Here is a 57671-nt window from a genome sequence, read left to right on the forward strand (position 1 = left end):
AGCCGCGGCGCGCGGCGACGACCTCGGCCCGCTCGACGCCCGGCGCGGCGACGCCGCTGCTGAACGGCCCGACCTCCCCCGGTTCCTGAGCGAGGTGGACGGCTCCGGAGAAGTCCGCCCCGGTGTCTTCCGGCAACGGTAGCGCGAGCCCTGCGAGCCGCTCGCCGAGCGCGTCGTCGGCCGCTTCCGTGCCGGCACCGGACATCGCGGGCCGCAGGTGCGTGGTGATCTCCTCGAGCAGGCCCGCCATGTCGACGGTCTCCGCCGTGGTCACGATGACGGCATCCTCCTCGGGCCAGATGATGACGAACTGGCCGAACGCGCCGTCGCCGCGATAGCCGTGGCGGCTCCGCCAGTACTGGAAGCCGTAGCCCTGGCGCCAGTCGACCGGCTCGACCGCCCCGCCCGGGGCGCGGTCGGCGGTGTCGTTGGGCGTCTGCACGCGGGTCGCGGCGTCCACCCACTCCTCGTCGAGCAGCTGCCGGTCACCCCAGCGGCCCCGGTCGAGCATGAGCTGCCCGGTCTTCGCGAGGGATTCGGTGCGCACGTGGATGCCGGAGAATCCCATCTCGAATCCGTCGATGAGCATCCACTGGGCCTCGTCGATGCCGAGCGGCTCGAGGAGCCGTGGTCGGAGATACTCGAGCAGTCCCTGCTCGGAGGTGCGACCGACGAGGCGGCCGACGCCGTAGATCGTCGGCTGGTTGTAGGTGAAAACGCTGCCCGGCTCGTGTTCGGGCGGCACCGCGAAGAACGACGCCAGCAGGTCTCCGCCGCGACTGTCCGCCTCGGCGGTGGCCCGGTCGAGCGTCTCCTGCTCGTGGCCGCTCGACATCGACAGGGCATGACGCACGAGGTAGCGCCGGTACTTGTCGTCGATCCCCTCGGGCACGAGGTCGGGGAAGTGATCGACCATGCGGTCGTCGAGCGAGAACAGCCCCTCCGCCACGGCGAAGCCGGCAGCGGCCGACGTGAACGTCTTCGACAGTGAGTAGACGAGATTCGGCTGCTCCGCCGTGTACGGCGCCCACCAGCCCTCCGCGATCACGGAACCGTGCCGCAGCACCATGAGGCTGTGCAGCTCGATGCCGCGCTCGGCGGCGGCGTCGAGCAGGCGTTCGACGCCGGCGGCATCCACCCCCTGCGCGGACGGAGTGGACCGGGGCAGCGGAGCGGACGACGTCGTCATCGCCCCATCGTACGAAGTCGCGGGTCGGTCAGATCGCGCCGATGCGCCAAGATGCCGAGACTGTCACGCCCGACTCGAGCACGATCAAGCCCGCGTCGTAGTCGTAACGGTCGGCGTTGAACGCGTCGGGCGCACATGTCATCGGCTCGACCGCCATGCCGAGACGGTGGCTCGGGTTCGCCGGCCCGTCGGCCTTGTCGCCGGTGTAGACCTGCACCCACGGGCACTCCGGCCCCCACGCGACCTCTACGCCGACGCCGGACGGGTCGGTCACCCGCAGCACGGCGAGGCCCGCGGCATCCTTCTCGATGTCGGTGAAGGCGTGGTCGAGCTGCACGTCGCCAAGAGGTCGGGCAGCGCGACGGTCGAAGCGTCCGGGCTCGTGCGCGTCGACGGGGTGCAGTCGCACAGGGCTGAGCCGGTCGGGCGTCACCTCGAGGACGGATGCCGCGGGCAGCGCGAGCGTCCATTCGTCGAGCGGCGCGGGCCCGGCGATCAGGTACGGGTGGGGACCTGTGCCGAAGGGTGCCGGGCCCCCGCTCTCGTTCGTCGCGCGGACGGTCTGCGTGAGTCCGTCGGCGGCGAGCGCATACGTCGTCTCGACGCGCACCCGCCACGGGTACCCGGTCTGCGGCTGAATCACCGCGGCGAGGGTGACCTCCGACTCGGTGCGGGACACGAGGGCGAAGTCGAGCCAGGCAGCGAGCCCGTGCAGAGCCTGCGAGCGCTCCGGCTCGGTGAGCGGCGTGACGTACTCGGCGCCGTCGAACGTGTAGGTGCCGCCGACGACGCGGTTGGGCCACGGCGCCAGGGTGGCGCCCCGGTAGTCGGGGCGCACCTCATCGGCGTCGAACGGGACGATGAGGTCGCGGCCGTCGTGGCGGAGCACGCGCAGGGTCGCGCCGACGGAGGCGATGTGCGCCTCGTAGCCGTCGGCGCGCAGCGAATAGTCGACGCCCGAGACGGGCGAGGTGGTTTCGGTCACGGGCGGAGCATCACTTTCAGAGCGGCACGGTCGTCCATCAGGCGGTAGCCCTCGGCGGCCTCATCGAGGGGTAGTTCACGGTCGAAGACCGCCCCGGGATCGACCGTACCGTCCAGGACTCCCGGCAGCAGATCGTCGATGTACGCCCGCACGGGGGCGACGCCACCGGCGATCGTGACGTTGCGGGCGAACTGGGTGCGCCCGACCGGACCGGTGGAGTACTGCGGCACCCCGACGCGGGTCACCGTGCCGCCGTCACGGACCACGCCGAGCGCCTGCTCGTAGGCGGGAAGGTGCCCGACGGCGTCGACGACGACGTGTGCGCCGTCACCGCCGGTCAGATCACGGACCTCGGCGATGCCCTCCTCCCCGCGCGCGGGGACGACGTCGGTCGCACCGTAGCGTCGGCCGAGGTCGGTGCGCGCAGCGTGGCGGCCCATGAGGATGATCCGTTCCGCGCCGAGCTGGCGCGCGGAGAGCACCGCGAGCAGGCCCACGGCGCCGTCGCCGATGACGACGACGTCCTTGCCGGGGGCCACACCGCCGGTGACGGCGGCGTGGTAGCCGGTGCCGTACACGTCGCTCAGGGTGAGGAGGCCCGGCATCCGCTCATCGTCTTCGGCGACGTCGACGCGGTACAGCGTGCCGTCGGCGAAGGGGATGCGGCGGAACTGCGCCTGCGCTCCGCCCGCACCGGTCGGGACCGACAGCCCCGCGACACGGCAGGAGGTCTGCAGTCCCTCGCGGCAGAAGTCGCACGTGCCGCACGAGAAGACGAACGGCACGATCACGACGTCTCCGACCCGGACGGTGCGGACCTCGGCGCCGATCTCCTGGACGACGCCGATCATCTCGTGCCCCATCGAGCGGCCCGCCTCCTCGACGGGCATCGAGTGGTACGGGTGCAGGTCGCTGCCGCACACGCACGCGACGACCGTGCGGACGACCGCGTCGGTGGCCACCTCGATCCGCGGGTCGGGGGCGTCGATCACCCGGACGTCGCCGGGTCCGTACATGTACGCAGCTCGCATGCTCCGATTCAACTACGGATGCCGCGTGGCCCGTGAGCGGCGTGGCGTCGTCACGGGGTGTCGCCGGTCGCCACCGGGCGGTCGTGGTTCGACCACTGGCTCCATGATCCGGCGTACAGCGCGGGGTCGTACCCCGCCAGGCGCATCGCGAACGCGGCCTGCGCGGCCGGGTATCCCACCGGCGCGGAATGGGTTGACCAGTACCTTCGCCCCCTCTGAGTCGCCCCCGGGTCTCGTGGAGGGTCTGATTCCCCGAGAGGATGATGACCATGCCAGCATCGAGGAAGTATCCGCCGGAGCTTCGTGAGCGTGCGATGCGGCTTGTTGCCGAGGCCCGTAAGGAGGATCCGGAGCTGTCGTTGAACCAGGCGGTGGTCCGGGTCGGGCCGCGTGTCGGGGTCAACGCCGACACGCTGCGGGGCTGGTGCAAGGAGGCCGCGATCGACGCGGGCGAACGGCCGGGGACCACGACGAGCGAGGCCCAGCGCATCAAGGCGCTCGAGGCCGAAGTGCGCGAGTTGAAGCGGGCCAACGAGATCCTGTTGGCGGCGTCCTCCGCCAATACTTCCCGAAGTCCACCGACCTGTCCATTCACACCGCCCGTGACCTCGAACGCGTTGAGAACGAGCTGAACCGCCGACCCCGCATCACCCTCGGTGATCGAGCGCCAGCCGACCTCTTCGAGGCACTGCTACCCTCCGAGAATCCGCTCTCGTTGCGATGACTACTGGAATACAAGCCGGCGCTATGGCCTCGAGATCAACCGTCGCCGACACAACCGACGCCTCGCCGATCGCGGCCCTTCGTTCCGGTCGTGGTCACCTGGTTCAGCGGTGTCGATTTGCGGTTGCGTGGTGGTGTGCAGTCGCGGAGAACGACGCTGACCCCCTTTGACCCGAGACGCTCTAGACCGAGATGTCAGGTGCTCCTCGTTGATGGAGGATTGGTCTGAAGGTAGTTCCGTCGTGCGCGGATCACACCCATCTCGTAGGCCGTGACGGCGATGAGCGTGACGGCGAGAAGAGGCAGCGTGAAGTAGAGCATGACAAGAGTGAACCCGCTGAGCGCGTCGTGCTGCGTCGCCGCGAGCACGAGGTACACGGTGTAGGCGATGTAGAGGAGCACGAACACAGCGCCCTCCCATCGCTTGATCGCGAAGCCGGTGAAGGCGATCGGGACGAGCGCGACGGCCGCGGCGATCATGAGGGGGATGTCGAGGGCGATCGCGGCGTCGGCAACGGGGATACCCGCGGGGAAGAAGACGGCGGGCAGACCCAGCACGAATCCCAGGTTGAAGATGTTGCTGCCGACGATGTTGCCCAAGGCGATGTCGCGCTCGCCGCGGAGGGCGGCGATGATCGAGGTGGCGAGCTCGGGCAGCGACGTTCCGACGGCCACCACGGTCAGACCGATGATGAGGCTCGACACGCCCAGGCTGGCGGCGATGTTCGTGGCGCCGGTCACCAGCAGCCGCGCGCCGACGACGAGGAGACCGATGCCTAGGACGATCAGCAGCACCCCGTACAGCAGACCCTTCCGTCGGGGGCGGGGGGGTGCGGCGGAATCGTCACCGCCTGATCTTCCCGGTTGATCTGCGCTGTCGCCCCTGCTCATGGTGAAGCTGAGGACGACGTGAGCCGTGGCCGCGGCGAGGAGCAGCGCCCCGTCCCATTGGCTGATCTCACCATCGAGCGCGAGCAGCAGGAGCAGCACGCTGATTCCCACCATGACCGGCACGTCGAAGCGGACCAGTCGACGTTTCACGGCCAGCGGCAGGATGAGAGCCGACAGACCGAGGATGAGGAGCACGTTCACGATGTTGCTGCCGACGGCGTTGCCGACGGCGAGGTCGGGTTCGTTGTCGAGCACGGCGCCGATGGTGACGGAGAGCTCGGGAGCGCTCGTGGACGCTGACACGATGACGAGGCCGATGACGAGGGACGGCACACCCAGCCGGGCGGCGAGGCCCGACGCGCCGCGGACGAGCGCTTCACCGCCGGCGATCAGGATGACCAGGCCCAGGATGATAAAGCCGATGTCGAGGATGTTCATTGGGGCAGCCTTCTGGTCGGGTGGTTGCGGGTGTCGTCCGGGGAGTGGCGTTCGGTGTCGCTCGCGCGGGGTGGGGGGAGGGCCTCGTCGCGCAGGGCCTCGTCGCGTGCGAGGTCGTTGTAGTGGGCGCGGGTGTTCAGTGACACGCCGGCCCGGTACGCCGCGCGCCCGAGGGCGAACCCACCCACGGGTGAGGTGATCAGCTGGAGCGCGACGGCGAGGAGAAGCGGGATGGCGGTGCGCCACGACGGCTCGATCAGGAGTGCCCCGAGCAGCACGAGACAGACCCCGAGGGTGGCGGCTTTGGTGACCGCACTGAGTCTGGTGTACACATCGGGAAGCCGGAGCAGACCGAGGGCCGCTACGGCGAACAGGAGGATTCCCGCGGCGACCGCGGCGTATCCGAGTGCGCGGCCGGCGGCGAGCAGATCAATCATGGCCGGGACCGATCGACGATTCGCGCCAGCGCGACGGTGGCGAGGAATCCGGTGAGTGTTGCTATCAGCACGATGTCGACGAGGGCGGGGTTGTCGGTACTCAGCGACAGCAGCGCGATCGCGGCGATGAAGGCGAAGAAGACGAAGTCGGCTGCGGCCGCCCGGTCCGCGTCGGTGGGGCCGGAGATCATCCGCCAGACGGCGGGCGGAAGCGTCAGCAGCAGCGCGGCCAGCAGCAGGTTCTCGAGCGTCACGTGATCACTTCTTTCCCGTTCTCAGCCGCACGGCTGCCAGGTACCGAGATTCCAGTTTCTCCAGGTCGGCCATCAAGGCGTCACGGTCGGGAGCGTACATCGCGTGCACGTACGCTCGGGGTGGATCGCCGTCGCGGATCGCGAGGGTGAGGGTGCCCGGGGTGAGGTTGGCCAGGGCCGCGAACGTGGACACTTCCCCTCGCGTGGCGCACCGCAGGGGGAACGCGATGACGCCGATGGCCAGTCGACTGCGCGGGGTGAGCACGTCCACGGCGACCTCGATCGACGCGCTGACCACGAGCCCCGCGAACCACACCAGGAATACGAGCATCCGACCCAGACGGGCAAGGTGACTCCACAGTGCTCTCATCGTCCGGTCACCGCTTCGATGTAGGGGGACAGATCGAGGAGGTTACCCGCCGCCGTCTCCGACAGCGCCAGCATCGGCTCCGCGCAGACGCCGAAGACCACACTCAGCACCGACAGCGCCAGCACCGGGAGTATCAGGCGCGCGGGGACGCGCGGCAGAGGTGCCAGGGCGGGCGCGGGTTCGTCTCCCCAGAACGCGCCGTTCCAGATCTTCAGCATCGACAGCAGAGTGAGAAGGCTCACGGCCACGGCCGCACCCGCCGCGACCCATGCCGCGGCGTCCGCGGCGGCGACGACCAGGGCGAATTTCGCGACGAAGCCCGACAACGGCGGGATGCCGGCGAGCGAGAGCGCGGGAACGAGGAACGCCGCCGCCAGCAGGGGAGAACGGCGCGCGATGCCCCCCAGGCGTCGGAGGTCACCCGACCCGGTGACGCGCTCCACGGCCCCGACGGCGAGGAACAGCGCCGTCTTCGCGATCATGTACTGCACCAGGTAGAACACGCTCGCACCCAGCCCGGCGAGGGTGAAGAGTCCGAGGCCGATGAGCACGTAGCCGACCTGGCTGGACATGTGGAACGACAGGATCGCACGCATGCCGGACGATCCCAGCGCGCCCAGCACCCCGACGACCATCCCCACGACGCACACGGTCAGGATGATGGCCTGCAACCGTTCGTCGACTCCGAAGGCGACCGCGTAGACGCGGAACAAGCCGTACACGCCGATCTTGGTGAGCAGCCCCGAGAAGAGGGCGCTGATCGAAGGCGATGCGAACGGATAGGTGCGCGGCAGCCACCAGTGCACCGGCACCATGGCCGCCTTGCCCGCGAGAGCGATCAGGACCACGCCCATCGCGATTCCGGCGGGGGGCGACTCGGCGGCCACACCGGCGAGCTCGGCGAGGTTGACCGTTCCGGTCACCCCGTACACGAGGCCGATACCCAGCAGCAGCGTGGTCGAGATGAACAGGTTCACCGTCACGTAGACGCGTCCGGCTCGCACGGATCGTGCCGACCCGGACCGGGTGAGGAGTACGTAGGAGGGCACCAGGGCGACTTCGACCATCACGAACAGATGGAAGAGGTCGCCGGTCACGAATGCCCCGTAGACGCCGCCGGACAGCACGAGGACCAGGGGCGGGAAGAAGGTGTCGCGGTCTTCGCCGGAGGCCGCGGCGTACACGCAGCAGATGAGCACTAGGAACGCCGCCGCCGAGAGCAGAAGCGCGCTGAAGGCATCGATCACGTAGGGAATCGCGATTCCCTCCGGCCAGCCGGAGACCTGATGCGCAAGAACCGAACCGTCCGCGGTTTGCGTCAGCGCCCACACGGCGAAGCCCAGCACCGCCGCAGTGGTCAGCCACAGCACAGCGCGCCGGACCAGGGATGACGGCACCGCCAGGCAGAGCCCTGCTGCGCCGAGCGGCACGCCCAGGAGGAAGGGGAGAAGAACGGTCACGGTGCGCCTGCACCCCCCCGCCCGGTGTCTGCCACATCGGGGCCGCGGGGATCATCGTCTGCCGATTCACCGGCACCCTCGGTGGGATCGGCCCGCGAGACGGCATCCGCCGGGATGCCGACGGCATCGCGATCGCCATCGGTGGCGTCGTCGTCCGATCCGTCGTCTTTCGCCGGCGCTCCTGCGAGCGTGATGAGGTACACCGTGATCGCGAAGGCGATGACGATCGCGGTGAGAACGAACGCTTGGGGAAGCGGGTCGGCGATGCCTGAGGGATCGCCGACGGCCGAGATGAAGGGCGGCTGCCGGCGATCGGTGCCACCGGCGGCGAGAAGGACGAGGTTCGCGGCGTGGCCGAGGAGCACGAAACCGAGGATGACCCGGAGCAGGTCGCGCTGCAGGACGAGGTAGATGCCGCCTGCGACCAGGACCGCGACGGCGAATGCGGAAGTCATCGCGGCGCCCCCGCTTCCTGCGGTGTGCCGCTTCGCGCGCCCAGGCGGCCGATGGCGCTGACGACGAGCCCGATCACGCACAGGTAGATCCCGACGTCGAAGACCAGCGACGTGGTGAGGGTCTGACTGAATCCGCCGAGCTCGACCGAGGTGCGAAGCGGCCGGAGGAAGGAGCCGTCGATCACGCCGACCAGCCCCGTTCCGACGCAGACGAGCAGGCCCGACGCCAGCAGAGGCTGCGCAGGCAGACGGGCCCAGCGGCTCCGGGAAGGAGCGAGGCTCGCCAGGGCGACGCCCGCGCCGCCGACGAGAGCAGCGATGAAGCCGCCGCCGGGATCGTTGTGCCCCCGCCACAGCAGGAAGAGCGAGAGCGCGACGACGACCGGTCCGACGACGACCGTGACGGTCTGGAAGGGAGCGGCGTTCCCCAGCCGCTCCTCCCGGGTCGGCAGGGCGGTGACGCTCCCGACGCCGTCGGTCGCGTCACCGAGGGCAGATGGCGGGCGAGCGGCGCCCAGGGCGCCCAGGAGCGCCACGGCCGCGACGACGAGCACCGTCGCCTCTCCTAGGGTGTCGAGTCCTCTGAAGTCGACCAGGACGGTGTTGACGACGTTGGTGCCACCCGACAGCTCCGGGCCCTCGCGCAGCAAGAAGTCTCCGGCCGGCGAGATCTCCCGTCGGCCGGTGAGAGCGTACGTGGCGGCGAACGCCGCGACACCTGCGGGCACCGCCATCGCCGCGGCGCCGAGGCGGCGACGACCGGAGGGGCGCTCCATGACCGCCGACAGGCGCCGCACCACGAGCACCGCGACGACGACCGTCAGCACCTCGACGAGGAGCTGAGTCATCACCAGATCGACTCCACCCACGATGAGGAACCACGCCGCCACCGCCAGACCGACCACTCCGACCAGCGCCAGCGCGGCAAGTCGGGAACGAACCACGCACAGTCCGGCAACGGCGAGGGTGAGCGCGACGATCACTCCAACATCGACCGCTGCCGCAGTGCCGGGGATGACTGGCGGGACGGGTCGAGCGATGAGGACGAAGCCGAGGGCCGCGACCAGGAGTACGCCGATCGGATACGCGAGGTGGGCGGCAGGTGAGGCAGCCCGTGCCGGGGCCGCAGACCACTGCCCGAGGGCCAGCAGGCCGCTGTACGCGCGGTCGTAGAGGTCTCGTCCCCGCAGCGGCAGGTTCCATCGGTGGAGGAAGGCATCGACCTGGTCGCGTCGGAGGAACAGCGCGATGCCGCCGGCGATCGTGACGGCCGACAGGGCGACGGGTACCGAGAAACCGTGCCACAGGGCGAGGTCCGAATTCCCCTCCTGCCCGAGGGTGTCGATCACCGTGGCGTCGATCAGCGGATTCAGCGTGCTGACGCCCGCCCCGAGAACGAGTCCGGCCACGGCGGGCACGATCGCAGGGGCGAGGAAGCTCCACCGCGGTTCATACAGGTTCGGCTGCTCGAGCGGCCCCGCGAACGCCCCCCACATGAGGCGGAAACTGTACGCGAAGGTCAGCGTCGCAGCTGCGACAGCCGCGACGGACAGCAGCACATTGATCCCCGGCGCGGCGGAGTACTCCCAGAAGGCGTAGTACGCCTCCTCCTTCGAGACGAATCCCAGCAGTGGAGGCACTCCAGCCATCGACAACGCGGCCAGCGCGGTCAGGGTCGCGGTCACGGGCATGACGCGGTAGAGGCCGGAGAGCTTGCGGATGTCTCGGCTGCCGGCTTCCCGGTCGATGATCCCGACAAGCATGAACAGTGTCGCTTTGAACAGCGCGTGGACGAAGGTGTGCAGCGCGGCGTCGGCGAGACCGTCGACGTTGCCGAGGCCGATGAGCGCGATGATCCAGCCCAGCTGACTGACCGTCGAATACGCCAGCAACGACTTCAGGTCGTGTTGCTTGAGCGCGAGCACGGCACCGATCACCGCGCTCACCAGTCCCACGGTGAGGAGCGTCGCGGTCCACCACAGGGTCTCGGCGTACACCGGCGAGAACCTCATCAGCAGGTAGATCCCACCCTTGACCAGGGTTGCCGCGTGCAGGTACGCGCTGACGGGCGTGATCGCGACCATCGCGTCGGGGAGCCAGAAATGGAACGGCACCTGCGCAGACTTCGTGAACGCGGCGATCAGGACCAGCACCGCGATCCACGGCGCCGCGGAGGAGTCGCGGAGCACGTCCGCCCGATCGAGGACCGTGGCGAGAGAGGTCGTTCCGAGGGTCACGAAGACCAGGACGACCGCCATCAGCAGGGCCAGCCCGCCCGCCGCGGTGATCACCAGGGCACGCGTCGCCTGACGTCTGCCACGCCCCGTCCCGCCGATCAGGAGGAACGAGCACACGGTCGTCAACTCCCATGCCACGTACAACAGCACCAGGTCGGCGGCGAGCACGAGCATCAGCATCGCGGCCGCGAAGACGGTCAGGAGCACGAACAGCCGGCCGTGACTCTGATCGTCACCGAGGTAGCGGGCCGCGTACGCCATCACCAGCGCGCCCACGCCGAGGATGAGCACAGCGAACAGCAGACCAAGGCCGTCCATCCGCAGCTTCAGCGCCACGTCCAGCGACGGCAGCCACACGAGCTCCGCATCGACGCTCCCCGCCAGCGCATCGGGCGCGAAGACGAGGAGCAGACCCAGCACCAGAACGAAAGCACCCGACAGGGGATATCCCGCGTTACGGCCCATCGTCCGCGCCAGCGGAAAGGCGAGCACCGCCGCCAACGTCATCACGGAGAACGGCACCAGCAATGACACCCGCGAACTCCCTTCACCAGGTGCGTCCGCACCCGGGAAGGCGGTGACGTGAGCGCAACTGCATCGGATCATATCGGAACAACCGAGGCGCCGCGGACCTCGACGGACCCGATCACGTGAACGAAACGATCAAGAAACCCTTGGCGTTTCCTATGAAAGGGCGGTTCCGCTCTCGCAGCGCGGTTCCGGGCGCCCGGTTCAATCCCCGTCGCCTCGGTGGGGACCTCGAGAGCGCTCACCCCTTCCGGGCGCACTGGACAGCCGCCGCGTGCTCTGGTGGACTCGAAGGAGAAGAAAAGAGGACCTGAGCGGATGACGCCGGGCAACCTTCCCTCGGGACGCTACTTCACCCTTGCCTGGACGATCCCGGACCGCATCGGCGGGCTCACCACTGCGATGCTGCAGCGGACCCGAGCATTCGTGCGTGCCGGCGTGGGGAGGTGACCGTTCTCATCTTCGACGACAGAGTCGATTACCCCGTAGTCGCCCAGCGTCTCGCTGACCGGGCCATCCTCACGAGCGGCGAAGGACGATCGGTCATCGTCCGAGGATAGGGCCGGACCGTTCGGGGGCGCACATCTATACGGGGCATCGCACCGGCACACGAAGGGCGTGTTTCGGACCTGTGAACGTCCTCCGGACAAAGTGTCGGCCCACGCCGGTCACGGAAAGCAATCGTCCGGTTCCCCCGCGATGTCTTGCACGGCATCTGCCCAGACGTATTGAATGACCGACAAGCGCCACACCGGCGCAGGAGCGGAGCACCATCCCGTGACGAGCGCACCCGAAGCCCTCATCGACGCCATGGATGCCCGAGACGTCGCCGACGGCTCGGTCGTCCTCACCGACGTGGTCAAGCGTTATGGCGACCAGACTGCCGTCGACAAGCTCTCCCTGGTGATCGAACCGGGCGAGTTCCTGTCACTGCTCGGCCCGTCCGGCTGCGGCAAGACCACGACCCTCCGGATGATCGCCGGATTCGAGCACCCCGACGCGGGCGACATCCGCATCTCGGGAGTGAGCGTCCTGGGCACGCCGCCGAACAAGCGCGACGTCAACACCGTCTTCCAGGCGTACGCACTCTTCCCACACATGTCGGTCGCCCAGAACGTCGCGTACGGACTGTCGCAGCGTCGCGTCGCGAAGACCGAACTGCAGGAGCGGGTCACCGCCGCCCTCGACATGGTGCAGATGCGCCGGTTCTCCGACCGCAAGCCCACGCAGCTCTCCGGCGGTCAGCAGCAGCGCATCGCGCTCGCCCGCGCCCTCGTCAACCGTCCCTCCGTCCTGCTGCTCGATGAGCCCCTCGGCGCCCTCGACCGGCAGCTGCGCGAGGAGATGCAGCTCGAGCTGAAGCTGCTGCAGTCGCGGCTGGGCATCACGTTCGTGTTCGTCACGCACGACCAGGGCGAGGCGCTGTCGATGAGCGACCGCATCGCGATCATGCGCGCGGGCCGCATCGAACAGCTCGCCGACGCCGACACCGTCTACTCGCGGCCCGCCAGCGCGTACGTGGCCGCCTTCGTCGGGCAGCAGAACTTCTTCCGCGGCGACCTCGTCGAGCGCGGCACCGGCGTCTCCACGAGCCACCTTCAGGTGCGGTCCGCCTCGAGCGCTCTCTCCGGCGCCGCGGGCATCGCCGCGGTCCGCCCCGAGAACGTGGAGATCATGGCGGATGCCGCGGATCTACCCGACGCGAACGCGGTGCGCGGCGAGCTCATCGGCGTCTCGCACCAGGGCGAGGTGATGCAGTACCTCGTGCGCCTGGGCGACGACCAGAGCGTGATCGTGCGCCGCCCCACGCCGCAGGCCCCGCACCTCTCGCTCGGCGACACCGTCGTGTGCCGCTGGCGGCCACAGGACGTGCTGCTGTTCCCGGCCGACGACGCCGCGGCGGCCGCCGGCTACGTGGCGCCCCCGACCGACTGACCCATTTCCCCGTTCCGCCCGCTGTACCCGACCAGGAGGCTCCCGATGACCGACGCAACCGAACTCCGCGTCCTCGCCCACCGCGACGCCGTTCCGGTGATCGCCCGCGAACTCTCCCGTCGCCGGCTGCTCACCCTCGCCGCCCTCGGCGGTGCGACCGCGCTGCTGGCGGCTTGCGCACCCGGCGGCGGCAACGGCACCGGCGCCGGTGCGCAGCCGAGCGCGCAGGCGACCGGCGGCGAACTGGAATCGGCGCTGTCGGTGTACACGTGGGGCGACTACGACGCCCCCGAGGTCGTCTCGAGCTTCACCGGCACGCTCGGCCCGAAGGTGTCGCTCGACTCGTACAGCTCGAATGAGGAGCTCATCGCCAAGCTCGTCGCCGCCAAGGGCACGAGCGGGTACGACATCGTCGTGCCGACGGGTGTCTTCATCCCGCAGATGATCGAGAACGGGCTGCTCACGAAGCTCAACAAGGACCTCATCCCCAACCTCGTGAACATGGACCCGAGCTCGATCGGCCGCGCGTGGGACCCGAACAACGACTACTCCATCTGCAAGGCGTGGGGCACCACGGGCTTCGTCTACGACAAGACCGTCATCACCCGCGAGCTCCAGACGTGGGGCGACTTCTTCGACGCCGCACAGAACGAGGCCAGCGGCAAGACGAGCATGTCCGATGACCCCGCCGGCATCATCGGGTCGTACTTCTGGGCCAACGACATGGACTGGAACACCACGGATCCCGACGAGCTCGAGGCCTGCCGCGCCTTCCTCGTCGAGAAGATCGCGCCGCACATCTCGGCGTTCGACTCCTACCCCGGCACCAACGCCATCCCGCAGGGCACCCACGTACTCATGCAGGCGTGGAACGGCGACGCCCGTCTGGGCCTGCTCGAGACGAGCGAGCCCGAGCGCTGGCAGTGGGTCCTCCCCGGCCCCATCACCGAGCTCTGGATGGACAACTGGGCGATCGCCGCCGGCGCCCCGCACCCCGAGGCCGCCCACGCCTTCATCAACCACTCCCTCACTCCCGAGGCCCTCTCCCTGAACCTCGACTACATCGGCTACAACGTCGGCGGCAAGGACATGGAGAAGGCGGCGGCCGACGCCGGCATGGAGCTCAGCGACCTCATCTTCTTCTCCGAAGAGCAGCTCGCCTCCATGCGCGAACAGGAGCTCAACGACTCGCAGACCGTGCGCGTGGAGATCTGGAACGAGATGAAGGCCGCCGCGGGTGCGTAAGAAGTCCCTCGGAGGGCTGCTGGCCCTGCCCGCATGGGCATGGCTGGCGACCTTCTTCGTCGCGCCCGTGCTCCTGGTGGTGTGGTTCAGCTTCGGCTACAAGCCGGGCATCTTCGGCACGCACGCCAACGACATCCTGTCGTTCGACCGCTACGCTGAAGCGCTCTCGCCCACCTTCTTCGCCACCTTCCAGAACACCCTCTGGGTCGGGATCCTCGGCACGGCGCTCTGCTTCGCCGTCGGGGCGCCCGTCGCGTACTGGATGGCTTTCAAGGTCCGTCCCCAGCGGCGCGGCATCCTGATCGCCCTCATCCTCGTGCCGTTCTGGACGAACTTCCTCGTCCGGACGATCGGCTGGCAGGTGATCCTCTCCCCCGAGGGATGGGTGTCGACCGCACTGCAGTCCATCGGGCTGCTGAACGGCCCGCTCGACCTGCTCTATACGCGCGGCGCGGTGCTGCTGGGCGTCGTCTACAACTACCTGCCGCTGATGATCCTGCCGCTGTTCGTCGCGTTCGACCGCGTCGGCCCCCTTGTCCGCGAGGCCTCGAAGGACCTCGGCGCCGGCAAGGTCTCGACCTTCCTGCGGGTCACGCTGCCGCTGTCGCGCCCGGGCATCGTCGCGGGCGTCCTGCTCGTCTACATCCCGCTGATGGGCGACTACATCACCGCGACCGTCCTCGGCGGCGCGCAGGGCAACATGGTCGGCCAGCTCGTCGCGAGCCAGTTCCAGACCGCTCAGAACTGGGCGCTCGGCTCGGCGATGGCCGTCGTGCTCATGCTCGTGATCGCACTGAGCATCGGCGTCGCCGCCGTGCTCATGTGGCTCGTGACCCTGCCCTTCCGCGCCCGGAACCGTCTGGAGATCGCCGCATGAGCGTCACCACGAAGACCGAGACGATCCTCCGCCGCGTCGACGGCAGCACCGTGGGCAGCGACCGCCGCCGCTACCGCTCGTGGAGCGACATCGCCCTGAACGTGTGGGGCATCCTGGTGCTGCTGTTCCTGTTCGCGCCGATCATCGTCATCATCATCCACTCGTTCAACACGGGCCGACTGCTGGTGTCGTGGCAAGGATTCGGGTTCGACGCGTTCCTCACTATCCTCGAGAAGCCCGCCGTCCAGAACGCGGTGCGGGTGTCGCTCATCACCGCCGCCCTCTCCGCCGTCATCGCGACCGCGCTCGGCACGCTGGCCGGCATCGCGATGGCCCGCTACCCGGGCAAGTGGGTGTGGTGGTTCCTGGGGCTCCTCCTTTTCGTCTCGGTCACCCCCGAGATCGTCGACGCCGTCGCGCTCCTCCCCTGGTTCGTCATGCTGGGGCAGGATGCCGGGATGCTGATCTTCAACGACGGCATCGTCCGCCTCGCGGTCGGCGCCTCGCTGTTCTCGACCGCCGTCGTCGCCTATCTCGTCCGCGCCCGTCTCGTCGGCCAGGACGCGAACCTCGAAGAGGCCTCCGGAGACCTGTACGCGACGACCTTCGCGACGTTCCGTCGTGTGACCCTGCCGCTCGCGATGCCCGCCGTGCTCGCCGGATTCCTGCTGGCGTTCACGCTGGGCCTCGACAACACGATCATCGCCGCGTTCGTGCAGGTGTCGGGGTCCACGCCCTGGCCGGTGTACGTCCTCAGTGCGGTGCGATCGGGCCTGCGGCCCGAGATCGCGGCGGTCTCGACCGTCATGCTCGTCCTCACCCTCATCGCTCTCGCGGTCGTCGCGCTGGTGCTCAAGCGTGCCGGCGACTCGGCGACGGACATCGCCCGCACCATGACCGGAGGCTGACATGCCCGCAGCGGATCTCGTCTTCACCGGAGGCGGCGTCTTCACGGCCGACACGGTGCGCTCGCGCGCGAGCGCCGTCGCCGTCGCGGGAGGCCGCATCGTCGCCGTCGGCCACGACGTGAGCGACCTCGTCGGGCCGGACACCGAGGTCGTCGACCTCGCCGGGCGCCTGCTCGTCCCCGGATTCCAGGACGCCCACGTCCATCCCGTCTCGGGCGGCCTGGAACTGCTCCGCTGCGACCTCGGCGACGCCTCGACCGAGCCGAAGTACCTCGACACGGTCGCCCGGTACGCGGCATCCCACCCCGACGAGGAGTGGATCCTGGGCGGCGGCTGGTCGATGTCTGCCTTCCCCGGTGGCACCCCGACGGCCGCGAGCCTCGACCGGGTGCTCCCGGACCGCCCCGCCTTCCTCCCGAACAAGGACGGCCACGGCGCGTGGGTGAACTCCGAAGCACTCCGCCGCGCCGGCATCGATCGCGACACCCCCGACCCCGCCGACGGTCGCATCGAGCGGTACGCCGACGGCACCCCCACCGGCACCCTCCACGAGGGGGCCATGTCGCTCGTGATCCGCCTGCTCGATGACCCCAGCCCGGAGTTCCTGCGCGAAGCGCTCTACGCCGGACAGCGCTACCTGCACTCGTTCGGCATCACCGCCTGGCAGGACGCGATCGTCGGCGACTACAGCGACCTCGTCGACCAGGGTGAGACCTACCGACAGGCCGCGATCGACGGCTCGCTGACCGGAAAGGTGGTCGGTGCCCTGTGGTGGGACCGCACCCGCGGGCTCGAGCAGATCCCCTCCCTCGTCGAGCGCCGGAAGCGGTTCTCCCACGGCCGGTTCCAGGCGACGAGCGTGAAGATCATGCAAGACGGCGTCGCCGAGAATTTCACGGCCGCGATGCTCGAGCCGTACTGCGACGGCCACGGACACCTCACCGACAACTCCGGTATCTCCTTCGTCGACCCGGAGACCCTGAACGAGGCGGTTCCGCAGCTCGACTCCCTCGGCTTCCAGGTGCACTTCCACGCGATCGGCGACCGTGCCGTGCGGCAATGCCTCGACGCCGTCGAGCACGCCCTCGTGCGCAACGGCCGCAGCGACGGCCGCCACCACATCGCGCACCTGCAGGTCGTCCACCCCGAGGACATCGACCGGTTCCGGAGCCTCGGTGTCGCCGTCAACATGCAGTCACTGTGGGCGACGTACGAACCGCAGATGATCGATCTCACCCTGCCATTCCTCGGCGAGCCGCGCGCCGCGTGGCAGTACCCGTTCGGCGACCTGCTGCGAGCCGGCGCCGTGCTCGCCGCCGGCAGCGACTGGTCGGTCTCCTCACCCGATCCGCTCGCCGCGATCCACACCGCCGTCAACCGCACAGCCGCACCCGGCTATGAGGAGGGCGAGTACGACGCGTTCCTGCCGGAGCAGGCTCTCGACCTCGCTTCCTCCCTCACCGCGTACACCGCGGGCTCGGCCTGGGTGAACCACCTCGACGGCGACACCGGCACGATCGAGGTCGGCAAAGCCGCCGACGTCGCCCTGCTCGACCGCGACCCGTTCGCGGGGCCCTCCGACCTCATCGGCGCGACGCGGGTGCTGCAGACGTTCGTCGACGGCACCCGGGTGTACGCGGCGGACGACGCATGAGCAGGCATTCGACCGTCTTCGAGCGCCGCGCGCCCGCGGCATCCGTCGTCGACGAGAGCCTGACCGGCAGCCGGCACGCCGTCTTCTGGACCGAGGATGTCCCGGCCCACCTGCGCCCTGACCGGCCCGCGCTCACCGGCACCGTCACCGCCGACCTCGTCGTCGTAGGCGCCGGATACACGGGACTGTGGACAGCCCTGCTCGCCGTGACCCGTGATCCCGGATGCCGCGTGGTCGTCGTCGAGGCGAACCGTGTCGGCTGGGCGGCGTCGGGCCGCAACGGCGGGTTCTGCGAGGCGAGCCTCACGCATGGGCCCGAGAACGGCGCCGCGCGCTGGCCGGACGAGCTGCACACCCTCGAGCGGCTCGGCAGGGCGAACCTCGACGAGATCGGCGCCGCGGAGGAGGCGTACGGCCTGGACTTCCAGTTCGAGCGCACCGGCCAGCTGGCTCCCGCCACCGAGGAGCACCAGCTCGAGTGGCTTGCCGACTGGGCCGCGGAGAACGAGAGCGGCGTCGTGCTGCTCGATGCGGATGCCACGCGGCGGCAGGTCGACTCCCCCACCTATCTCGGCGCGGTCTGGGAGACCGAGACCACGGCGCTCGTCCACCCCGCCCTCATGGCCGCCGAACTCGCGCGGGCCTGCGAAGAGCGCGGCGTCGTCATCGCGGAGCGCTCACCGGCGCGGGATCTCGATACCCCGGCATCCGGCGGAGTCGTCGTCACGACCGACGCCGGCCGGGTCGTCGCCGACCGCGCCGCGCTCGCCACGAACGTCTTCCCATCCCTGCTGATCCGCAACCGCCTCATGACGGTGCCGGTGTACGACTACGTGCTCATGACCGAGCCGCTCACCGACGCGCAGTGGGCGTCGATCGGGTGGGCGAACCGCCAGGGCATCGGCGACATGGCGAATCAGTTCCACTACTACCGGCCCACGCGCGACGGTCGGATCCTCTTCGGCGGCTACGACGCGGTCTACCACTACGGACGCCGCGTCGATCCGCGCTACGAGGATCGGCCGTCGTCGTGGCGGCGGCTGGCGAGTCACTTCTTCACGACCTTCCCGCAGCTGGAGGGCCTGCGCTTCTCGCACCGGTGGGCGGGTGCGATCGACACGTCGACCCAGTTCACGGCGTTCTTCGGCACCGCCCGTCGCGGCCGGGTCGCCTACGCCGCCGGGTTCACGGGACTCGGTGTCGGGTCGACGCGATTCGCCGCCGACGTCATGCTCGACCTCCTCGCCGGCGAGCAGACCGAGCGCACCGAGCTCAAGATGGTCCGGAAGCGCCCGCTCCCCTTCCCTCCCGAGCCCCTGGCCAGCATCGGCATCCAGGCGACGAGGTGGTCGCTCGACCGCGCCGATCACCGTCGCGGCAAGCGCAACGTGCTGCTGAAGACCCTCGACGCCGTCGGGTTGGGGTTCGACTCGTGAGCGTGCTGGAGCCGAACTCCGCAGCGGATGCCGCAGCGGTCGCGCTGCCGCTCGAGCCGATCCCGGCGGATCAGGTCGTGGACGGCGCGCCCGAAGCCGGCTTCGCCGAGCTCGCCGACGGCCTCGGGGTCTGGGAGCACACCCCGGGAACGTCCACCGACGTGGAAAACGACGAGATCTTCGTCGTGCTGAGCGGTCGCGCGACCGTCAGCTTTCCGGGCTCCGACCGGGCGCCGATGGTCCTCGGGCCGGGTTCGGTCGGGTGGCTCGCCATGGGAACGGCAACGGTCTGGCGCGTCGAGGAGACGCTGCGCAAGGTCTACGTGAGCGGAGGCGCCTGAACCGATGCGCTCACCCGACCGTCGCGCGACGCACGAGCAGCGCGAGGTGCAGCGCCGTCTGCACCTCGCCGTCGTCGAGGTCGGCCCCGAGCAGCTCCTGGATGAGCGCGATGCGCTGGTAGAACACCGAGCGCGACAGGTGCGAGGCGGCTGCCGCGGCGGTGCGGTTCACGGGGTGGGCGAGCATCGCCTCGAGCACCATCAGCAGGTCGCCCGAGCGGGTGAGGTCGTATTCGATGAGCGGCGCGAGCATCCGCTCGCCGTGCTCGATGACCCGATGATCATCGCGGAGCGCCGTGATGAGGCGGGCGAGCGGCCGGTTCTCGACGCGACGCAGGTGCGGGCCGCCGAAGGTCTGGGCAGGTCCGGTGCGGGAGAGGTCGATCGCCTCCTGCAGCGAGGCGACACCCGCCTCCAAACCGGTGCCCGCCGAGCCCACCGACAGGGTCAGACGGTCGCTGTCGACCCCCAGCGCCATCGCGAACGCGCGGGCCGCGGCGTCGTCGAACCGGGCCTTGGCGGGCAGCGAGACGAGCATGGCCGAGCCTGCTCCCTCCAGCGGCGAGGATCCGGCCAGGGCGCGCCCGCCGAGTGCGCGGGCAGCGTCGTCGGCGGCGGCTGGCGTCGGAGTCGCCCCCGCGGCCACCACGCCGAGAAGCTGCGCGCCCTCGATCGGCAGTCCCGACGCCTCGACCCGCGCCGTCGCGGCGGCGTGGCCGGCGAAACGACCGCGGACGAGCTGGTCGAGCAGCTGGCGGCGTCCGATGCGCACCCACTCGTCGCCGGAGCCCTCGGTCAGTCGGCCGAGCGAGAGCGCCAGCGCTCCCTGTTCCACGATGTTCGCGCGCCCGGCAGGGTGGTCGGGTCCGGGGAGCGCGACGAGGTGGCCCCACCGGATGCCGCGGGCCTCGACCGGCACGATGAGCCAGTCGGGCTCGCCCGCGTCGCGGTGGGCGAGCCGGGACCGCACCTCCCAGCGGGTGAGGATCTCCTCCGCCTGCGCGGGCGGCACCTCGGCGACGACGACGTCGTGCGCGAGGTTCTCCAGCACGACGGGTGCTCCGAGGGTCTGCGCGACCTGCGCGACGATGTGGTCGGCCGCCGCGCCCCGCAGCGCGAGCCCCGTGAAGCGCGTGCGGACGTCTTCGCGCATCCGCAGAGCCGTGGACTGGTCGTCGATGATGCGCCGGTGCACGGCTTCGGTGATCGTCACGAACTTGACTTCGCGGTGCAGTGCGACGAGGGCCAGTCCGTGGTCGTCGGCAGCGGCGATCACCTCGGCGGGAGCGGCGTCGAAGCGGGTGCCGAGCTCGAGCACGAGGCACGAGGCACCGGCATCCACGAGTCCTTCGACGAACTCCCGCAGCGCAGCCGCGTCATCGGGCCACGCCGAGCCCGTCGACAGGAGCAGTTCGCCGCCGTCGAGCAGGCGCGCGACGCCGATGCTGTCGGACGCGTGCACCCAGCGCACCGGCGCATCGAGGGCCGCACCTCCCACGAGCACGTCGGGGCGACCGGCGAGGACGGCATCGAGCGCCAGCACCTCGCGGACACTCGGCAGGCTCGCTGCGGCATCCGGACGATCCGTCCGGGTCGGGAGCGCACGCGAAGAAGAGGACATCGATACTCGCCGTTCGGGGTCAGAGAGCAGGTGTGCGGTCAGCCTATCCGCACCGGTCGATCTGTCCGGACGGCTCGGAGAGGGCGTCGCGCCCTCAGCAGGGAAGGAACACCATGACGCTGCAGAACCTCATCGGCGGCGAGCGCCGCACCCCGTCGGGCCCGGAGTTCGAGCTCATCAGCCCCGTCACCGGGGAGGTGTACGGCACCGCGGGCATCTCGACCGAGGAGGACGTGGATGCCGCGTTCGCCGCGGCCGCGGCCGCCTTCCCGGCCTGGCGGCGCACGACTCCCGCGCAGCGGCAGCTCGCCCTGTTCCGCCTCGCCGACGCCCTCGAAGCGCACGCCGAGGAGTTCGCCGACCTGGAGTCGGAGGACACCGGCAAGCCGCGCGCGACCCTCGTCGCCGACGAGATCGAGCAGTCGATCGACCAGCTGCGCTTCTTCGCGGGTGCCGCGCGCGACTTGGACGGGCGAGCCGCGGCGGAGTACGCCGAGGGCTTCACGTCGTTCGTGCGCCGGGAGCCGATCGGCGTGGTCGCGCAGGTGACACCGTGGAACTACCCGCTGAACATGGCGATCTGGAAGATCGCCCCGGCGATCGCCGCCGGCAACACCGTCGTGCTCAAGCCGAGCGAGACGACGCCGCAGACCACGGTGCGGCTTGCCGAGATCGCCGCCGACGTGCTGCCGGCGGGGGTCCTCAACGTCGTGCTGGGCGACCGGACGACCGGCGCGGCGCTCGTCGCGCACCCCACCCCGCAGCTGGTCGCCATCACGGGGTCGGTGCGCGCCGGGATGCAGGTCGCCGAGAGCGCCGCGCGGAGCCTGAAGCGCGTGCACTTGGAACTCGGCGGCAAGGCGCCCGCGCTCGTGTTCGCCGACGCCGACCTCGATGTCGCCGTCCCCGGCATCGTCGAGGCCGCGTTCTTCAACGCGGGCCAGGACTGCACGGCCGCCACCCGCGTGCTCGTGCACGCCTCGCGCCACGACGAACTCATCGAGCGACTCGTCGCCCACACCCGCAGTTCCGCCCGCACCGGCGCGCCCGATGACCCCGACGCGTTCTTCGGGCCGCTCAACAACGCCGACCAGCTCGCCCGGGTGAGCGGTTTCATCGAGCGCCTGCCCGCGCACGCGACGGTCGCCACCGGCGGGACGCGTAAGGGCGACACCGGCTTCTTCTTCGAGCCGACGATCGTCACCGGCGTCCGCCAGGACGACGAGATCGTGCAGCAGGAGGTGTTCGGACCCGTACTGACGGTGCAGCCGTTCGACACCGACGAGGAGGCCCTCGAGCTCGCCAACGGCGTGCCCTATGCGCTGGCGGCATCGGTGTGGACCCGCGACCACGGCCGCGCCATGCGCTTCAGCCGAGACCTCGACTTCGGGTGCGTGTGGATCAACGCGCACATCCCGTTCGTCTCCGACATGCCCCACGGCGGCTTCAAGCACTCCGGCTACGGCAAGGACCTCTCCGTCTACGGCTTCGAGGACTACACCCGGATCAAGCACGTCATGGCGAGTCTCGCGTGACCCGCAACGGCGACGTCTCGTTCTGGTGGGCGCAGCTGGGCCGGCCCGCACCGCGCGCCGCCCTGTCGGGCGATGTCGACGCCGATGTGTGCATCGTCGGTGCCGGGTACACGGGGCTCTGGACGGCGTACTACCTCACGCGCCTGCAGCCGGACCTGCGCATCGTGGTGCTGGAGCAGCGCTTCGCGGGCTTCGGCGCGTCGGGCCGCAACGGCGGGTGGCTCGTCAACTCCGTCACCGGTGGCCGCGGGCAGTACGTCAGAACCCACGGGCGTGAGGCGGCGATCCGCCAGCAGGTGGCGATGAACGAGACGATCGACGAGGTCATCGCGGTCGCGGCCGCCGAGGGCATCGACGCCGATGTCCGCAAGGGCGGCGAGCTCGTCGTCGCGCGGAACGCGGCGCAGTGGGCGCGCACGCGAGCCGAGGCCCGGTCGGAGCAGTCGTGGCCGCACACCGACGTCGAGCTGTGGGATGCCGCGGCCCTGGGCGAGCGGCTGCGCATCGCCGGCGCTCTCGGTGCGACCTGGCAGCCGCACGGCGCCGCCATCCATCCGGCGAAGCTCGCGGTCGGGCTCGCCGAGACCGTCGAGCGCCGGGGCGTCACGATCTTCGAGGACACGCGTGTCACGGCGATCGAGCAGGGCCGCGCGCTCACGCCGCGGGGCACGGTCCGCACTGAGGTCGTGATCCGGGCGACCGAGGGCTTCACCGCCGATCTCGCCGGCGAGCACCGCACCCTACTGCCGATGAACTCGTCGATGATCGTCACCGATCCGCTGCCGGCGTCGTTCTGGCAGGAGGTGGGGTGGGCGGATGCCGCGACCCTCGGTGACGCCGCACACGTCTACATGTACGCGCAGCGGACCGCCGACGACCGGATCGCGTTCGGCGGCCGGGGTGTGCCCTACCGGTACGGCTCGCGCGTCGACACCGATGGCCGCACGCAGGAACGCACGATCCGCTCGCTGACGGCGCTGCTGCGGGACTTCTTCCCCGCGGCATCCGACGTTCCGATCGCGCACGCGTGGGCCGGGGTGCTCGGCGTGCCGCGAGACTGGTCGCCGTCGGTGGTCTTCGACCCGGCGACGGGGCTCGGTTCGGCCGGCGGCTACGTCGGCACGGGCGTCGCGACGGCGAACCTGGCCGGCCGCACCCTCGCCGACCTCGTGCTGCGCCGGGACAGCGACCTCGTCACCCTTCCCTGGGTCGGGCATCGCGCCCGCCGCTGGGAGATCGAGCCCCTCCGCTGGATCGCGACCCACGGGCTGTACGGCGCGTACGGCGTCGCCGACCGCATCGAGGCGCGCGGCGGCGAGCGCACCTCCTGGATCGCGCACGCCGCGAACGTCGTCGCCGGGCGCTGAGGGCTCCGGGACAGATGGGGAGCACTCCCCATTCCCTGACGGCGCGGCTGTGCCTACAGTCGGGGACGGAGGAGGCGCGCCATGGGAATGATGTTGCCGAACGAGTTGGTCTGGGTGATGGAGAAGCTCGGTTTCGAGTGGCCCGACATCGACGAGGACGAAGTGCGCAAAGGCGCCGTCCTCCTGCGGACCTACGGCAACGACCTCGAGACCGTGATCCAGTCGGTGGACCGTGTCACGCACCAGGACGTCGCTCCCGCCCTGCGCGGTCAAGCCGGCCCCTCGACGATCAGCGCGTGGAACACGAACCGGTCGAGCAACCTGCAGAAGCTGGTCGACGTGATGCCTCCCGCAGCCAGTGCGATGGAGGTGGGAGCCGACGCGATCTTCGCCCTGAAGATGAAGGTGATCGTCGATGTCACCTCCACGCTGGCGACGCTCCTGCTGATGCTCACCAACCCGTTCACCGCCGCGGGTGCCGGGCCGATGCTGTTGATCAAGAAGAAGCTGCTGAACGCCGCCGTCGACATCGTCGTCGAACAGCTGCTCCTCCAACTCGCGCCGGCCGTCGTCGAACCGCTCTCGGAGCAGCTGCCCGCCCTGATCGACGCGATCCTCGATGCGCCGATGGTCGAAGGTGAGATCGGCGACTCCGACGAGTTCTACGCCGACCTCCAGGCGCTCGAGAACGCGCAGTCGGCGATGAATGTGCACGCCGCGGATATCGATCAGCTCACCTCGACCTTCTTCGCCGACTTCTCGGCACTCGACTTCGGAGGCGACTGATGAGCGCGCTCAAGCCCATATTCCGTGAGGTCCGGCAGGCCGGGGTGAAAGCCGCGGGCGACATGAAGGATCGGCTGCGCGGGGTGGCCGACAACCTCAGCACGCATGTGACCACGGTCGGGCGGCGCGTCGTCGATGAAGACCGGTTCGACGACGTGGTGACGCGGCGGGGAGGGAACAGCAAGACCACCCACTCCGACCCGTCGACGGGCCGACCGGTTCGCGAGAGCGGGATCATCCGGGAGGACTTCGGAAGCTCCACACGAGGCGACAATGCGACGGCCATCGGTCACCTCGGCCGCTCAGGGGACGACGGCGGACACATCGGTGCGCACCGGTTCTTCGGCGACACCCCCGATGAAGGGATCGTGCCGCAGGCTGCGAATCTCAACCGTGGGGCATGGAAGCGGATGGAGAACGAGTGGGCGAACTGGACGGCCAAGGGATACGAGGTCTCGTACGACATCGACGTCTATCCGCCCGGCGCGGTTCGCCCTGATAGCTTCGAAGTCACCTACACGGTGACCGACCCGTCCACCGGTACGGTTGCGTACCGGAACTGGCCGAGCTTCTGGAACGAGAGCGGCGAAGCCTTCGACGCGATTCACCCCCGCGACATGCCCGACCTCCCCTGATCCGCGAGGAAGCGAACATGACCACCGAGACGACCACCGATCTGCTCCGCGCACTCATCGAGCACATGCGTGGGGCACCCGAGAACTGGCGGACGCTGTCGATCGTCGTCGAGTTGCGTGACGGTCGCGTGGGCACGACATACGGATTCACCTATTCGCCGGACGGCGACGCCGCAGCGGTGGCCTCGCGGCCCTCCGGGATCCTGCCGGCCGTCCAGGCGTACCTCGCAGAGAAGTACGCCGACGACGCGCCCCAGCCCCTGAAGTTCCTCGTGCAGTTCAACCGAGACACCGGGGTCTACGAGGTCGTCTTCGAAGACACGGATGCCGAACGCTGGCGTGTCACTCCTGCGAACATCGACACCGCTCCGCAGGAGCTTAAGCCCGAGTTCGCCTGACCTGCCCGCCGAGTACTCGCTCCGCGCGGTGACGAGTGAGGGAGCGATGACCCCGCGATACATCTACGCCGACAAGATCGGCGCCGGTCCGGAGCATCCGACGAAGCGCTGGGGACTGTTCACGAACGAACTGTCAGCGGAGCAAGCTGCGGAGCGGTACGCGCTACCTCCGGAGCAGCGCGAAAACTGGTTCGGAATCGTGCAGGCGGTCGACGGCGAACGACCGAGCGCCTACCTGCAGATGTGCCCCCAGGCCAACGGCGTCACACTTCACACGCTCGATGAACACGGGCGAATCGCCGCGGCGTACTCGTGGGGCGCGTACTCGGACACCGAGGTCCACGCTGACGACGAACACCCGCGGCTGTTCCTGACGCAGATCATCGGGTACGTCTACCCCGACGGCGACCGCTTCATGGACAGATCGGAATCCGTCGGCAACGTGCGAATGGGGTTCTCCCCCGACGGCGACGGGATCGAAGAGCGCACCCTGAAGCAGGGGCCCGGCCAACCGGCATCCGTGGAGACACGTGAGTTCACCGACGTCGTCGTCTCCGGCAACTGGTTCGACGTGCCGGTCTTCGGCGACTGGGATGCCTTCTTCCACCCGACGCCCGACGAGGACTGACGCCCAGCCCACACCTCACGGGGTGAGCGTCGCGGCATCCACGCCGAGGAGACCCGCGAGCACGCGACGAGTGAGCTCCGCCCGCTCGGGGTGTTCGCGCCAGCGCACCAGGCCGTGCGCATCGAGGCCGTCGATCATGGCGAGCAGGTGCCACGCGATCGCGTCGGCATCGACCTCGCCGAACACCCCGGCATCCTGTCCGCGGCGGATCTCGTCGGCGATGGCCTGCTGCCACGCATCCATCTCGCGGCGCACGCGTTCGGCGAGGGCCTCGTTGCGGGCGCCGAGCCCCCACCCCTGCACCCACACGAGCGTCACCTCGCGGCGGGAGCCGTCGAGGACGATGTCGAGGAACCGACCGAGGCGCTGCGGCGCGGCATCCGTCCCGTCCAGGAGACCCACGACCTCGGCCAGCTCGGCTGCCACGATCTCGCCGAAGGTGTCGGCGACGAGGCGGTCCATGCCCTCGGCGTAGTGCGCCACGAGCGCGGGGGTCATGCCGGCGCGCGCCGCGACCGCGCGCAGCGTGACGGCCGACAGCCCCTCCTCGAGCGCGATCGCGCGGGCAGCGTCCGCGAGCTCGCTCCGGCGCACGGCCGGGCTCTTCCGGACCCGGCGGCCGGTTGACGTGTCACTCATGGACTCGGTAGCCTCCACCTATTGATCAACCGGTCAATAAGGTAGCGGAGCCCGGAGGAGAGCGCCATGGGCTGGCGGATGCCGAGCGAGACCGCTTCGCACACACGCACCTGGATGGCCTTCCCGCGCGAGGGCCTCACGCTCGGCGAGACCGCCGCCGAACGTGACGAGGGGTACGCGACGTGGTCGGCCGTCGCCGCCGCCGTCGCCGCCTTCGAACCGGTCACGATGGTCGTCGACCCCTCCGAGACCACCCGCGCCCGCCGCATGCTGCCGGGCGAGGTGGCCCTCCTCGAGGCCCCCGTCGACGAGTTCTGGATGCGCGACCACGGCCCCTCCTTCGTCGTCGACGACGAACGCCCCGGCGCGCTCGGCGCCGTCGACTGGATCTTCAACGGCTGGGGTGCACCCGACTGGGCGTCGTGGCAGGACTCCGCCGCCCATGCTCAGCTGATCGCGGCCGAGGTCGGCGCCGAGGTCGTGTCGTCGCTCCTCGTGAACGAGGGCGGCGGCATCCACGTCGACGGCGAAGGCACCGTGCTGCTCACCGAGACGGTGCAGCTCGACCCGCGCCGCAACCGCTACGCCGACCGCGCCCGCGTCGAGGCCGAGATGGCGCGCACCCTCGGCGCGACGCACGCGGTGTGGCTCAGCCGCGGCCTCACCCGCGATTACGACGACCTCGGCACGAACGGGCACGTCGACATCGTCGCCACCATCCCGTCGCCCGGGCGTCTGCTGCTGCACGACCAGCGCGACGCCTCGCACCCCGACTTCGCCGTCACCGCCGCGCTCCGCGCCGAGCTGACCGCGCAGACGGATGCCGCCGGGCGCCCCTTCGAGATCGTCGACCTCCCGGCGCCGGCGACCCTGACCGACGCGCACGGTCCCGTCGACTGGAGCTACGTCAACCACCTCGTCGTGAACGGCGGCGTCATCGCCTGCGGCTTCGGCGAGGAGCGAGCGGATGCCGCGGCTCGGGCCATCCTCGCCGACGCCTACCCGGGCCGCGAGGTCGTGACCGTCGACGCCCGAGGCCTGTTCGCCCGTGGCGGCGGCATCCACTGCATCACGCAGCAGCAGCCGGTGGTGACCGCGTGATCGACGTCACCGAGGCGTCCATCGCCGCCCTGCGCACGGCGCTGGAGTCGGGCGAGGCCACGGCCGTCCAGCTCGTGGAGTCCTACCTCGCACGCATCGACGCGTACGACGGGCCCGACACCGAGACGGCGCTGAACGCCGTCGTCGTGCGGAATCCCGACGCGCGCGCCGAGGCCGCGGCATCCGATGCCCGTCGCGCCCGCGGCGAGACGCTCGGACCGCTCGACGGCATCCCGTACACGGCGAAGGACAGCTACCTCGTGCGCGGGCTCACCGCCGCCGCCGGGTCCCCCGCCTTCGCCGACCTCGTCGCGCAGCGCGACGCGTTCACGATCGAGCGCCTGCGGGCGGGCGGCGCGATCTGCCTCGGGCTGACGAACATGCCGCCGATGGCCAACGGCGGCATGCAGCGCGGCCTGTACGGCCGGGCCGAGAGCCCCTACAACGCCGACTACCTGACCGCCCCGTTCGCGTCGGGCTCGTCGAACGGCTCGGGCACCGCCACCGCCGCGAGCTTCGCGGCGTTCGGTCTCGGCGAGGAGACCTGGTCGAGCGGCCGCGGACCCGCGTCGAACAACGCGCTGTGCGCCTACACGCCCTCCCGCGGGGTCATCTCGGTGCGCGGCAACTGGCCGCTCGTGCCGACGATGGACGTCGTCGTGCCACACACCCGCACGATGGCAGACCTCCTCGCAGTGCTCGACGTGATCGTCGCCGACGATGCCGAGACGCGCGGCGACTTCTGGCGCGTGCAGCCGTGGGTGCAGATCCCCGCGGCCTCCGCCGTGCGCCCCGCGTCCTACCTCGCCCTCGCGGGGGACGCGTCGGTGGCCGGGCGACGCCTCGGCATCCCGCGCATGTACATCGGCGCCGACCCCGACGCGGGGACCGGCACCGGCATCGGCGGCCCCACCGGCGAGCGCATCGAGACCCGCCCGTCCGTGCTCGCGCTGTGGGAGGCGGCCCGCGCTGACCTCGAAGCGGCCGGTGCGACGGTGGTCGAGGTCGACTTCCCCGTCGTCTCAGAGTACGAGGGCGACCGCGCCGGCGCCGGGACGATCGCGACCCGCGGCCGGGTGAGCCCGGCCTACCTCCGCCGCGAGATCGTCGACCTGTCGGCGTGGGCGTGGCAGGACTTCCTCCGCGCCAACGGCGACCCCGCGCTCGACTCACTCGCCGGCGTCGACGGCGCCACGATCTTCCCCGCACCTCCGGGCGCGCTCCCCGACCGCTACACCGGGTTCGACGACGACATCGCCGAGTACCCGGACTGGGTGCGCCGGCACCCGGATGCCACGCTCGCCGACATGCCCGAACTCGAAGACGGCCTCCGCGGCCTCGAGCGCACCCGCCGCGAAGACCTCGAGGAATGGATGGACGCCCTCGGCCTCGACGCCGTCGTCTTCCCCGCCGTCGCCGACGTCGCCCCCGCCGACATGGAGGTGAACCCGGCCTCGGCCGACCTCGGGTGGCGCAACGGCACCTGGGTCGCGAACGGCAACCTCGCGATCCGCCACCTCGGCATCCCCACCGTGACCGTGCCGATGGGCACGATGACCGACACCCGGATGCCGGTGGGTCTTACCTTCGCCGGCCGCGCCTACGACGACGCGGCGCTCCTCCGCCTGGCATCCGCCTTCGAAGCGCTCCGACCACGGCGGACCGCTCCCGACCGCACACCCCCGCTCCCCGCCGCGACGCCTCTCGGCGGCGGCGCCCCCACTCCCGAGGAGGACCCGCGATGACGACCCCCGCGCGCATGCACGATGTCACCGACGAGACCCGCCAGATCGTCGATCTCGTACTCGACTACTCCCGCCACCGCCTGCTCACCGGCGACAACCCGCTCGACAAGCCGCTGCCCCCGGCCGAGCTCGCCCGTCTCGCTGGCCCCACCATCACCGATGCCGGCATCGGCGCGCGGAAGGCTCTCGGCGTCTTCGAGCACGTCCTCGCCCCCGCGTGCATCACGACGGACGATCCGCGCTACCTGTCGTTCATCCCGAGCGCGCCGTCCAAGGCCGCCGCGGCGTTCGACCTCGTCGTCTCAGCGAGCGCCCTCTACGGCGGTTCCTGGCTCGAGGGCGCGGGAGCGGTGCACGCCGAGAACGAGGTGTTGCGCTGGCTCGCGAACGAGTTCGGTCTGCCCGCCGGGGCAGGCGGCGTCTTCGTCCAGGGCGGCACCCTCGGCAACCTGTCGGCCCTCGTCGCCGCACGGGAGACGGCGCGTGACCGCGGCATCCGTCCCGATCGCTGGCGCGTCGTGTGCTCGGCGGAGGCGCATTCCTCGATCGCGTCGGCGGCGCGGGTGATGGATGTCGAGGTCGTGCCGGTGGCGCCCGACGCCGGCGGCGTCCTCCGCGGCGACGCCGTGCGCGCCGCCCTCGCCGAGCACGGCGACAGCGTCTTCGCCGTCGTCGCCACGGCCGGTTCCACGAACTTCGGCATCGTCGACGACGTGGCATCCATCGCCGCCGTCACCCGCGAGGCGGGCGTGTGGCTGCACGTGGACGGCGCCTACGGGCTCGCGGCGATGCTCTCCCCCTCCGCGCGGGCGCACTTCGCGGGAGTCGAGCAGGCCGACTCGCTCATCGTCGACCCGCACAAGTGGCTGTTCGCCCCCTTCGACGCGTGCGCCCTCATCTACCGCGACCCCGAGCTCGGCCGCCGCGCGCACACGCAGCACGCCGAGTACCTCGACACCCTCACCGAGACGAGCGACTGGAGCCCGTCGGACTTCGCCGCGCACCTGACCCGTCGCGCCCGCGGGCTGCCGCTGTGGTTCTCGCTGGCCACGTACGGGGCGGCCGTCTACCGCGACGCGATCACGTCGTCGATCGAGCTGGCGGCACGCATCGCCGACGAGATCGAGACGCGAGACGAGCTCGAGCTCGTCCGCCGGCCGCAGCTCGGCGTGGTCGTCTTCGAGCGCAAGGGCTGGGAGAAGGCCGATTACACCCGCTGGTCGGCGGCGCTCCTCGACGACCAGCACGCCTTCGTGACCCCGTCCAGCCACGCGGGGCGCACCAACGCCCGCTTCGCGATCCTGAACCCCCGCACGCGTTTCGAGGACCTCACCGGGATCCTATACACGATGCGCTGACACGATGCGCTGACACGATGCGCTGAGACCTGCTCCACCCGACCCGCCCGCTCTGGAGGACCCCATGACCCGAACCGACGCCGACCTGCAGGAGATGGCCCGCGACCACCTCTGGCTCCACTTCGCCCGCCAGTCCGCGATGACCGAGGGCCCCGGGGTCCCCATCATCACGACAGGCGAGGGCCACCACATCTGGGACTCATCCGGCAAGAAGTACATCGACGGGCTGTCGGGACTGTTCGTCGTCGCCGCCGGGCACGGCCGGAAGCGCCTCGCGCAGGCCGCCGCCCGACAGGCCGAGGAGCTCGCATTCTTCCCGCTCTGGTCGTACGCGCACCCGTCCGCGATCGAGCTCGCCGACCGCATCGCGGAGCTCGCCCCCGGCGACCTCAACCGCGTGTTCTTCTCCACGGGCGGCGGCGAGGCCGTCGAGACCGCCTTCAAGCTCGCCAAGCAATACTGGAAGCTGCAGGGCAAACCCACCAAGCACAAGGTCATCTCGCGGTTCATCGCCTACCACGGCACCCCGCAGGGCGCCCTCGCGATCACGGGCCTCCCGGGCATGAAGTCGATGTTCGAGCCGGTGACCCCGGGCGGCTTCCGCGTGCCGAACACCAACTGGTACCGCGCCGGCGAGCAGGGTTTCACCGGCAGCACGCCCGAGGAGTACGGCGTGTGGGCGGCCGACCGCATCGAGGAGATGATCCTCTTCGAGGGCGCCGACACGGTCGCCGCCGTCTTCCTCGAGCCGGTGCAGAACTCCGGCGGCTGCTTCCCCCCGCCGCCGGGATACTTCCAGCGCGTGCGGGAGATCTGCGACCGCCATGACGTGCTGCTCGTCTCCGACGAGGTCATCTGCGCGTTCGGCCGCCTCGGCGAATACTTCGGCGCCGACGCGTACGGGTATCAGCCCGACATGATCACGTTCGCCAAGGCCGTCACGAGCGGCTACGCACCGCTGGGCGGCACCATCATCAGCGACCGCATCCACGAGCCGTTCGCGCACGGCGCGGCATCCTTCCCCCACGGCTACACGTTCGGCGGGCACCCCGTCTCGGCCGCCGTCGCGCTGGAGAACCTGGCGATCTTCGAGGAGGAGAAGCTGCTGCAGAACGTCCGCGAGAACTCGCCGGTGTTCCGGTCGACCCTCGAGAAGCTCACCGACCTGCCGATCGTCGGCGATGTGCGCGGCGACGGCTACTTCTTCGGCATCGAGCTCGTCAAGGACAAGGCGACCAAGACGACGTTCGACGACGACGAGTCGGAGCGACTGCTCCGCGGCTTCCTGTCGAAGGCCCTCTTCGACGCGGGACTGTACTGCCGCGCCGACGACCGCGGCGACCCCGTCATCCAGCTTGCCCCGCCGCTGACGATCGGCCCGAGCGAGTTCGACGAGATCGAGCAAATCCTGCGGAGCGTCCTCAGCGAGGCCTGGACGCGGCTGTAGCCGGAACGCGCGGCATCCCCTCGCGAGAAACCATCGGACGCGCGAGAAACCACTCCCGCACTGGTTTCTCGCGCAGGGGTGGTTTCTCGCGGATGCCGGCGCCGCGGACAGTCAGCTCACGCGATGACCGCGCGTCGCGTGAGCTCGGGGGCGCGCGGCGGAACGAGCCAGTTCACCGCGGCGATACCGAGGGGCAACGCGATCCCGACCACCGCCAGCAGCAGCCACGGGATATCCGCGAGGTCCATCGTCCCCTGCCAGGCGGTCTGCGACTGCAGCCAGAACCCGATCGGCGGAAGGATGCCGGCGGCCGCACCCGCAAAGGTGCCGAAGCCGGCGATCACGAGGCCCTGCCAGAAGCCGACGCGCCGGCGCAGACCTCGCGTCCCCCCGACGGCGGCGAGTGTCGCATCGTCGGGTCGACGTTCGAAGCGGGCGAGGCCGAGGGCGACGGCGCTCGCGCCGACGACGAGCACGGCGACCGCCACGAGCAGGGGCACCAGCCAGGACTCCGGACCGGACGGGCCCGACTCAACCCAGCCGCTCACGCCGTACTCGTCGGTGCCGGCCCCCTCGAGCAGAGCGTAGAACCGGTCGAGATCGCCCTGATCGGGCGGGTCGGGGAAGGTTCCGTAGAGTGCGCGGGCGACGACCGCCAGCCCCACGGACCGAGCGGTCTCGGGAGAGACGGCCACCGTGATCCCCGACTGCGGCGCGTCGACCACGATCGCATCGAGCCTGCGTTCCCAGGCCGGCCGCTCGACCTGCACCGGCTCGGCGGCGTCCTGCCCGTTCCCCGGGCCGCCGAACGACGCCGCGAAGCGGGGCAGGTTGTCGTAGGCGCCGCCGAACATCCACTGCCGCTCCGTCCAGGCGCCCACGGTGATCGTGCCGTCCGAGACGAGGCCGTCATCGACCACGAGCGCCCCGCCTGCGAGGTAGGCCTGGCGCTGCGCCGCGGTGAGTTCCACGCCGGTGGCGAGTTCGATGCCGTCGACGTCGACGACCGTGATGTTGTTCTGCGAGTCCTCGAACTCGGACCACCCGTACCCCTGCAGCCCGGCCTCCTCGCCGCGCTGCGTCAAGACGGTTTCCGGGAACAGCGCCGTCGCTCGTACCCGGTCCGCGGGGATCTCCGCAGCCGTTTCGGCCCAGTACGACTCCTGGCGGAACACCGTCGTCGCCTCGTCCACTCCCGCCGCTGACAGGGCGTCCTCCGCGGCCGCCGCGGCACGGTCGGCGGTGTCCGCCGTGAGGGGCTCCTCGGTCGTCGGGTACAGCGAGACGTTCGCCGTGCCGACGGGGGCGCTGTAGGTGTAGTCCCGCGCGGACTGCGCGACCGACATGGTCCCGAGCCCCACCGCGAAGACGCCGACGAACACGGTCGCGCCGATGGCGGCGAACGCCGGGACGGTGCGCGCGCTGTTCGCGACGGCGTCGCGGGACGCGATCCGCGCGGCGATGCCGAGCGTCGACAACGCGCGCGAGCTCAGCCAGAGCAGCCACCGGCCCGAGATGAGGATGCCGATCTGCGCGAGGATCGGGCCGCCTATGATGCCGGCGGTGGGCAGCCACCGCAGCGGTGAGTCGTAGGCCAGCTCGGTGTTCACCGCCACCGCGCCCGCAGCGATCCCACTGACGATCGTGACCGCCACCCCGACGAGGAGCAGGAGCGAGCCCCAGAGCGGCCGCGCCGCGGTGACCTTCTGTGGCCGACGCGCACCACGGAGCGCGCTGATCGTGTCGGACCTCCCGACTCCGCGGGCGGGTATGAGCGCGGATGCCGTGCCGACGAGCACCGCGAAGACGAGGATGCCGACCAGCAGCAGCCACGGCACATGGAAGCCCCAGAACATCGTGGCGGAGCCGTTGTCGGTGATCGCCATGACGAGTGCGCCGAGCCCCACGCCGGCGGCGATACCCACGCCGCCGGCGATGAGCCCCAGCACGGTGCCCTGGAGGAGCACCGTGCGCCTGAGATCCTTCGCGTCCGCGCCGACGCTCGCGGCGATCGCGAGCGCGCGCTGCTGCCGCCGGGCGCTGACGGCGAAGGCCGCACCCGCGAGCATGACCACCATGTAGGCGGCGGCGACACCGCCGGCGCCGAGCCCTGCGGCGAGCCCCAGCAGATTCATGAGCTGCTGCGAAGCGGCATTGATGTACGTCTGGCCGTCGGGCAGCTGGAACGGCGGCGGATCGAGCACCACCTCACGTGAGTAGCCGACGATCCCTGCGTCGTTGAGTGCCTGAACCGCCGGCCAATCGAGCGCCAGACCGGGGAGATACCACTGCGCCGCGTCGAAGCGATCAGCGTCGAAGAACGCGACCGCGGTGTGGTCGTCCGCGAGCACGGCGGCGTCGAAGACTCCCGTGATCGCGAACACCTCCCCCGAGCCGGCGAGCACGAGGTCGCCGCCGATCCGACCGTCGATGCGGTCGAGCGTCGCCGCCGTCACGAGCACCTCATCGGATGCCGCGGGGGCGCGCCCGTCGATCAGTGAGAATCGTCCGTCGAAGCGGGGGTCCCACACCGACCCGGCCCACGCAGACACCATCCCGATGCCCTCGGCGGTCTCGATGCGCTCGTCACCCTCCGAGATCGGGATCACTTCGGTGCCGGCGGGAAGCGCGCTGATCGGATCGGCGGGGATCGCCCCTTCGGGGACCTCGGACGACATGTCGGTGCCGTATCCGGTCCACCACACCTGGTCGGGAACCTGCCAGAAGTCCTCACCGGGCACCCCGGCGGGCTGGACCCACGCCTCCATGCGCCCGAGCTCGACGGCCACGCGCTCCTCAGTCGAACCGATCATGCTCGCGACGTACACCGCGACGCCCGCCATCCCGGCGATCGGCAGCGCGATGAGCGTCATGATGAGCAGTGACGACACCCACGTCCGCCGCACCTGCCGGCGCGCGATCCGCGCGGACACCCGGAACCGCGCCGAACGCGACCGCTTCGACGGTTGCACGCGCGTCTGGGGCGCGGCATCCGTTCGACGCCGCTCCTGCACCTCGGTCATCACGCCTCCGTGAGCAATGCGTCGGCATTCGCGCGGCGCGACTCGTCGACGATGCGGCCGTCGCGCAGGAACACGATCCGGTCGGCCCACGCCGCGTGCCGGGCCTCGTGGGTGACGAGGATGCCGGCTGCGCCCTGGTCGACACGGGTGCGCAGCATCTTCATGACCTGCTCCCCCGTTACCGAGTCGAGCGCACCGGTCGGCTCGTCGGCGAGGATCAGTCGGCGCCCGCCGACGACGGCCCGCGCGATCGCGACGCGCTGCTGCTGTCCGCCGGACAGGTCATCGGGGAACGAGGCGAGTTTGTCCTCGAGCCCCACCGAGGCGAGCGCATCCCGACCCGCACGGTGCGCCGCCCGCGCCCGGAAGCCGTCGAGCTCCAGCGGCAGCGTCACGTTCTCGAGTGCCGTGAGGGTCGGGATGAGATTGAAATCCTGGAAGACGAAGCCCAGCGAGCGCCGCCGCAGCTGCGCGAGGTCGCGAGCGGATGCCGTGGACAGGTAGGCCCCTTCCACGATCACCTCGCCGCCGGTCGGCCGCTGGAGTCCGCCGGCGATCGAGAGCAGGGTCGATTTTCCGGAGCCGGAGGCTCCCATGATCGCGACGAGCTCACCCTTGTCGACGGTGAGGTCGACGCCGGACAGCGCCGACACGCTGGTCTCGCCTTCGCCGTAGTGCTGCGTCACCCCAACGAGCTGGAGCACCGGCTCGCTCACCGGACCGCCTCCGCCGCGTCCGTGGCATCCGCCTTCGCCGGCCGACCCCGTTTGGGCTTCTCAGACGCGAGCTCGAGGCCCATCGTGTGGTGCGGGTGCAGCGCGAGGCGCTGCTCGGTGTGGTCGAGCCAGCGCACCTCGGCCTCGGCCGCGAAGATCATCGAGTCGACGACGAGCGACCATGCGAGCTCTTCGGGCCCGTCCGGGTTCGCGCCGGCGTACTTGGCCCGGTTCAGTTCCTGGAGCTGCCGCAGGGACGCGCTGCGCTGGGTCTGGATGACCGCGGCCAGGTCGATGCCCGGGAGGGTGGCGGCGATGGCCAGCTTGATCGCGAGCTCGTCGCGGGTGCCCTGTGCCCGCTCGACGGGGGCGCCGAGCCAGGCGCGCACCTCGGCCGAACCGGCATCCGTGATCTGCCAGTAGACGTGACCCTGCTCGTCGACGTCGCCCTTCTCGACGAGGCCGTCACGTTCCAGACGGTCGAGGGTGTTGTAGATCTGACCCACGTTGAGGGGCCAGGTCGACCCCGTGCGGCGATCGAACTCCGCGCGCAGCTGGTAGCCGTAGCAGGGACCCTGATTGAGAATCGCCAACAGGCTCTGACGTACGGACACGGGGTCTCCTCGCTGCATACCGGGTATGTGTTTTCCGAGTATATGCATACCGGGCAACGCGATGGCAAGCCCCGCGCGTCATACGCTGGATTAATGGTCGATGACCACGAGGCTAAAGACGCGCGGCTCGAGGCCGCCCGCTACCGGGTGCGCCGCGATCTCGGCGAGACCGACGATGTGGATGCCGCGGCCTCGAACACCGGCACCCCGACCGCGCACGAGCGCGCGCTCTACGTCGAGACCGTCATCCAGCAGGCGATCCGCCGCAGCGAGTTCGACGACCTGCCGGGCGCCGGCAAGCCGATCGAGGGACTCGGCACCTCGCACGACCCGGACTGGTGGATCCGGCGGAAGATCCAGACCGAGCAGCTCTCCGGACTCGGCCCTCCGGCGCTGCGACTGCGCGTCGAGCACGCCGCGTTCGAGGCGCACGTCGACGCGATGACCCGCGCGGAGGACGTCCGCGCCTACACCGAGGACTTCACGCGCCGCGTCGTCGAGGCCCGGCGGCAGCTCGAGGGCGGGCCGCCCGTCGTGACGCCGACGCGCGATCCGGATGCCGAGGTCGCCGCGTGGCGCGCACGGCGCGCGGCGCGGACCGCGGCATCCGCTCCTCCGACGGAGCCCGACCGTCCCCCGCGCCGCTGGTGGCGCCGCGGGCGGTGATCAGTCCGCGTCGGGGAACAGCGGCACAGCGGATGCGGGGCGCCGACCCTCGTACCACGCGGTCAGCTGCAGCGTCTCGAGGTCCGCGAACCGTCGACCCGACACCTGCAGGCCGATCGGACGACCGTCGGCGGTGAACCCGGCGTTGACCGACGTTGCCGGCTGTCCCGACATGTTGTACGGCAACGTGAAGCCGATGTGCGCCATCTGGACGTCCGCGTCGAAACCCCACGGCATCGGCCACTCGGCGGGGAAGGCGGCCATCGGCGCGACGGGCGACAGCACCGCATCGAAGTTCTCGGTCGCGGCCACGGTGCGCCGCTGGAGCTCGGCGAACGTCTCGTACGCCTCGAGGACGCGGCGTCCGTTGACATCCGCTCCGCCATAGACCCATTCGGTGATGTAGGGGAGGACGCGCGCCTTGGCCTCGGTGGGCAGAGCGACGAAGGTGCGCCAGAACCGGACGCGCCAGAAGTCGTCGATGTCGCGGAGGATCCCCTCGTGGATGAAGGGCTCGAGCACCGTGACCTCTGCCCCGGCATCCGCGAAGACCGCTGCGGCGTCCTCAACGGCGGCGCGCACCTCGGGATCGACGGCGATGCCCGCACCCGCATCCAGGTGGAGGGCGATACGGCGGCCCTGGACATCGGTGTCGAGATCGGTCCAGTCGATCGCAGCCGGCGGCAGCGCGGTGTAGTCGCGGGAATCGAAGCGGCCGACGCTCGTCATGGCTAGGGCGAGGTCCGCCACGGTGCGTGCCATGGGGCCCGCCGAGCGCCCGAAGTACGGGTTGTCGAGCGGGATCCGACCATTACTGGGCTTGAATGCCGCCGTCCCCGTCCACGCGGCGGGCAAGCGCACGGAACCTCCGATGTCGGTGCCGAGGTGGATGACGCCGAAGCCTGCCGCGGCGGCCGCACCCGCGCCCGAGCTCGATCCACCGACCGTCCACTCGGGGTTCCACGGACTGCGGGTGATTCCCGACAGACTGGACACACCCGACGAGAGCATCCCCCAGTCCGGCATCGTGGTGGAGCCGACGATCACGGCGCCGTCCTCGGTCAGACGCTCGACGACCGGCGAGTCGCGGTCGACAAGGACGGCCGGGTTCCCCGCGACGCCGGCACGCGCAGCGATGCCGACGCGCGCGAAGTTCTCCTTTACCGTCACCGGGACCCCGTCGAGGGGTCCGAGCGCCTGCCCGGCCCGCCAGCGCCCCGTGCTCGCTGCCGCTGCCGCGCGGACCGCGTCGGGATCGAGATCGGTGAACGCGTTGATGACCCCGTTGCGCGCCTCGATGTCGGCGAGGATCCGATCGGCGACCTCCGACGGCGTGGTCTCGCCGGCCGCATAGGCGGCGGCGAGCGCCGCCCCCGTCATCGTCGTGGTGTCAGCGGGGGTGGTGGTCATCGCATCTCCTGGATGTGGCTGATGGTGGGGGTCGCGTCGATGAGGGCGCGGGTGTACTCCTCGCGCGGATCGCGGTACACGGACTCGGTCGGCCCCTGCTCAACGATGCGCCCGGAGCGCATGACCGCGACCCGATCGCACAGGTACCGCACGACGTGAAGGTCGTGCGAGACGAACACGAGGGTGAGCCGGTACTCCTCGACGAGGTCGGCGAGCAGGTTGAGCACCTGGGCCCGCACCGAGACGTCGAGCGCGCTGACCGGTTCGTCGGCCACGAGGATGCGCGGCCGACAGACGAGGGCGCGGGCGATCGAGACGCGTTGGCGCTGGCCCCCCGAGAACTGGTGAGGGAAGCGTTCGAGGGCGTCCTGCGGAAGCCCGACCGCGTCGATCATCTCGGCCACCGCGGCGGCGCGATCGCGCGCGGACATCGCCGTCCCACCCTCGAGATTGGCGGCGTTGAGCAGTGGCTCGGCGACGATGTCGCGGATACGCATACGCGGATTCAACGACGCCATCGGGTCTTGGAACACGATCTGGAGATTGCGCCGCAGAGCCGCGAGATCCGTCGATCTCGGTCGCACGAGGCTGCGCCCCGCGACGTCCAGGCTGCCCGATGTCGGCTGGTCGAGGCCGGACAGCAGGCGCAGGAGTGTCGACTTGCCCGAACCCGACTCGCCAACGATGCCGAAACGATCGCCGGCCTGCACAGAGAACGAGACGCCGTCGAGCGCCTTCACCTCGCGCCGCGGCGCGCGGAGTGAGGTGCGCGCCGAGCGGTACACCCGGGTCAGGTCCTCCGCCGCAACCACCGTCTCGGCGGCCAACTCGACCGCGATGCGGTCCATCCTCGGAACCGCGTGACCCGGCAGGTAGTCGCCGGCGGACGCCACGGTGAACAACCGCCCGTTCCGGTCGGTGGCGGCGAGATCGGATGCCGCGAGCAGCCCCTTCGTGTACGGGTGCTGCGGACGGGTGAAGATCTCATCGATCGTGCCGCGTTCGACGACGCGCCCGTTGTTCATGACGAGCACCCGGTCGCAGGTCTCGCCGACGACGGCGAGGTCGTGAGTGATGAACAGCAGCCCCGCGTCCCGCCGTGAGACGGTGGAGATGACGAGGTCGAGCACCTGCTTCTGCACCGTGACGTCGAGGGCGGTGGTCGGCTCGTCACAGACGAGCAGCCCGGGGTCGTTCGCGAGGGCGATCGCAAGCACGACGCGCTGCCGCTGCCCCCCGGACAGCTGATGCGGGTACGCACGGGCCGCCTCGGCGGGAGAGGGGATGCCGACGTCCGCCAGCAGCTCGAGTGCGCGCGCGTCCGCGGCCCGCCGCCCGGGCTGGGTGCCGTGGATGAGCATGCTCTCGGCGATCTGCGCCCCGACCTGCATGAGCGGGTTGAGTGCCGTCATCGGCTCCTGGAAGACCATCGCGGCGCGCGACCCGCGGATGCCGGCGAGTTCGCGTTCGCCGCGTCCGATGAGATTGCGCTCGTCGTCGGCGAGCAGGACGGTCCCGGACGCCTGCAGCGAGTCGGGCAACAGCCCCATCACAGCGAGGGAGGTGAGGGACTTGCCCGAGCCGGACTCGCCGATCAGACCGACGCGCTCGCCGCGCTCGATGTGGAACGAGAGGTCCGAGATGAGCTCGCGGTCGCCGGAGCGGACGCTGAGGTTCTCGACGTCCACCGCCCGGGTGGCGGCGGGGGCGCGAAGCGGGGTGGTGAGGGACATCAGCGGCTCCGGAGCTTCGGGTCGAGACGGTCCCGCAGGCCGTCGCCGAACAGGTTGAAGGCGAGCACCGCGATCGCGATGGCGATGCCGGGGAAGATCGCGAGGTAGCTCGCCGAGGCGAGGAACTGCTGCGAGTCGAGCAGCATCCGTCCCCACGACGGGGTTGGCGGCATCGTCCCCAGTCCGAGGAAGGACAGTCCCGCCTCGGCGAGGACGGCGATGGCGACGTTGACCGAGCACTGGACGATCAACATCCCGCCGATGTTCGGGAGGACGTGACGGACGGCGATGGCGAATCCGCTGCGGTTGGCGGCGCGGGCAGCGAACACATAGTCCATCGACATGACCTGCATCGTGCCGGCGCGGGCGACGCGGGCGAACGCGGGCGCCGACCCGATGCCGAGAGCGATCATCGCTGTCACGGTGCCACCGCCGAAGACGGCACCGAAGACGATGGCCAGGAGGAGTCCCGGGAACGCCATGAGGACGTCACTGCCGCCCATGATCCAGGCACCCAGACGCTGCGGGCGCATGCCGGCCAGGATGCCGAGCGGTGCACCCAGCACGAGGCCGATGGCGACGGCGATCGTGCCTACGAGCACCGTGATCTGCGCACCGGCCATGATCTGCGAGAGGACGTCGCGACCGTACCGGTCGGTGCCCATCCAGTGCTCCGCCGACGGCGGCTGCAGGCGATCGGCGGCGACGGCGAACTCAGGGTCGTACGGCGTCCAGACGAGGGAGACGAGCGCGGTCGCGACGACGAGCACGATCAGCGCGCCACCCACGACGAGGCCGGGCTCGAGCGGTCGCCTGCGGGCGCGGACGGGCTCGGCGGTCACGGCCGCAGCGGGGACGGGGGTCAGCGTGGTGGTCATCATGCCCTCCGGAGCCGGGGATCGATCGAGGTGTAGGCCACGTCGACGAGGAAGTTGATGAGGATGACGGCGAGTACGAGCAGCAGGACGACGCCCTGGACGGCGAGTAGGTCGCGATTGCCGACGGCGTCGACCAGGTAGCTGCCGAGACCCGGGATGGCGAAGACACGCTCCACGACGACAGCACCGATCAGCAGGCCGGCCAGCTGCACGCCGACGACCGTGAGCACGGGGACGGCCGCGTTCTTCAGGCCATGCCGCACCAGCGCTGAGTTCGCCGTCAGCCCCTTCGCGCGTGCCGTGCGGAGGAAGTCCTCCCGCTGGATCTCGAGGACCGCCGAGCGCACGTACCGGGTGAGGATTGACGCTTGCACGGTGGCCAGCGCGATCACGGGGAGAGTCGCATAGCGCCCGAACTCGGGTCCCCACTGCCATCCGCCCGAGGGCAGCAGGCGCAGATTGATCGCGAAGACCATGATGAGCAGCATCCCGACCAGGAAGCTCGGGAGCGCGACGCCGATCTGCGACAGTCCCGAGATGGCGCCGCCCGTCGCCTTGCCGTGCCGCATCGCAGCGAGGGTGCCCAGCGGCACGGCGATGACGAGTGCAAGGAGCATCGCGAGGGCGACGAGCACCACCGTCACCTGAGCGCGCTCGGCGATGACCGGACCGATGGGCGTCTGCGTGACGTAGGAGACCCCGAAGTCGCCCCCGAGCGCCTTGCCCACCCAGGAGAGGTACTGCTCCCAGAGCGGGGCGGTGGTTCCGTTCGCCTCGCGCCAGGCGGCGAGCTGTTCGTCGGTGGCATCGATCCCGAGGGCGACCGTGGCCGGGTCTCCGGGCATCACGCGCAGGAACAGGAAGACCAGCAGTGTGGATACCCACACGGTGGCCAGGAACGTCCCGGCGAGTTTGAGAAGACGGATGGGCACGATCGCCCCCTTTCAGGATCGGATGCGGCGGGGTCAGCGCCAGGCGAGACCGGTCAGATCGAGTGACTCGGTGACGGCGTTCGCGGCGATGCCGTCGAGGTCGGCGTCGGCGACCACGATGTTCGGGAAGAGGAACAGCGGAACCGAGGCGACCTGCTCGGCCGTGATCCTCGCGACATCCTTCATCCCGGCGATCCACTCCTCGGTGGTCCCCGCGTCGGCGGCTGCCGCGATCGGCGCGATCTCGGAGTTGTCGAACCCGATGTAGTACTCGGGGTCGTTGAAGGTCGGCAGGATGTCCCGCGGCTCGACAGAGAGGATGACGGTCATCTCGTAGTCGTCGTTGGTGAAGACCTCGTCGAGCCAGACGGCCGGGAACTCGAGGGTCTCGATGGTGGCCGACACGCCGATCTCCGCGAGCTGGGACACCACGACCTCCGACACGGCGGTCGCGTAGGGGCGGGTCGGGACCTTGAACGTCACCGACAGGTCCTCGGCGCCGGCCTCGGCGAGCAGCTCGCGCGCCTTGTCGGGGTCATACGGGTACAGGTCGTTGAGGTCCTCGTAGTACGGATCGGTCGGCGGGACCATCGCCCCGATGAGCTCGCCGTATCCGGCCCACGCCGCGTCGAGGACCGCCTGACGGTCGATGCCGTAGGCCATCGCCTGGCGAACCCGCAGATCGTCGAAGGGAGCGGCCTGGTTGTTCAGGGCGAGCAGGATCTCACCGTTGGAGGTGCCCTGGATCACCTGGAAGTCCGGATTGGTCTCGAACTGCGAGATGAGGTCGGGAGCCTGCATGTTGAAGAGCATGTCGACGTCGCCGGCGCTCAGCGCATTCGTGCTCGTCACGGCATCGGCGAAGTAGCGGAGCGTGACGTCGGTGACGGCGACCTCGTCACCCCAGTAGTCGTCGCGCGCCTCGAGCGAGATGTGATCGCCCTGCACACGCTCCGTGATCACGTACGGGCCGGTGCCGACGGGTGTGTTGGCGAGGTCGTCCACGCCGCTCTCGTCGAACATCGCACCGACGCTGCCCGTCATCGAGTAGAGCCACGTATTGCTCGGAGTCGTCAGGACGACGCGTGCCTCGGTCGGCGAGACGACCTCGACGTGATCGAGCACCGCCATCTTCGCCTGGTTGATCGTCCAGTCGGTCGCGACGCGCTCGAGCGAGAACTTCACATCGTCCGCGGTGAACTCGGCACCGTTGGAGAAGGTGACTCCCTCCTGGAGGGTGAAGTCGTACGTCAGGCCGTCCTCACTCACGGTGTAGTCGGTCGCGAGCTGCGGGACGATCTCGCCGTCCTGGTCGAGGGTGACGAGGTTTTCGTAGACGTTGTTGAGCAGGACCTGAGGGATGGCTGCGCCGGACGTCGTGGTCATGTCGAGGTTGGCGGGCTCGCCGGTCAGTCCGATGACGACCGCGGGGTCGGGCGTACCGGACTCGGAGCTGGCAGGCGCGCACGCGGTGGCGACGAGCGCCACTGCGGCGGCGCTGACGACGACCGCGAGCAGGCGGCGGGGGGAGGGGATCACGGGGTCTCCAGAGCTGTGAGGGGTTTCGGGAAAGTTCGTGGTGCTGGGTTACTGGTCTGACCAGTTACCGTGACGATAGGATCGCGCCACAGGACGAAGCAAGCCAGGAAACAGGATGTTTACGTGGCGCTTCACGGCGTTCACAGACCGAAGGAGGGCGGGGTGTCGTTCACTCCGGTGCACAAGGTGAGCGCCTACGAAGCGATCGTCGAGCAGATCGAGTCGGCGATCGAGAGCGGGCAGTTCCTCCCCGGCGACCGACTCCCCGGGGAGCGCAAGCTCATGGCGGATTTCTCGGTCAGCCGCGCCACCATCCGCGAAGCTCTGCGCGTCCTCCAGGCGACCGGGGTCATCGAATCACGCCCGGGAGACCCCCGCGGGCCCGTGATCTCCGCGTTCTCCCCGAGACTGCTCGAGAAGTCGCTCTCGCAGATCTCACGGCACGGTGGCAGTAGTCGCGTCGAGCTGCTGCAGTTCCGCCTCTTCCTCGAGGGGAGCTCGGCACACCTGGCCGCCCTGCACCACTCCTCGGAGCAGCTCGCCGAGATCTCGGACGCATGGACGGAGATGCGTGACACCGTCGAGTCGGGCGAGCTCCACGACTACCCCGCCCGGGTCCGGCGCTACCACGACGGCATCCGAACGGCATCCGGCAACCGCCTCCTGGCCGCATGTGGAGGTGTCATCTCGGACATCATGGGCGACCTCATGGCCCGTCGTATCGACGAGGACCACGATGCGGAGGCACTGCTGCGTCGGGCCGTCACGGACGGTGCCGTGTCCCTGGAGCGGATCCGCGAGCGGGACGCCTCCGGAGCCCGTGCCGCGCACGCGGCGGGGATCTTCCGGTTCTACGAGGGGTCGCTCAGCGCGAGCGAGCAACAGTCGCTCAACGCACTGGTGTGAGCAGAGGGCGAGACGCCGCGAGCTCCCGCAGCGCGGCTGCGATCGCTCCCTGCCGGAGATCGCCGCCTCGGGCGGCGCGCGCCGCGAGGTCCCAGGCCCGGGTGACCAGACTCGCGGCGCCCTCGGTGCTCGTCGCGAACGCGCCCGCCCGTGCGACGAGATCGGGCACGACGGGGATCCCCCGATAGGCGAGCGCCACCTCGGCGACGGAGGAGACGGCGCCGCTCGCCGCCTCGACAACCGCGCGGGCGCGCACGGCATCCGCGTGTTCGTGCGTCAACGCTCGGTCGCCGCCCGCCAGCAGAAGGACGTCCAACGGCAGACGACAGAGGTCGCGGGTGACGCCGGATGAGGCCCCGATCCCGACCGCGACGAGCCCGCGGACGAGCGCCTGAGCCGTCCCGCCGAGACCCTGTACAGCGACCCGGGCGCGATCGGGCGCAATGGAACCCTGTTGCAGTCGGCGCATCGTCGCGGCGACCAGGCCGTCGACCTCCTGCGCTGCCGAAGGAGCCGGCGCCACTCCCTCCATCGCGAGGTCGTGGGTGCCCAGCATCCGAGGATCGACGTCGATCGAGATCTCCTCGACGCCGGAGACCGCGCCGACGAGCGCACGGCGCCACGTCTGCTGAAGTGCCCGCGCACGCGTGTCGTCCAGCGTCGCGCCCCGCCGGACGAGCGGCGTTCCGCGCACAGCACCGTCGCCGTAGACCACGCGATGGACCATCACCCGCCGCGTCGACCCGTCGCGCATCGCGACGACCTGAGGCGCCGATTCCTCGTGGGACGGGCAGAGGACCGCCTCGACATCCGTCCCGTCGAGCCCGACACCGATGCCGGCGCGCAGGGCCTGCCGACGCACGTCCTCCCACGCCGAGCCCGCGAAACCCTCCCGATGTCCGCGCGCGGCGAGGACGGATGCGGGGGCCCCGATCAGACCTGCGCGCATGTCCACGTCGCGCCTCACCCCGCCACGGACGTCAGCGCGGCGTCGAGGATCTCGAGACCGCGACGGGCGTCGTCGTCGGTGATGATGCAGGGAGGGACGACGTGGATGCGGTTGTCGGCGGTGAAGGGCAGCAGGCCGCGGGTCATGAGGTCCTTTTTGAGCGCGCCGATCACGGGGGGAGCGACCGGTTCGCGGGTCACGGGGTCGGCGACCAGTTCGAGCGCCCAGAACACACCGTCCCCGCGGACCTCTCCGATGATCGGGTGCTTCTCCGCCAGGGCACGCAATCCCGGGCCGAGGACGTCGTCCCCGACACGGCGGGCGTTCTCCACGATCCCCTCCTCCCGCATCGCGTCGATCGTCGCGACCACGGATGCCGCTGCGAGGGGATGCCCCGAGTACGTGAGCCCGCCGGGGAACACCCGGTCATCGAAGGTCTTCGCGATCTCGTCCGAGATGATGACGCCGCCGATCGGGACGTACCCGGAGTTCACGCCCTTCGCGAACGTGATTAGGTCCGGGACCACGCCGTGGGCCTCGAACGCGAACCACCGGCCCGTCCGGCCGAACCCGCTCATCACCTCGTCCAGGATGAGCACGATCCCGAACTCATCCGCCAGCTTCCGCACGCCGGCGAGGTACCCCGGCGGGGGGACCATCACACCCGCCGTCCCCGGCACCGACTCCAGCAGGATCGCCGCGATCGAGGACGGACCCTCCGCCTCGATCACCCGACGCAGGTGATGCAGTGCGCGCGCGCACTCCTCCTCGGGGGTCGTCGCCCAGAACTCCGAGCGGTACAGGTACGGGCCGAAGAAGTGCACGTGCCCGCGGGCGTACTCGTTCGGGATGCGGCGCCAATCCCCCGTCGCGACGATCGCCACGCCCGTGTTGCCGTGGTAGCTGCGGTATTGGGAGAGCACCTTGTCGCGACCCGTGTGCAGGCGCGCCATCCGGATCGCGTTCTCGTTCGCATCCGCCCCACCGTTGGTGAAGAACACCTTCGAGAAGCCCTCCGGCGCGAGATCCACGATCCGCTTCGCCGCCTCCGCGCGCGTGCTGTTCGCATGGGCGGGGGCGACCGTCGCCAGGATGCCCGCCTGCTCCTGGATGGCGGCGACCACGGCCGGATGCTGGTGCCCGATATTGACGTTGACGAGCTGGCTCGAGAAGTCGAGGTACTCGGTGCCCTCGGCATCCCACACCGTCACGCCGGAGCCACCCGCGATCGGCAACGGGTTCAGTGATCGCTGCGCCGACCAGGAGTGGAACACGTGGGTGCGATCGGCTTCCGCGATGTCGGCGTTCCGGACAGACGGGTCGGGAATGGTCATGAGCTCCTCCAAACGGGATGGTCCCCTCATGCTGACGCGGCAGGCCGATGGTTTAGCCTGCCGTTATGTCCCCCGCTCGCCGCGTCGATCAACGTTCTGTCACCCGAGGATGCGCTCGTGCCCGCTGATCTGCGCTCGGTGTTGAGCAACCGCCAGTTCGAGATGCGGACGCTCACCCCGCTGACCGATGAGGCCCTCGACCTCCCGCTTGCGTGGGCGCACAGCAGCGACCTGCCCGATCCGACGCCGTGGCTCCAGCCCGGCGGGCTCCTCCTCACCGACGGCGCACAGTTCCTGCCCGCCCAGGACGTCGATCCGGGCGGATACGTCGCCCGCCTGGCGGCGCACGGCGTCGCCGCCTTAGGCTTCGCCGTCGGCATCCTCCACGATGCCGTCCCGTCCCGCCTCGTCGCCGCCTGCGCGTCCACCGGGATGCCGCTGCTCGAGCTGTCGGCACGCACCCCCTTCATGGCCGTGATCCGACACGTCGCGGACGCCTCGGCCGCAGACGAGCGGGAGAACCTGGAACGCTCGCTCGTCGCGCATCGTCGTGTCGCCCGTGCGGCGCTGCGCCCCGACGGCCTGAACGAGATCCTCCGCGAGCTCGAACGCGGGCTCGACTGCGGAGTCCGCCTCTTCGATGCCTCCGGGACGGTGGTCGAAGTCCCGAGCACACGTGGCTTGTCGACGGATGCGGAGGGTGGCGCCGCCGATGCGGCCGCAGAACTGCTCGCGCGCGGCCGCGCGGCATCCGCTCGCCTCCTCGCCGCCGACGGTGGCGCGATCACGCTGCAGACGATCGGGCGCGAAAACGGGCTGCGCGGTGTCCTCGCGGTCGAGACGAGCGTGGCGGGGTACGACGCGGCCGCCAAGGACCTCATCGACAGTGTCATCGCCCTCGCGAGCATCGCGCTAGAGCAGAACCGCACGCTCGATCAGGCTCGCCGACGCCTGCGCTCCGGCATCCTGGAGCTGCTCCTGGCCGGTGTGACGGACGTGGCGGGGCGGACCGTGCACCACCTCTGGGGCGATCTGCCGTCCGGGCCGGTGCATGTCGCACGGCTTACGCCCGGCACCGGCGGGACGGCGGCCGCGAATCCGCTCCTCGCGGCGCTGGAGGTCGCATCGGACGCGCAGCCCGGCGCGATCTTCTTCGCGGAGGGCGAGGACGGGATCGTCGCCGTCATCTCGACGGACGCGCAATCGACGCTCCGCCAGCTGGTCTCCCGTCGCGGTGCCCGGATGGGGCTGTCGAGTGCGATCCCATGGCCTCGACTGGCCGAAGGGATGTCGGAGGCCCGACGCGCGGCGGAGCGCACCTCCGACAGGCGGCCAGTGGTGATCTTCGACGAATTGGCGGACACCGGCATCCTCGGCCACCTCGAACAGACGCGCGCCCACCAAGTCGCGCGGCGGATGCTCGAGCCGATCGCGGGGGATGCTCGACTGCGCGAGACCCTCGCGGTGTGGCTGAGCCACAACGGCGCGTGGGGTCCCGCCGCCGACGCCCTCGGCGTGCATCGCCACACGCTCCGCAGCCGGGTCGACCATGCGGCGACCCGGCTGGGACTCGACCTCGACGGCTTCGGCGACCGCGCCGAGCTCTGGCACGCGCTGCAGCTGACCGCCGACGACTGAGGCGCCGACCTCAGGTGTTCTGGGGGAAGCCGAGGTTGATGCCGCTGTGCTCGCCGGAGGCGCGGGTGGCGGGGTCGAGCCACCGGCTGGTGATCGCCTTCTCACGGGTGAAGAAGTCGAACCCGTGGACACCGTACGCTTTCGCATCCCCGAACAACGACTTCTTCCACCCGCCGAACGAGTGGTACGCGACGGGCACGGGGATGGGGACGTTGATGCCGATCATCCCGACCTGCACCTCGGTTTGGAACCGGCGTGCAGCGCCGCCGTCGTTGGTGAAGATCGCCGTCCCGTTGCCGAATTCCCCCGAGTTGATCAGCGCGAGGCCCTCGTCGTAGCTCTGCACGCGGACCACGGACAGGACGGGTCCGAAGATCTCCTCCGTGTAGGCGCGGGAGCTCGTGGGGACGTGGTCGAGGAGGGTGGGGCCGAAGAAGAACCCGTCCTCGTGCCCTTCGACGATGTACCCGCGGCCGTCGACGACGACGGTCGCCCCGTCGGCTTCGGCGATGTCGACGTAGGAGGACACCTTGTCGCGGTGCACGTCGGTGATGAGCGGTCCCATGTCGGGCTCCACACCGTCCTGACCCGCACCGTTACCGATCTTCAGTTTCCCGATCCGTTCGGCGACCTTCGCGATCAGCTCATCGGCGACCGGTTCGACCGCGAGGACCACGCTGATGGCCATGCACCGATCCCCCGCCGCCCCGAAACCGGCGTTGACGGCCTGATCGGCGACGAGGTCGAGGTCGGCGTCGGGGAGGACGAGCATGTGGTTCTTCGCCCCACCGAGGGCCTGTACCCGCTTCCCGTTCCGCGACGCGGTCTCGTAGATGTACTGGGCGATCGGGGTCGACCCGACGAACGAGATCGACTGCACCACCGGGGAGTGCAGCAGTCCGTCCACGGCGAGTTTGTCGCCCTGCAGCACCGTGAACACCCCGGCGGGCAGGCCCGCCTCCGCCCACAGCTCCGCGAGCCACAGCGCAGCCGACGGGTCCTTCTCACTGGGCTTCAACACCACCGCGTTGCCGGCGGCGATCGCGATCGGCGCGAACCAGAGCGGCACCATCACGGGGAAGTTGAACGGCGAGATCACACCCACCACACCCAGGGGTTGTTTGATCGAGAACACGTCGACACCGGTGGAAGCGTTTTCGGAGAACGCCCCCTTGATCAAGTGCGGGAACCCCGTCGCCAGCTCCACGACCTCCTGACCGCGGAGGATCTCACCCATCGCGTCGGAGACGACTTTCCCGTGCTCACTCGTGATCAGCTCGGCGAGCTCCCCCTTGCGGGAGTTGAGCAGCTCACGGAACGCGAACAGCACACTCTGCCGCTTCGCGATCGAGAACGCGGACCACACCCGGAAACCTTCGTCGGCCGCAGCGATCGCCTCATCGATCTCCGCCTGATCGGCCAGGGCGACCTCGGCCTGCACGGCACCCGTCGCCGGGTTGAACACCGGAGCGGTCCGACCGCTCGTCGAGGCACGATGCGCACCACCGATCCAGTGGCCGATGACGCGGGGGGTTGAGGGGGTCGACATGTCAGGGTCCTTCCGGTCGGGTCATCAGCGATGATGTCTCGACCGGCCGCCCGCCGCTCGTGCCGATCTGTCGACGACTGGTCACCCGGCTCGACAGATCGGCGCCGGGTTTACTCGATGCTGTCGCGCCACTGCGCGAGCAGGCGTGCGATCGTCTGGGTCTCGACCCACGGGATCTCCGGTGCCTCGAGCCGCCCCTCGCGGAGGGCGCGGATCGTGGCATCCGCCTCCGCCGCCATCGGCTGCACGGTCGGCACTTCCACCTCCTCGCGGGTGCCGTCGGTCCGGATGAGGGTCGCCGACGCGGTGCTCTCGATCCGGCTCCCCCAGACGTTCGGAACCTCGAGCACCGCCGACGACCCGATAATCGTCGCGACCCGCGGCAGCTGTTCAGTGATCGCGGTCCGGACGCGTGCGGTGACGGCACCGATCTCGATGACCGCAGACGCCACCTCGTCCACTCCGGTCGCACCGATCGCCCCCTCGGCCGACACGATGCGAGCGGATGCCACGTCCTCCCCCGCCCAGGCCGCGACCCCCACCGCGAGCGAGACCGGATAGCACCCCGCGTCGAGGATCGCGCCTCCCGCCGTCGCCGGGTCGAAGAGCCGGCCGCTGCGGGTGGGCGCGTCGAACCCGATCGAGGATTCCACCCGCCCGATCTCCCCGAGCGCGCCTGTCGCCACCAGCTCCCGCATCTGGTCGGGGAATGGACCGAACCGGTACTTGAAGGCTTCGACGAGCGGCAGGCCTGCCGCTTCGGCCGCCGCGAGCGCGGCATCCGTCTCTTCGACATCCACGCCGAGCGGCTTCTCGCACAGCACCGCCTTGCCCGCGGCCAGGGCGGCGAGAACGAGCTCGACGTGCGTCGTGTGCACCGTGCCGACGTACACTGCGTCGACGTCGTCGCGCGCGAGGATCTGGTCGTAGGTTCCCGAGACATCCGCCCCGTGCACGCGGGCGAACTCGCGGGCGCGCTCGGCGTCGCGGGCAGCGACGGCGTGAAGCCGTCCCGTGTTCGAGTGCCGCAGCCCTTCGATGAAGTCGGAGCTGATCGCGCCCGCCCCGAGGACCGCCCACTGTGCGTACGTCATGCCGCCACGCTATCGGCCGGCGAGCCCGGGACGTGCCGGATGCAGGTTCAGCGGCGCCTTTTTACGCCGCAGCGGGCGCGGACCGCGCGCTGGCCCTGCACTCGGCACGCGGCAGACGGGCAACGATCCCGGCCCGCCGTCAGACCTGCAGCGCCTGCTTGATGTCGGCGAGCAGGTCACCCTCGTCCTCGATGCCGACGGAGAGGCGCACGACCTCGACGGGCACAGCCGCCTCGGTCCCGCGGACGGAGGCGTGCGTCATCGCGTCGGGGTAGTTGACGAGCGACTCCACCCCGCCGAGCGACTCGGCGAGGGTGAACAGCTCGAGCGACTCCGCGAAGCGGCGTGCCGCCTCGCCCGACTCGAGGGCGAGCGACACGATGCCGCCGAAGCCCGACATCTGCCGCGCGGCGAGCTCGTGCCCGGGGTGCGAGTCGAGTCCGGGGTAGTACACCTGGGCGACGCGCTCGTGGTTCTGAAGGAAGGATGCCACGGCGAGACCGTTCTCGCTGTGCTGACGCATCCGCACCGCGAGCGTCTTGATGCCGCGGGTGGTGAGCCACGCGTCGAGCGGGCCGGACACGGCGCCGACGGCGAACTGGAGGAACCCGATCTTCTCGGCGAGCGCGTCGTCATTCAGAACGAGGGCGCCGCCGACGACGTCGGAGTGGCCGCCGAGGTACTTGGTGGTGGAGTGGACGACGACGTCGGCGCCGAAGGCGAGCGGACGCTGCAGTGCCGGGGTCGCGAACGTGTTGTCCACCACGACGAGGGCACCGGCGTCGTGGCCGACGGCCGCGAGCCCGGCGATGTCGGTGATCCGCAGCAGCGGATTGGAGGGGGTCTCGACCCACAGGATGCGGGGGGCCCGCTCGGCGACGGCGGCGCGGACCGCGTCGAGGTCGCTCATGTCCACCACGCGCAGACCCACACCCCAGTCACCGAGGACGCGGGAGATGAGACGGAACGTTCCGCCGTAGACGTCGTTCCCCAGCAGCACCTCGTCACCGGGACGGAGCACCGCGCGCAGCAGCGCGTCTTCCGCCGCGAGGCCCGAGGCGAACGACAGGGCGTGCGCGCCGCCTTCGATCGCCGCGAGCTGGGTCTGCAGCGACGTGCGGGTGGGGTTGCCGCTGCGGCCGTATTCATAGCCGCCGCGAAGTCCGCCGATGCCGTCCTGCGCATACGTCGTGGAGAAGTGGACGGGCGGGATGACGGCACCCGTTGCGGCGTCGGGATCCTGACCTGCGTGGACGGCGAGGCTCGCGAAGCCGCGAGCGGAGGACTGTGCACTCATGCGAGGCTCCCGGTGGTCGTGGGTTCGGTGTCGACGGCGAAGCCGCGTTCGGTCATCCACTCGTCGTCGTAGATCTTGCTGAGGTAGCCGCGGCCGTGGTCGGGCAGGATCACCACGACGACCGCGTCCGCGGGAAGGTCGCGAGCGACGCGCAGCGCGGCGACGACAGCCATTCCCGACGATCCGCCGACCAGGAGGCCCTCCTCGCGGGCGAGACGTCGCGTCATCGTGAACGACTCGGCGTCGCCGACCCGTTCGTAGCCGTCGACGACCGTGGGGTCGAACGTGGCGGGCATGAAGTCCTCGCCGACGCCCTCGACCAGGTAGCCGTTGATGTCGCCCCCGGAGTAGATCGACCCCTCGGGGTCGGCGCCGATGACGGTGACCGCTCCCTGCGACGCCTCTTTGAGGAATCGCCCGGTGCCGCTGATGGTGCCGCCGGTGCCGACGCCGGCGACGAAGTGGGTCACCTGCCCGTCGGTGTCGCGCCAGATCTCGGGGCCGGTGCTCTCGTAGTGGCCGCGCGGCCCGTTCAGGTTGGCGAACTGGTTGGGCTTGAACGCTCCGGGGATCTCCGCGGCGAGCCGGTCGGAGACGCTGTAATACGAGTCGGGGTGCTCGGGCGGCACGCTCGTCGGCGTCATCACGACCTCGGCGCCGTATGCCTTCAGGACCGCGACCTTCTCGCCGGCGAACTTGTCCGGGACGACGAACACCATGCGGTAGCCGCGCTGCTGCGCGAGGAGCGCGAGGCCCACGCCGGTGTTGCCGCTGGTGGGTTCGACGATCGTGCCGCCGGGCTGCAGCAGGCCATCGCGCTCGGCGGCGTCGATGATGTTCCGCGCGATGCGGTCCTTCGCCGAGCTGCCGGGGTTGAAGTACTCCACCTTGGCGAGCACGGTGGCTGCGATGCCCTCGGTCACGGAGTTGAGGCGGACGAGCGGGGTGTTGCCGACCAGGTCGGCGATGTGAGTGGCGTAGCGCACGGTGTTCTTTTTCCTGACGGGATGCCGCGCACGCAGAGGCGCGGTCGCTGTGGTGGTCGCGGAGAGGCCGGGACGGCGCTCAGCGACAACAACAACGGAGGGTCAGCACCCTGTCAGAGTACCCGAGGGCAGGGGGCCGCCGCGACCGCGCCGTCACACGGCGACGCGGCCCCGGGACGCCCGGGTCAGACGAGGGCGGCGCCGCGCTGCGGGACCAGCGGGAAGACCTGCTCGGCGATCCGTTCCAGCTCCTCCTTGAGGGGCGACGACTGGATCAGCAGCAGCGAGATCCCGGCATCCGCGTAGGCATGGATGCGCTCGGCGACCTGCTCGGGCGTGCCCACGAGGTTCGGGCGCAGACCCCGGGTGCCGACCGAGTACTCCCGCTTGGTGAGCTCGAGCGAGAGCTTCGAGTTGCGCTGGAACTCCTCGAACGAGGCGTACCCGGGCGAGGACGGGTCGACGTCGGTGATCCGCTCCAGTTCGCGCTGCGCCTCGGCCTCCGTGTCGCGGACGATGACGTAGGCGGGCATCCCGATCTCGCTGATCTCGCGGCCGTGGGCGCGCAGCGAACGCTCGTTGATGTCGCCGACGTTCGCGCGCACCTCGTCGAGGGTGCCGCCGTGCATGACATAGGCGTCGGAGAAGCGGGCGATCGCGTCCTTGCCCGCCTCGCTCTCGCCCCCGGCGAAGATCACCGGCGGGGCAGACGGCTTCGGCTCGACGATCGTGTCCTCGAACTCGTAATAGTCGCCCGCGAACGAGAACGGCGTCTTCTCCCACAGCCCGCGCAGCACCCGCACGAACTCCTCGGCCTGCACGTAGCGGGCGTCGTGGGTCGTGAACCGACCGCCGAACTGCCGCGCCTCCTCCGCCCACCAGGCCGCGACGACGTTGAGGGCGACGCGCCCCGGCGCGATCGAGTCCAGCGTCGACACGGTCTTGGCGAGCACCGCCGGCAGGTGGAAGCCGGGACGGACCGCCGTCATGACGCGCAGCCGATCGGTGACCGCGAGGATCGCCGACGACAGCGACCAGGCCTCGAGGCTCGGCGCCTCGACGCCCTTGCGGTCGTTGAGGTACAGCTCGGGCACGAGGGTGGTGTGAAAGCCCAGTCGGTCGGCGGTGACGGAGATGTCGCGGATCGACTCCCACGTCGCCGCCATCCCCTCCTCGTGTCCGACGTTGCGGAGGAACCCGCCGTAGACGGGGGTCCAGTAGCCGAGGTCGATGCTCATTCGTTCTCCTGCCCTTCGGCGGGGTCGGATGCCGCCAGCGCCTGCGCGAGGTCGGCGATGATGTCGGCGGGGTCCTCGAGACCGATCGACAGCCGCACCGTGGTCGGTGAGATGCCGGCATCCGCCAGCTGTGCGTCGTCGAGGTGGCTGTGGGTCATCGAGGCGGGGTGGGCGACGAGGCTTCGCGCGTCGCCGATGTTGGCGACCAGCTTGAACAGTCGCAGGCCGTCGACGAACCGGTGCACGCGGCCACGGTCGCTCTCGGCATCGCCGGTCACGGCGAGGTCGAACGAGAACACCGCGGGCACGCCGCGTGGCAGGTACCGCGCCGCCGCGTCCGCCCACCGGTTCGACGGGAGCCCCGGGTGATGCACGGCGGTCACGCCTGGCTGGTCCTGCAGGAACTGCGCGACCGTGAGAGCGGATGCCGCGTGGCGCGCCATCCGCAGGTCGAGGGTCTCCAGGCCTTGGAGCAGCTGGAAGGAGTTGAACGGCGACAGCGAAGGGCCGAGGTCGTGCACGTACTTCGACTTCAGCAGCGCGGCGAACGCCTGGCCCTGCGGACCGAAGCGCTCCCACAGCACGACGTCGCCGACGCGCGCGTACGGCCCGGTCAGCTGCGGCCAGCGGGCGGGCTCGGCACCGAAGTCGAACGATCCGATGTCGACGACGACGCCACCCATCGAGGTGCCGTGACCGCCGATGTACTTGGTCGCCGAGTGCACGACCACGTCGGCACCGTGCTCGCCGGGACGCTGCAGGTAGGGCGTCGCGACGGTGTTGTCGACGACGAGCGGCACACCCGCCGCGTGCGCGATGTCGGCGACGGCGCGGACGTCCAGCACCTGGGCGGTCGGGTTCGTGACCGATTCGGCGAACAGCGCCCGGGTGGTGGGGCGGATCGCCGCGCGCCACGCGTCGAGATCGTCCTGGTCGACGAAGCTGACCTCGATGCCCCAGTCGGCGAACGTGTCCTCGAGCAGATCGACCGTGCCCCCGTAGAGCTGCTGGGCGGCGACGATGTGCTCACCGGACTTCGCGAGGGCGAGCAGCGTGATGGCGACGGCTGCCTGACCGGAGGCGACCGCGACGGCCGCCCGTCCGCCCTCGAGCGCGGCGACCCGCTCCTCGAAGACGAGCTGAGTCGGGTTCGCGGAGCGACTGTAGAGGTTGCCGGTCTTGCGCAGGGCGAAGATGTCCTCGGCATCCTGCAGCGAGGCGAACTCGTACGCAGTGGTCTGGTAGATCGGGGGGGCGACGGCGTTCTGCGGTGTGCCCGGGACGTACCCGCGCTGCACCTGGATCGACGCGAAACCTTCGCTCACGGGGTCACCGTGCGAACGATCGGGGTGGCTACGCCGGCGCCGCGCAGGCGCTCCAGCCACAGCACGACGGTCGCTGCGACGGAGCGGTGGGTCTGGTCGTTGAGGGAGTCGTGCAGGCCGTCGACGGTCTCGACCAGCTCGAGCGCGGGGATCACGGCCAGGGTGTCGCGCGCGGTGGCGAACGGGGCGACCGGGTCGGCCCCGCCGTGGATCGCGAGCACCGGCACCGTGATCGCCGCGAGCGCGGCGGGCTCGGGGACATCGACCTCGGGAGCCGGCGCCGTGGCACGGGCGTCGTCCCCGCCGAGAACGCCGAGGTGCACGGGGCAGGCGGTGCGCTGTGCGGCATCCGCCTCTGCTCCGGATGCCACCGGCACCCCCGCCACGATGAGCCCGTCGACCTCCGCCGAGGCGGCGAGCGCGAGCACGGCGGCGGCACCGCGGTCGGACCCGACGAGCACCCGCGGGGCGTTCTCGGCGCCGGCGAGCCAGCCCGCGGCATCCGTCGCGTGCGCCGTTTCGAAGACGCCCACCACGTACCCGTCGACGCTGATGCGACGACCGAACCGCTCGTAGACCCGGGCGGATTCGCCCGCCCCGGCGACGACGGCGAGGGTTCCACGGACACGGACGGCGGCGGGCGGCTCCCACAGGACGGGGGCGACGGAGGTGGCGGTCATGGCGTCCATGGTCGCGGCCCGCACCCGGCGCGTGGGGTGATGTGTCGAAAAGTTGCGGCACGTGACGGCACGAGTCGGCGGCGGTTGAGCGAGGCGGAATCGCCTCCCTAACGTCGCGGTCATGGAAAACCGACGCCTCCTCGCCACCCTGTCCGCCGCGACCGTCGCCGCGGTCGCCATGGCGGGTTGCGCGACCGCCGCGACGCCCACCGCCGGCACCGACGCCCCCACCTCTCTCACCTGGGGCTGGAACCTCCCCACGAGCTGGGACCCTGTCACCTCCACCGCCGGCTGGGACACCCACGCCCTCGCCCTCGTCTACGACGGACTCACCCAGCTCGATCCCGAAGGGGAGGTCGTCCCCGGTCTCGCGGAGAGCTGGGAGTACGACGAGTCGGGCACCGCGGTCACCTTCACCCTCCGCGATGCGGTCTTCAGCGACGGCACGCCCGTCGACGCGGAGGCGGTCAAGGCGAACCTCGAACGCGGCCGAGACCAGGCAGACTCGAC

52 protein-coding genes and 2 pseudogenes (1 of these 54 running past the window's edge) are annotated in these 57671 nt (G+C 70.4%); 24 read left to right on the forward strand and 30 right to left on the reverse strand.

Translation table 11 applies throughout. The annotated features are described in order from the left end of the window. The 4 genes from ACHFGS_RS00295 to ACHFGS_RS00310 form a co-directional block, all read right to left on the reverse strand. The coding region (locus tag ACHFGS_RS00295; protein WP_394289026.1) for a serine hydrolase domain-containing protein at positions 1–1189 on the reverse strand (1189 nt) is incomplete at its 3' end. A 28-nt stretch (positions 1190–1217) separates the two neighbouring features. Continuing rightward, complete coding sequence (locus ACHFGS_RS00300; RefSeq protein WP_394279648.1) at positions 1218–2174, reverse strand: aldose 1-epimerase family protein; 957 nt, start codon at positions 2172–2174, stop codon at positions 1218–1220. Next, positions 2171–3205 carry a zinc-binding dehydrogenase gene (locus tag ACHFGS_RS00305; RefSeq protein WP_394279649.1) on the reverse strand — a complete coding sequence of 345 codons (1035 nt, stop codon included), beginning with the start codon at positions 3203–3205 and terminating at the stop codon, positions 2171–2173. Before ACHFGS_RS00305 ends, ACHFGS_RS00300 begins: the two co-directional genes overlap by 4 nt. Before the next feature lie 50 nt (positions 3206–3255). Next, entirely contained in the window at positions 3256–3384 is a 129-nt protein-coding gene (locus tag ACHFGS_RS00310) for a hypothetical protein (RefSeq protein ID WP_394279650.1), read from the reverse strand. A gap of 135 nt (positions 3385–3519) precedes the next feature. Between ACHFGS_RS00310 and ACHFGS_RS00315 the strand changes: the two are divergent. Beyond that, positions 3520–3762 (forward strand): annotated as a pseudogene (locus tag ACHFGS_RS00315) (transposase); the annotation flags it as partial. Continuing rightward, a pseudogene (locus ACHFGS_RS00320) lies at positions 3753–3929 on the forward strand (IS30 family transposase); the annotation flags it as partial. The pseudogenes ACHFGS_RS00315 and ACHFGS_RS00320, both read left to right, overlap by 10 nt. A 194-nt stretch (positions 3930–4123) precedes the next feature. Here the strand turns inward: ACHFGS_RS00320 and ACHFGS_RS00325 are convergent. The 7 genes from ACHFGS_RS00325 to mbhE are packed head-to-tail and all read right to left on the reverse strand — an operon-like array spanning position 4124 to position 11004. After that, entirely contained in the window at positions 4124–5257 is a 1134-nt protein-coding gene (locus tag ACHFGS_RS00325; protein WP_394278325.1) for a calcium/sodium antiporter, read from the reverse strand. After that, positions 5254–5694 carry a monovalent cation/H(+) antiporter subunit G gene (gene mnhG, locus ACHFGS_RS00330; protein WP_394278326.1) on the reverse strand — a complete coding sequence of 147 codons (441 nt, stop codon included), beginning with the start codon at positions 5692–5694 and terminating at the stop codon, positions 5254–5256. The genes ACHFGS_RS00325 and mnhG overlap by 4 nt, the downstream gene beginning before the upstream one ends. After that, complete coding sequence (locus ACHFGS_RS00335; protein WP_394278327.1) at positions 5691–5948, reverse strand: monovalent cation/H+ antiporter complex subunit F; 258 nt, start codon at positions 5946–5948, stop codon at positions 5691–5693. The genes mnhG and ACHFGS_RS00335 overlap by 4 nt, the downstream gene beginning before the upstream one ends. Before the next feature lie 4 nt (positions 5949–5952). Then, the gene (locus ACHFGS_RS00340; RefSeq protein WP_394278328.1) at positions 5953–6318 is read right to left on the reverse strand and encodes a Na+/H+ antiporter subunit E; all 366 of its coding nucleotides are present in this window, start codon (positions 6316–6318) and stop codon (positions 5953–5955) included. Continuing rightward, a complete protein-coding gene (locus ACHFGS_RS00345) occupies positions 6315–7778 on the reverse strand; it encodes a monovalent cation/H+ antiporter subunit D family protein (protein WP_394278329.1) in 1464 nt (487 codons plus the stop codon). Before ACHFGS_RS00345 ends, ACHFGS_RS00340 begins: the two co-directional genes overlap by 4 nt. Then, complete coding sequence (locus ACHFGS_RS00350) at positions 7775–8233, reverse strand: sodium:proton antiporter (protein ID WP_394278330.1); 459 nt, start codon at positions 8231–8233, stop codon at positions 7775–7777. Before ACHFGS_RS00350 ends, ACHFGS_RS00345 begins: the two co-directional genes overlap by 4 nt. Further along, entirely contained in the window at positions 8230–11004 is a 2775-nt protein-coding gene (gene mbhE / locus ACHFGS_RS00355; protein WP_394278331.1) for a hydrogen gas-evolving membrane-bound hydrogenase subunit E, read from the reverse strand. The genes ACHFGS_RS00350 and mbhE overlap by 4 nt, the downstream gene beginning before the upstream one ends. Before the next feature lie 312 nt (positions 11005–11316). On the opposite strand from mbhE, the gene ACHFGS_RS00360 reads away from it, so the two are divergent. The 8 genes from ACHFGS_RS00360 to ACHFGS_RS00395 all read left to right on the forward strand — a co-directional run bounded on the left by ACHFGS_RS00360 (position 11317) and on the right by ACHFGS_RS00395 (position 19394). Next, on the forward strand, positions 11317–11448 hold the full coding sequence (locus ACHFGS_RS00360) for a hypothetical protein (protein WP_394289027.1): 132 nt from the start codon (positions 11317–11319) through the stop codon (positions 11446–11448). 360 nt (positions 11449–11808) lie between these two features. Continuing rightward, positions 11809–12933: an ABC transporter ATP-binding protein gene (locus tag ACHFGS_RS00365; protein WP_394278348.1), complete on the forward strand. Its 1125-nt coding sequence runs from the start codon at positions 11809–11811 to the stop codon at positions 12931–12933. Positions 12934–12978: 45 nt separating this feature from the next. Further along, entirely contained in the window at positions 12979–14178 is a 1200-nt protein-coding gene (locus ACHFGS_RS00370) for a spermidine/putrescine ABC transporter substrate-binding protein (protein ID WP_394278332.1), read from the forward strand. Continuing rightward, positions 14171–15055, forward strand: coding sequence for an ABC transporter permease (locus ACHFGS_RS00375; protein WP_394278333.1), 885 nt, complete (start codon positions 14171–14173; stop codon positions 15053–15055). Before ACHFGS_RS00370 ends, ACHFGS_RS00375 begins: the two co-directional genes overlap by 8 nt. Next, positions 15052–15963 carry an ABC transporter permease gene (locus ACHFGS_RS00380; protein WP_394278334.1) on the forward strand — a complete coding sequence of 304 codons (912 nt, stop codon included), beginning with the start codon at positions 15052–15054 and terminating at the stop codon, positions 15961–15963. The genes ACHFGS_RS00375 and ACHFGS_RS00380 overlap by 4 nt, the downstream gene beginning before the upstream one ends. Position 15964: 1 nt before the next feature. After that, positions 15965–17617 carry an amidohydrolase gene (locus ACHFGS_RS00385; RefSeq protein WP_394278335.1) on the forward strand — a complete coding sequence of 551 codons (1653 nt, stop codon included), beginning with the start codon at positions 15965–15967 and terminating at the stop codon, positions 17615–17617. Further along, complete coding sequence (locus tag ACHFGS_RS00390) at positions 17614–19053, forward strand: NAD(P)/FAD-dependent oxidoreductase (protein WP_394278336.1); 1440 nt, start codon at positions 17614–17616, stop codon at positions 19051–19053. Before ACHFGS_RS00385 ends, ACHFGS_RS00390 begins: the two co-directional genes overlap by 4 nt. After that, positions 19050–19394: a cupin domain-containing protein gene (locus tag ACHFGS_RS00395; RefSeq protein WP_394278337.1), complete on the forward strand. Its 345-nt coding sequence runs from the start codon at positions 19050–19052 to the stop codon at positions 19392–19394. The genes ACHFGS_RS00390 and ACHFGS_RS00395 overlap by 4 nt, the downstream gene beginning before the upstream one ends. A 10-nt stretch (positions 19395–19404) precedes the next feature. Here the strand turns inward: ACHFGS_RS00395 and ACHFGS_RS00400 are convergent, their stop codons facing one another. Further along, complete coding sequence (locus tag ACHFGS_RS00400) at positions 19405–21015, reverse strand: PucR family transcriptional regulator (protein WP_394278338.1); 1611 nt, start codon at positions 21013–21015, stop codon at positions 19405–19407. A 113-nt stretch (positions 21016–21128) separates the two neighbouring features. On the opposite strand from ACHFGS_RS00400, the gene ACHFGS_RS00405 reads away from it, so the two are divergent. From ACHFGS_RS00405 to ACHFGS_RS00430, 6 genes are all read left to right on the forward strand, one after another. Then, positions 21129–22550 carry a gamma-aminobutyraldehyde dehydrogenase gene (locus ACHFGS_RS00405; protein WP_394289028.1) on the forward strand — a complete coding sequence of 474 codons (1422 nt, stop codon included), beginning with the start codon at positions 21129–21131 and terminating at the stop codon, positions 22548–22550. Beyond that, positions 22547–23917: an NAD(P)/FAD-dependent oxidoreductase gene (locus ACHFGS_RS00410; protein ID WP_394278340.1), complete on the forward strand. Its 1371-nt coding sequence runs from the start codon at positions 22547–22549 to the stop codon at positions 23915–23917. The genes ACHFGS_RS00405 and ACHFGS_RS00410 overlap by 4 nt, the downstream gene beginning before the upstream one ends. 81 nt (positions 23918–23998) lie before the next feature. After that, a complete protein-coding gene (locus ACHFGS_RS00415) occupies positions 23999–24703 on the forward strand; it encodes a hypothetical protein (protein ID WP_394278341.1) in 705 nt (234 codons plus the stop codon). Beyond that, positions 24703–25338, forward strand: coding sequence for a DNA/RNA non-specific endonuclease (locus ACHFGS_RS00420; protein WP_394278342.1), 636 nt, complete (start codon positions 24703–24705; stop codon positions 25336–25338). Before ACHFGS_RS00415 ends, ACHFGS_RS00420 begins: the two co-directional genes overlap by 1 nt. A 17-nt stretch (positions 25339–25355) precedes the next feature. Then, positions 25356–25736: a hypothetical protein gene (locus tag ACHFGS_RS00425; protein WP_394278343.1), complete on the forward strand. Its 381-nt coding sequence runs from the start codon at positions 25356–25358 to the stop codon at positions 25734–25736. Positions 25737–25782: 46 nt separating this feature from the next. Beyond that, entirely contained in the window at positions 25783–26364 is a 582-nt protein-coding gene (locus ACHFGS_RS00430; protein ID WP_394278344.1) for a hypothetical protein, read from the forward strand. Positions 26365–26379: 15 nt separating this feature from the next. Here the strand turns inward: ACHFGS_RS00430 and ACHFGS_RS00435 are convergent, their stop codons facing one another. Beyond that, complete coding sequence (locus tag ACHFGS_RS00435; RefSeq protein WP_394278345.1) at positions 26380–27003, reverse strand: TetR/AcrR family transcriptional regulator; 624 nt, start codon at positions 27001–27003, stop codon at positions 26380–26382. A 66-nt stretch (positions 27004–27069) separates the two neighbouring features. On the opposite strand from ACHFGS_RS00435, the gene ACHFGS_RS00440 reads away from it, so the two are divergent. From ACHFGS_RS00440 to ACHFGS_RS00455, 4 genes are all read left to right on the forward strand, one after another. Next, positions 27070–28104, forward strand: coding sequence for an agmatine/peptidylarginine deiminase (locus ACHFGS_RS00440; RefSeq protein ID WP_394278346.1), 1035 nt, complete (start codon positions 27070–27072; stop codon positions 28102–28104). Then, entirely contained in the window at positions 28101–29849 is a 1749-nt protein-coding gene (locus ACHFGS_RS00445) for an amidase (RefSeq protein ID WP_394289029.1), read from the forward strand. The genes ACHFGS_RS00440 and ACHFGS_RS00445 overlap by 4 nt, the downstream gene beginning before the upstream one ends. Continuing rightward, on the forward strand, positions 29846–31207 hold the full coding sequence (locus tag ACHFGS_RS00450; RefSeq protein ID WP_394289030.1) for a pyridoxal phosphate-dependent decarboxylase family protein: 1362 nt from the start codon (positions 29846–29848) through the stop codon (positions 31205–31207). The genes ACHFGS_RS00445 and ACHFGS_RS00450 overlap by 4 nt, the downstream gene beginning before the upstream one ends. A 64-nt stretch (positions 31208–31271) precedes the next feature. Beyond that, positions 31272–32654, forward strand: a complete 1383-nt coding sequence (locus tag ACHFGS_RS00455; RefSeq protein ID WP_394278734.1) for an aspartate aminotransferase family protein — start codon at positions 31272–31274, stop codon at positions 32652–32654. Between the two features lie 116 nt (positions 32655–32770). Here the strand turns inward: ACHFGS_RS00455 and ACHFGS_RS00460 are convergent, their stop codons facing one another. Genes ACHFGS_RS00460 through ACHFGS_RS00470 form a run of 3 tightly spaced genes read right to left on the reverse strand, consistent with a single transcriptional unit; the run spans position 32771 to position 37007 of the window. Continuing rightward, positions 32771–35677, reverse strand: coding sequence for an FtsX-like permease family protein (locus ACHFGS_RS00460; RefSeq protein ID WP_394289031.1), 2907 nt, complete (start codon positions 35675–35677; stop codon positions 32771–32773). Then, positions 35677–36393, reverse strand: coding sequence for an ABC transporter ATP-binding protein (locus ACHFGS_RS00465; RefSeq protein ID WP_394279978.1), 717 nt, complete (start codon positions 36391–36393; stop codon positions 35677–35679). The genes ACHFGS_RS00460 and ACHFGS_RS00465 overlap by 1 nt, the downstream gene beginning before the upstream one ends. Then, on the reverse strand, positions 36390–37007 hold the full coding sequence (locus tag ACHFGS_RS00470; protein ID WP_394289032.1) for a PadR family transcriptional regulator: 618 nt from the start codon (positions 37005–37007) through the stop codon (positions 36390–36392). The genes ACHFGS_RS00465 and ACHFGS_RS00470 overlap by 4 nt, the downstream gene beginning before the upstream one ends. Before the next feature lie 93 nt (positions 37008–37100). On the opposite strand from ACHFGS_RS00470, the gene ACHFGS_RS00475 reads away from it, so the two are divergent. Then, positions 37101–37673: a DUF1992 domain-containing protein gene (locus ACHFGS_RS00475; protein WP_394279976.1), complete on the forward strand. Its 573-nt coding sequence runs from the start codon at positions 37101–37103 to the stop codon at positions 37671–37673. On the opposite strand, the gene ACHFGS_RS00480 is transcribed toward ACHFGS_RS00475, so the two are convergent. From ACHFGS_RS00480 to ACHFGS_RS00500, 5 genes are read right to left on the reverse strand one after another with little or no spacing between them, the layout of a single operon-like run. Next, positions 37674–39083, reverse strand: coding sequence for an amidase (locus ACHFGS_RS00480; protein WP_394289033.1), 1410 nt, complete (start codon positions 39081–39083; stop codon positions 37674–37676). After that, on the reverse strand, positions 39080–40816 hold the full coding sequence (locus ACHFGS_RS00485; protein ID WP_394279876.1) for a dipeptide ABC transporter ATP-binding protein: 1737 nt from the start codon (positions 40814–40816) through the stop codon (positions 39080–39082). Before ACHFGS_RS00485 ends, ACHFGS_RS00480 begins: the two co-directional genes overlap by 4 nt. Beyond that, on the reverse strand, positions 40816–41694 hold the full coding sequence (locus tag ACHFGS_RS00490) for an ABC transporter permease (RefSeq protein ID WP_394279877.1): 879 nt from the start codon (positions 41692–41694) through the stop codon (positions 40816–40818). The genes ACHFGS_RS00485 and ACHFGS_RS00490 overlap by 1 nt, the downstream gene beginning before the upstream one ends. Continuing rightward, entirely contained in the window at positions 41694–42626 is a 933-nt protein-coding gene (locus ACHFGS_RS00495; protein WP_394279878.1) for an ABC transporter permease, read from the reverse strand. The genes ACHFGS_RS00490 and ACHFGS_RS00495 overlap by 1 nt, the downstream gene beginning before the upstream one ends. Positions 42627–42659: 33 nt before the next feature. Further along, a complete protein-coding gene (locus ACHFGS_RS00500; RefSeq protein ID WP_394279879.1) occupies positions 42660–44165 on the reverse strand; it encodes an ABC transporter substrate-binding protein in 1506 nt (501 codons plus the stop codon). A 162-nt stretch (positions 44166–44327) separates the two neighbouring features. Here ACHFGS_RS00500 and ACHFGS_RS00505 point away from each other — a divergent pair, with 162 nt between their 5' ends. Next, the gene (locus ACHFGS_RS00505; RefSeq protein WP_394279880.1) at positions 44328–45071 is read left to right on the forward strand and encodes a FadR/GntR family transcriptional regulator; all 744 of its coding nucleotides are present in this window, start codon (positions 44328–44330) and stop codon (positions 45069–45071) included. Here the strand turns inward: ACHFGS_RS00505 and ACHFGS_RS00510 are convergent. Next, positions 45055–46020 (reverse strand): hypothetical protein, encoded by a 966-nt coding sequence (locus ACHFGS_RS00510; protein WP_394279889.1) that lies wholly within the window; start codon positions 46018–46020, stop codon positions 45055–45057. The two genes, ACHFGS_RS00505 and ACHFGS_RS00510, sit on opposite strands and share 17 nt — an antisense overlap. Before the next feature lie 14 nt (positions 46021–46034). Continuing rightward, on the reverse strand, positions 46035–47354 hold the full coding sequence (locus ACHFGS_RS00515) for an aspartate aminotransferase family protein (RefSeq protein WP_394279881.1): 1320 nt from the start codon (positions 47352–47354) through the stop codon (positions 46035–46037). A 117-nt stretch (positions 47355–47471) separates the two neighbouring features. On the opposite strand from ACHFGS_RS00515, the gene ACHFGS_RS00520 reads away from it, so the two are divergent. Further along, the gene (locus ACHFGS_RS00520) at positions 47472–48992 is read left to right on the forward strand and encodes a PucR family transcriptional regulator (RefSeq protein WP_394279882.1); all 1521 of its coding nucleotides are present in this window, start codon (positions 47472–47474) and stop codon (positions 48990–48992) included. A 10-nt stretch (positions 48993–49002) separates the two neighbouring features. On the opposite strand, the gene ACHFGS_RS00525 is transcribed toward ACHFGS_RS00520, so the two are convergent. The 7 genes from ACHFGS_RS00525 to ACHFGS_RS00555 all read right to left on the reverse strand — a co-directional run bounded on the left by ACHFGS_RS00525 (position 49003) and on the right by ACHFGS_RS00555 (position 57161). Continuing rightward, the gene (locus ACHFGS_RS00525) at positions 49003–50541 is read right to left on the reverse strand and encodes a CoA-acylating methylmalonate-semialdehyde dehydrogenase (RefSeq protein ID WP_394289034.1); all 1539 of its coding nucleotides are present in this window, start codon (positions 50539–50541) and stop codon (positions 49003–49005) included. A gap of 110 nt (positions 50542–50651) precedes the next feature. Next, positions 50652–51635, reverse strand: a complete 984-nt coding sequence (locus tag ACHFGS_RS00530) for a Gfo/Idh/MocA family protein (protein ID WP_394279884.1) — start codon at positions 51633–51635, stop codon at positions 50652–50654. A 139-nt stretch (positions 51636–51774) separates the two neighbouring features. Next, positions 51775–52932: a cystathionine gamma-synthase gene (locus ACHFGS_RS00535; protein ID WP_394279885.1), complete on the reverse strand. Its 1158-nt coding sequence runs from the start codon at positions 52930–52932 to the stop codon at positions 51775–51777. Continuing rightward, positions 52929–53918, reverse strand: a complete 990-nt coding sequence (locus tag ACHFGS_RS00540) for a pyridoxal-phosphate dependent enzyme (RefSeq protein ID WP_394279886.1) — start codon at positions 53916–53918, stop codon at positions 52929–52931. Before ACHFGS_RS00540 ends, ACHFGS_RS00535 begins: the two co-directional genes overlap by 4 nt. A gap of 185 nt (positions 53919–54103) precedes the next feature. Then, entirely contained in the window at positions 54104–55156 is a 1053-nt protein-coding gene (locus tag ACHFGS_RS00545) for an LLM class flavin-dependent oxidoreductase (protein WP_394279887.1), read from the reverse strand. Next, positions 55153–56481 carry an O-acetylhomoserine aminocarboxypropyltransferase/cysteine synthase family protein gene (locus ACHFGS_RS00550; RefSeq protein WP_394279888.1) on the reverse strand — a complete coding sequence of 443 codons (1329 nt, stop codon included), beginning with the start codon at positions 56479–56481 and terminating at the stop codon, positions 55153–55155. The genes ACHFGS_RS00545 and ACHFGS_RS00550 overlap by 4 nt, the downstream gene beginning before the upstream one ends. Then, a complete protein-coding gene (locus ACHFGS_RS00555) occupies positions 56478–57161 on the reverse strand; it encodes an alpha/beta hydrolase (RefSeq protein ID WP_394289035.1) in 684 nt (227 codons plus the stop codon). Before ACHFGS_RS00555 ends, ACHFGS_RS00550 begins: the two co-directional genes overlap by 4 nt. A gap of 121 nt (positions 57162–57282) precedes the next feature. Between ACHFGS_RS00555 and ACHFGS_RS00560 the strand changes: the two genes are divergently transcribed. Next, a protein-coding gene (locus ACHFGS_RS00560; protein ID WP_394289036.1) for an ABC transporter substrate-binding protein crosses the window boundary here: on the forward strand, positions 57283–57671 show its beginning. The gene runs 1129 nt beyond the window's last position; 389 of the gene's 1518 nt are visible here — the first part of the coding sequence; the start codon lies at positions 57283–57285; its stop codon lies off the right edge, out of view.

The organism is Microbacterium sp. (genome assembly GCF_043427715.1).
Lineage (GTDB): Bacteria > Actinomycetota > Actinomycetes > Actinomycetales > Microbacteriaceae > Microbacterium.

Excerpts from the sequence above, each read along its gene's own strand:
- ACHFGS_RS00400 (WP_394278338.1), bottom strand. The coding sequence starts at position 21,015 with ATGTCCTCTTCTTCGCGTGCGCTCCCGACCCGGACGGATCGTCCGGAT.
- ACHFGS_RS00435 (WP_394278345.1), bottom strand. The coding sequence starts at position 27,003 with ATGAGTGACACGTCAACCGGCCGCCGGGTCCGGAAGAGCCCGGCCGTG.
- ACHFGS_RS00415 (WP_394278341.1), top strand. The coding sequence starts at position 23,999 with ATGGGAATGATGTTGCCGAACGAGTTGGTCTGGGTGATGGAGAAGCTC.
- ACHFGS_RS00360 (WP_394289027.1), top strand. The coding sequence starts at position 11,317 with ATGACGCCGGGCAACCTTCCCTCGGGACGCTACTTCACCCTTGCCTGG.
- ACHFGS_RS00460 (WP_394289031.1), bottom strand. The coding sequence starts at position 35,677 with ATGACCGAGGTGCAGGAGCGGCGTCGAACGGATGCCGCGCCCCAGACG.
- ACHFGS_RS00350 (WP_394278330.1), bottom strand. The coding sequence starts at position 8,233 with ATGACTTCCGCATTCGCCGTCGCGGTCCTGGTCGCAGGCGGCATCTAC.
- ACHFGS_RS00525 (WP_394289034.1), bottom strand. The coding sequence starts at position 50,541 with ATGTCGACCCCCTCAACCCCCCGCGTCATCGGCCACTGGATCGGTGGT.
- ACHFGS_RS00385 (WP_394278335.1), top strand. The coding sequence starts at position 15,965 with ATGCCCGCAGCGGATCTCGTCTTCACCGGAGGCGGCGTCTTCACGGCC.
- ACHFGS_RS00365 (WP_394278348.1), top strand. The coding sequence starts at position 11,809 with ATGGATGCCCGAGACGTCGCCGACGGCTCGGTCGTCCTCACCGACGTG.
- ACHFGS_RS00555 (WP_394289035.1), bottom strand. The coding sequence starts at position 57,161 with ATGACCGCCACCTCCGTCGCCCCCGTCCTGTGGGAGCCGCCCGCCGCC.
- ACHFGS_RS00485 (WP_394279876.1), bottom strand. The coding sequence starts at position 40,816 with ATGTCCCTCACCACCCCGCTTCGCGCCCCCGCCGCCACCCGGGCGGTG.
- mnhG (WP_394278326.1), bottom strand. The coding sequence starts at position 5,694 with ATGATTGATCTGCTCGCCGCCGGCCGCGCACTCGGATACGCCGCGGTC.
- ACHFGS_RS00370 (WP_394278332.1), top strand. The coding sequence starts at position 12,979 with ATGACCGACGCAACCGAACTCCGCGTCCTCGCCCACCGCGACGCCGTT.
- ACHFGS_RS00535 (WP_394279885.1), bottom strand. The coding sequence starts at position 52,932 with ATGAGTGCACAGTCCTCCGCTCGCGGCTTCGCGAGCCTCGCCGTCCAC.
- ACHFGS_RS00545 (WP_394279887.1), bottom strand. The coding sequence starts at position 55,156 with ATGAGCATCGACCTCGGCTACTGGACCCCCGTCTACGGCGGGTTCCTC.
- ACHFGS_RS00450 (WP_394289030.1), top strand. The coding sequence starts at position 29,846 with ATGACGACCCCCGCGCGCATGCACGATGTCACCGACGAGACCCGCCAG.
- ACHFGS_RS00325 (WP_394278325.1), bottom strand. The coding sequence starts at position 5,257 with ATGAACATCCTCGACATCGGCTTTATCATCCTGGGCCTGGTCATCCTG.
- ACHFGS_RS00515 (WP_394279881.1), bottom strand. The coding sequence starts at position 47,354 with ATGACCATTCCCGACCCGTCTGTCCGGAACGCCGACATCGCGGAAGCC.
- ACHFGS_RS00390 (WP_394278336.1), top strand. The coding sequence starts at position 17,614 with ATGAGCAGGCATTCGACCGTCTTCGAGCGCCGCGCGCCCGCGGCATCC.
- ACHFGS_RS00340 (WP_394278328.1), bottom strand. The coding sequence starts at position 6,318 with ATGAGAGCACTGTGGAGTCACCTTGCCCGTCTGGGTCGGATGCTCGTA.
- ACHFGS_RS00305 (WP_394279649.1), bottom strand. The coding sequence starts at position 3,205 with ATGCGAGCTGCGTACATGTACGGACCCGGCGACGTCCGGGTGATCGAC.
- ACHFGS_RS00380 (WP_394278334.1), top strand. The coding sequence starts at position 15,052 with ATGAGCGTCACCACGAAGACCGAGACGATCCTCCGCCGCGTCGACGGC.
- ACHFGS_RS00480 (WP_394289033.1), bottom strand. The coding sequence starts at position 39,083 with ATGACCACCACCCCCGCTGACACCACGACGATGACGGGGGCGGCGCTC.
- ACHFGS_RS00530 (WP_394279884.1), bottom strand. The coding sequence starts at position 51,635 with ATGACGTACGCACAGTGGGCGGTCCTCGGGGCGGGCGCGATCAGCTCC.
- ACHFGS_RS00455 (WP_394278734.1), top strand. The coding sequence starts at position 31,272 with ATGACCCGAACCGACGCCGACCTGCAGGAGATGGCCCGCGACCACCTC.
- ACHFGS_RS00475 (WP_394279976.1), top strand. The coding sequence starts at position 37,101 with ATGGTCGATGACCACGAGGCTAAAGACGCGCGGCTCGAGGCCGCCCGC.
- ACHFGS_RS00405 (WP_394289028.1), top strand. The coding sequence starts at position 21,129 with ATGACGCTGCAGAACCTCATCGGCGGCGAGCGCCGCACCCCGTCGGGC.
- ACHFGS_RS00425 (WP_394278343.1), top strand. The coding sequence starts at position 25,356 with ATGACCACCGAGACGACCACCGATCTGCTCCGCGCACTCATCGAGCAC.
- ACHFGS_RS00490 (WP_394279877.1), bottom strand. The coding sequence starts at position 41,694 with ATGACCACCACGCTGACCCCCGTCCCCGCTGCGGCCGTGACCGCCGAG.
- ACHFGS_RS00440 (WP_394278346.1), top strand. The coding sequence starts at position 27,070 with ATGGGCTGGCGGATGCCGAGCGAGACCGCTTCGCACACACGCACCTGG.
- ACHFGS_RS00430 (WP_394278344.1), top strand. The coding sequence starts at position 25,783 with ATGACCCCGCGATACATCTACGCCGACAAGATCGGCGCCGGTCCGGAG.
- ACHFGS_RS00510 (WP_394279889.1), bottom strand. The coding sequence starts at position 46,020 with ATGCGCGCAGGTCTGATCGGGGCCCCCGCATCCGTCCTCGCCGCGCGC.
- ACHFGS_RS00420 (WP_394278342.1), top strand. The coding sequence starts at position 24,703 with ATGAGCGCGCTCAAGCCCATATTCCGTGAGGTCCGGCAGGCCGGGGTG.